General features: G+C 68.1%; 47 protein-coding genes and 4 tRNA genes. 28 read left to right on the top strand and 23 right to left on the bottom strand.

Translation table 11 applies throughout. The features are described from left to right. Positions 1-575: 575 nt before the first annotated feature. Positions 576-1,508 (top strand): S1C family serine protease, encoded by a 933-nt coding sequence (locus tag ACWDNU_RS22375; protein WP_449670336.1) that lies wholly within the window; start codon positions 576-578, stop codon positions 1,506-1,508. 117 nt (positions 1,509-1,625) lie between these two features. On the opposite strand, the gene ACWDNU_RS22370 is transcribed toward ACWDNU_RS22375, so the two are convergent. Both ACWDNU_RS22370 and ACWDNU_RS22365 read right to left on the bottom strand, forming a co-directional pair. After that, positions 1,626-2,012, bottom strand: coding sequence for a DUF3224 domain-containing protein (locus tag ACWDNU_RS22370; RefSeq protein WP_449670322.1), 387 nt, complete (start codon positions 2,010-2,012; stop codon positions 1,626-1,628). Between the two features lie 73 nt (positions 2,013-2,085). Next, entirely contained in the window at positions 2,086-3,618 is a 1,533-nt protein-coding gene (locus ACWDNU_RS22365) for a helicase HerA-like domain-containing protein (protein ID WP_449670321.1), read from the bottom strand. Positions 3,619-3,736: 118 nt separating this feature from the next. Here ACWDNU_RS22365 and orn point away from each other — a divergent pair, with 118 nt between their 5' ends. From orn to ACWDNU_RS22350, 3 genes are all read left to right on the top strand, one after another. Next, a complete protein-coding gene (gene orn / locus ACWDNU_RS22360) occupies positions 3,737-4,345 on the top strand; it encodes an oligoribonuclease (RefSeq protein WP_449670320.1) in 609 nt (202 codons plus the stop codon). A 75-nt stretch (positions 4,346-4,420) separates the two neighbouring features. Beyond that, a tRNA-His gene (locus ACWDNU_RS22355) sits at positions 4,421-4,493 on the top strand. A gap of 282 nt (positions 4,494-4,775) precedes the next feature. Then, a tRNA-Lys gene (locus ACWDNU_RS22350) sits at positions 4,776-4,848 on the top strand. 495 nt (positions 4,849-5,343) lie between these two features. On the opposite strand, the gene ACWDNU_RS22345 is transcribed toward ACWDNU_RS22350, so the two are convergent. Together ACWDNU_RS22345 and ACWDNU_RS22340 are read right to left on the bottom strand one after the other, a co-directional pair. Then, positions 5,344-5,868 (bottom strand): hypothetical protein, encoded by a 525-nt coding sequence (locus tag ACWDNU_RS22345; RefSeq protein WP_449670319.1) that lies wholly within the window; start codon positions 5,866-5,868, stop codon positions 5,344-5,346. Beyond that, the gene (locus tag ACWDNU_RS22340) at positions 5,840-6,898 is read right to left on the bottom strand and encodes a flavin-containing monooxygenase (RefSeq protein WP_449670318.1); all 1,059 of its coding nucleotides are present in this window, start codon (positions 6,896-6,898) and stop codon (positions 5,840-5,842) included. Before ACWDNU_RS22340 ends, ACWDNU_RS22345 begins: the two co-directional genes overlap by 29 nt. A 183-nt stretch (positions 6,899-7,081) precedes the next feature. On the opposite strand from ACWDNU_RS22340, the gene ACWDNU_RS22335 reads away from it, so the two are divergent. Together ACWDNU_RS22335 and ACWDNU_RS22330 are read left to right on the top strand one after the other, a co-directional pair. Continuing rightward, on the top strand, positions 7,082-8,029 hold the full coding sequence (locus tag ACWDNU_RS22335) for a LysR family transcriptional regulator (protein ID WP_449670317.1): 948 nt from the start codon (positions 7,082-7,084) through the stop codon (positions 8,027-8,029). Positions 8,030-8,068: 39 nt separating this feature from the next. After that, complete coding sequence (locus ACWDNU_RS22330) at positions 8,069-8,416, top strand: aromatic-ring hydroxylase C-terminal domain-containing protein (RefSeq protein WP_449670335.1); 348 nt, start codon at positions 8,069-8,071, stop codon at positions 8,414-8,416. A gap of 502 nt (positions 8,417-8,918) precedes the next feature. On the opposite strand, the gene ACWDNU_RS22325 is transcribed toward ACWDNU_RS22330, so the two are convergent. Together ACWDNU_RS22325 and ACWDNU_RS22320 are read right to left on the bottom strand one after the other, a co-directional pair. Then, a complete protein-coding gene (locus ACWDNU_RS22325) occupies positions 8,919-9,308 on the bottom strand; it encodes an SCO4402 family protein (protein WP_449670316.1) in 390 nt (129 codons plus the stop codon). 1 nt (position 9,309) lies between these two features. Beyond that, positions 9,310-9,519: a hypothetical protein gene (locus ACWDNU_RS22320; RefSeq protein ID WP_449670315.1), complete on the bottom strand. Its 210-nt coding sequence runs from the start codon at positions 9,517-9,519 to the stop codon at positions 9,310-9,312. A gap of 210 nt (positions 9,520-9,729) precedes the next feature. Between ACWDNU_RS22320 and ACWDNU_RS22315 the strand changes: the two genes are divergently transcribed. From ACWDNU_RS22315 to ACWDNU_RS22305, 3 genes are all read left to right on the top strand, one after another. Then, a tRNA-Thr gene (locus ACWDNU_RS22315) sits at positions 9,730-9,801 on the top strand. A gap of 14 nt (positions 9,802-9,815) precedes the next feature. Then, positions 9,816-9,888 (top strand) — tRNA-Arg (locus ACWDNU_RS22310). A gap of 23 nt (positions 9,889-9,911) precedes the next feature. After that, positions 9,912-12,191 (top strand): hypothetical protein, encoded by a 2,280-nt coding sequence (locus ACWDNU_RS22305; protein ID WP_449670314.1) that lies wholly within the window; start codon positions 9,912-9,914, stop codon positions 12,189-12,191. A gap of 199 nt (positions 12,192-12,390) precedes the next feature. On the opposite strand, the gene ACWDNU_RS22300 is transcribed toward ACWDNU_RS22305, so the two are convergent. After that, the gene (locus tag ACWDNU_RS22300) at positions 12,391-13,482 is read right to left on the bottom strand and encodes a hypothetical protein (protein ID WP_449670313.1); all 1,092 of its coding nucleotides are present in this window, start codon (positions 13,480-13,482) and stop codon (positions 12,391-12,393) included. A 641-nt stretch (positions 13,483-14,123) separates the two neighbouring features. Here ACWDNU_RS22300 and ACWDNU_RS22295 point away from each other — a divergent pair. Then, the gene (locus ACWDNU_RS22295) at positions 14,124-16,010 is read left to right on the top strand and encodes a hypothetical protein (RefSeq protein WP_449670312.1); all 1,887 of its coding nucleotides are present in this window, start codon (positions 14,124-14,126) and stop codon (positions 16,008-16,010) included. Between the two features lie 126 nt (positions 16,011-16,136). On the opposite strand, the gene ACWDNU_RS22290 is transcribed toward ACWDNU_RS22295, so the two are convergent. Beyond that, positions 16,137-16,592, bottom strand: a complete 456-nt coding sequence (locus ACWDNU_RS22290; protein ID WP_370935143.1) for a hypothetical protein — start codon at positions 16,590-16,592, stop codon at positions 16,137-16,139. Positions 16,593-16,675: 83 nt separating this feature from the next. Between ACWDNU_RS22290 and ACWDNU_RS22285 the strand changes: the two genes are divergently transcribed. From ACWDNU_RS22285 to ACWDNU_RS22265, 5 genes are all read left to right on the top strand, one after another. Continuing rightward, complete coding sequence (locus ACWDNU_RS22285) at positions 16,676-17,059, top strand: MFS transporter (protein WP_449670311.1); 384 nt, start codon at positions 16,676-16,678, stop codon at positions 17,057-17,059. A 162-nt stretch (positions 17,060-17,221) separates the two neighbouring features. Next, positions 17,222-17,665 (top strand): hypothetical protein, encoded by a 444-nt coding sequence (locus ACWDNU_RS22280; protein WP_449670310.1) that lies wholly within the window; start codon positions 17,222-17,224, stop codon positions 17,663-17,665. A 1-nt stretch (position 17,666) separates the two neighbouring features. Then, positions 17,667-17,981 carry an HAD family hydrolase gene (locus ACWDNU_RS22275; protein WP_449670309.1) on the top strand — a complete coding sequence of 105 codons (315 nt, stop codon included), beginning with the start codon at positions 17,667-17,669 and terminating at the stop codon, positions 17,979-17,981. A gap of 295 nt (positions 17,982-18,276) precedes the next feature. Beyond that, positions 18,277-18,909: a DUF1345 domain-containing protein gene (locus ACWDNU_RS22270; protein ID WP_449670308.1), complete on the top strand. Its 633-nt coding sequence runs from the start codon at positions 18,277-18,279 to the stop codon at positions 18,907-18,909. A 17-nt stretch (positions 18,910-18,926) separates the two neighbouring features. Then, positions 18,927-19,895 (top strand): cation diffusion facilitator family transporter, encoded by a 969-nt coding sequence (locus tag ACWDNU_RS22265; RefSeq protein WP_449670307.1) that lies wholly within the window; start codon positions 18,927-18,929, stop codon positions 19,893-19,895. Positions 19,896-19,906: 11 nt separating this feature from the next. On the opposite strand, the gene ACWDNU_RS22260 is transcribed toward ACWDNU_RS22265, so the two are convergent. From ACWDNU_RS22260 to dnaK, 9 genes are read right to left on the bottom strand one after another with little or no spacing between them, the layout of a single operon-like run. After that, on the bottom strand, positions 19,907-21,289 hold the full coding sequence (locus tag ACWDNU_RS22260; RefSeq protein ID WP_449670306.1) for a glucose-6-phosphate dehydrogenase: 1,383 nt from the start codon (positions 21,287-21,289) through the stop codon (positions 19,907-19,909). Between the two features lie 4 nt (positions 21,290-21,293). Then, entirely contained in the window at positions 21,294-22,211 is a 918-nt protein-coding gene (locus tag ACWDNU_RS22255; protein WP_449670305.1) for a Dyp-type peroxidase, read from the bottom strand. Continuing rightward, positions 22,208-22,540, bottom strand: a complete 333-nt coding sequence (locus ACWDNU_RS22250) for a hypothetical protein (protein WP_449670304.1) — start codon at positions 22,538-22,540, stop codon at positions 22,208-22,210. The genes ACWDNU_RS22255 and ACWDNU_RS22250 overlap by 4 nt, the downstream gene beginning before the upstream one ends. Before the next feature lie 2 nt (positions 22,541-22,542). Then, a complete protein-coding gene (locus tag ACWDNU_RS22245) occupies positions 22,543-23,721 on the bottom strand; it encodes a PucR family transcriptional regulator (RefSeq protein WP_449670303.1) in 1,179 nt (392 codons plus the stop codon). Positions 23,722-23,725: 4 nt separating this feature from the next. Next, the gene (gene clpB, locus ACWDNU_RS22240) at positions 23,726-26,344 is read right to left on the bottom strand and encodes an ATP-dependent chaperone ClpB (RefSeq protein ID WP_449670302.1); all 2,619 of its coding nucleotides are present in this window, start codon (positions 26,342-26,344) and stop codon (positions 23,726-23,728) included. Positions 26,345-26,346: 2 nt separating this feature from the next. Continuing rightward, the gene (locus ACWDNU_RS22235) at positions 26,347-26,652 is read right to left on the bottom strand and encodes a chaperone modulator CbpM (RefSeq protein WP_370935133.1); all 306 of its coding nucleotides are present in this window, start codon (positions 26,650-26,652) and stop codon (positions 26,347-26,349) included. Beyond that, positions 26,649-27,569 (bottom strand): DnaJ C-terminal domain-containing protein, encoded by a 921-nt coding sequence (locus tag ACWDNU_RS22230; protein WP_449670301.1) that lies wholly within the window; start codon positions 27,567-27,569, stop codon positions 26,649-26,651. Before ACWDNU_RS22230 ends, ACWDNU_RS22235 begins: the two co-directional genes overlap by 4 nt. After that, entirely contained in the window at positions 27,569-28,057 is a 489-nt protein-coding gene (locus ACWDNU_RS22225) for a nucleotide exchange factor GrpE (RefSeq protein ID WP_449670300.1), read from the bottom strand. The genes ACWDNU_RS22230 and ACWDNU_RS22225 overlap by 1 nt, the downstream gene beginning before the upstream one ends. Before the next feature lie 5 nt (positions 28,058-28,062). Further along, on the bottom strand, positions 28,063-29,946 hold the full coding sequence (dnaK, locus tag ACWDNU_RS22220; protein ID WP_449670299.1) for a molecular chaperone DnaK: 1,884 nt from the start codon (positions 29,944-29,946) through the stop codon (positions 28,063-28,065). Positions 29,947-30,086: 140 nt separating this feature from the next. Here dnaK and ACWDNU_RS22215 point away from each other — a divergent pair, with 140 nt between their 5' ends. Then, positions 30,087-30,680, top strand: coding sequence for a YhjD/YihY/BrkB family envelope integrity protein (locus tag ACWDNU_RS22215; RefSeq protein WP_449670298.1), 594 nt, complete (start codon positions 30,087-30,089; stop codon positions 30,678-30,680). A gap of 451 nt (positions 30,681-31,131) precedes the next feature. Here the strand turns inward: ACWDNU_RS22215 and ACWDNU_RS22210 are convergent, their stop codons facing one another. Then, the gene (locus ACWDNU_RS22210) at positions 31,132-32,037 is read right to left on the bottom strand and encodes a nucleoside hydrolase (RefSeq protein ID WP_449670297.1); all 906 of its coding nucleotides are present in this window, start codon (positions 32,035-32,037) and stop codon (positions 31,132-31,134) included. 147 nt (positions 32,038-32,184) lie between these two features. On the opposite strand from ACWDNU_RS22210, the gene ACWDNU_RS22205 reads away from it, so the two are divergent. The 12 genes from ACWDNU_RS22205 (at position 32,185) to ACWDNU_RS22150 (ending at position 44,414) form a co-directional block, all read left to right on the top strand. Continuing rightward, a complete protein-coding gene (locus ACWDNU_RS22205; RefSeq protein WP_449670296.1) occupies positions 32,185-33,696 on the top strand; it encodes an AMP-binding protein in 1,512 nt (503 codons plus the stop codon). Beyond that, the gene (locus ACWDNU_RS22200; protein ID WP_449670294.1) at positions 33,693-34,871 is read left to right on the top strand and encodes a thiolase family protein; all 1,179 of its coding nucleotides are present in this window, start codon (positions 33,693-33,695) and stop codon (positions 34,869-34,871) included. Before ACWDNU_RS22205 ends, ACWDNU_RS22200 begins: the two co-directional genes overlap by 4 nt. Then, complete coding sequence (locus tag ACWDNU_RS22195; RefSeq protein WP_449670293.1) at positions 34,862-35,257, top strand: Zn-ribbon domain-containing OB-fold protein; 396 nt, start codon at positions 34,862-34,864, stop codon at positions 35,255-35,257. Before ACWDNU_RS22200 ends, ACWDNU_RS22195 begins: the two co-directional genes overlap by 10 nt. Before the next feature lie 37 nt (positions 35,258-35,294). Further along, the gene (locus ACWDNU_RS22190) at positions 35,295-36,077 is read left to right on the top strand and encodes an IclR family transcriptional regulator (RefSeq protein WP_370935123.1); all 783 of its coding nucleotides are present in this window, start codon (positions 35,295-35,297) and stop codon (positions 36,075-36,077) included. Between the two features lie 16 nt (positions 36,078-36,093). Further along, entirely contained in the window at positions 36,094-37,650 is a 1,557-nt protein-coding gene (locus ACWDNU_RS22185; protein WP_449670292.1) for a methylmalonyl-CoA mutase family protein, read from the top strand. Next, positions 37,647-38,024 (top strand): cobalamin B12-binding domain-containing protein, encoded by a 378-nt coding sequence (locus ACWDNU_RS22180; RefSeq protein ID WP_449670291.1) that lies wholly within the window; start codon positions 37,647-37,649, stop codon positions 38,022-38,024. Before ACWDNU_RS22185 ends, ACWDNU_RS22180 begins: the two co-directional genes overlap by 4 nt. 161 nt (positions 38,025-38,185) lie before the next feature. Further along, entirely contained in the window at positions 38,186-39,550 is a 1,365-nt protein-coding gene (locus ACWDNU_RS22175; protein ID WP_449670290.1) for an MFS transporter, read from the top strand. Positions 39,551-39,572: 22 nt separating this feature from the next. Beyond that, the gene (locus ACWDNU_RS22170; protein WP_449670334.1) at positions 39,573-40,556 is read left to right on the top strand and encodes an aldo/keto reductase; all 984 of its coding nucleotides are present in this window, start codon (positions 39,573-39,575) and stop codon (positions 40,554-40,556) included. Positions 40,557-40,574: 18 nt separating this feature from the next. Further along, complete coding sequence (locus ACWDNU_RS22165) at positions 40,575-41,369, top strand: SDR family NAD(P)-dependent oxidoreductase (protein ID WP_449670289.1); 795 nt, start codon at positions 40,575-40,577, stop codon at positions 41,367-41,369. After that, positions 41,366-42,235, top strand: a complete 870-nt coding sequence (locus tag ACWDNU_RS22160; protein WP_449670288.1) for a carbon-nitrogen hydrolase family protein — start codon at positions 41,366-41,368, stop codon at positions 42,233-42,235. Before ACWDNU_RS22165 ends, ACWDNU_RS22160 begins: the two co-directional genes overlap by 4 nt. Continuing rightward, on the top strand, positions 42,232-43,596 hold the full coding sequence (locus ACWDNU_RS22155) for an amidase (protein WP_449670287.1): 1,365 nt from the start codon (positions 42,232-42,234) through the stop codon (positions 43,594-43,596). Before ACWDNU_RS22160 ends, ACWDNU_RS22155 begins: the two co-directional genes overlap by 4 nt. After that, positions 43,593-44,414, top strand: coding sequence for an LLM class F420-dependent oxidoreductase (locus tag ACWDNU_RS22150; RefSeq protein ID WP_449670286.1), 822 nt, complete (start codon positions 43,593-43,595; stop codon positions 44,412-44,414). The genes ACWDNU_RS22155 and ACWDNU_RS22150 overlap by 4 nt, the downstream gene beginning before the upstream one ends. Positions 44,415-44,463: 49 nt before the next feature. Here ACWDNU_RS22150 and ACWDNU_RS22145 read toward each other — a convergent pair whose 3' ends face one another. The 5 genes from ACWDNU_RS22145 to ACWDNU_RS22125 form a co-directional block, all read right to left on the bottom strand. Then, the gene (locus ACWDNU_RS22145) at positions 44,464-45,195 is read right to left on the bottom strand and encodes a glycoside hydrolase family 75 protein (RefSeq protein ID WP_449670285.1); all 732 of its coding nucleotides are present in this window, start codon (positions 45,193-45,195) and stop codon (positions 44,464-44,466) included. A gap of 187 nt (positions 45,196-45,382) precedes the next feature. Next, on the bottom strand, positions 45,383-46,912 hold the full coding sequence (locus ACWDNU_RS22140) for an eCIS core domain-containing protein (protein WP_449670284.1): 1,530 nt from the start codon (positions 46,910-46,912) through the stop codon (positions 45,383-45,385). An 82-nt stretch (positions 46,913-46,994) separates the two neighbouring features. After that, the gene (locus ACWDNU_RS22135) at positions 46,995-48,107 is read right to left on the bottom strand and encodes a serine hydrolase domain-containing protein (protein ID WP_449670283.1); all 1,113 of its coding nucleotides are present in this window, start codon (positions 48,105-48,107) and stop codon (positions 46,995-46,997) included. A gap of 112 nt (positions 48,108-48,219) precedes the next feature. Continuing rightward, the gene (locus ACWDNU_RS22130) at positions 48,220-49,242 is read right to left on the bottom strand and encodes an alpha/beta fold hydrolase (protein WP_449670282.1); all 1,023 of its coding nucleotides are present in this window, start codon (positions 49,240-49,242) and stop codon (positions 48,220-48,222) included. A gap of 91 nt (positions 49,243-49,333) precedes the next feature. Continuing rightward, a partial coding sequence (locus tag ACWDNU_RS22125) for a LuxR C-terminal-related transcriptional regulator (RefSeq protein WP_449670281.1) occupies positions 49,334-51,830 on the bottom strand: 2,497 nt, incomplete at its 5' end.

The raw sequence follows: 51,830 nt of genomic DNA, 5'->3' as shown, positions 1-51,830 counted from the left end.
CACGGCACGGCACGGCACGGCACGGCACGGCACGGCACGGCACGGCACGGCACGGCACGGCACGGCACGGCACGGCACGGCACGGCACGGCACGGCACGGACGAGGATGCACTGCCGGCTGAGAACGGCTGAGAATTCTCAGCTGATTCTTCTCAGGAAAGCCTGAGGGTTTTCCACAGGCTGCTCATAAGCACGGGCGCGAGTCTGGGTTCATGACCGAGAACGAGAGCCGGCCCGGCCCCGCTACACCCGGTGGGCGCCAGCCGCACCAGCGCAGTGAGCAGTACGGCCAGTACCGGGCCGGGTCGAGTCCGTTCGGCGGCAACGCGGAGATGCCGCACGCCGGCCAGCAAGTTCCGGCGGGGCCGCAGCATGGCGCGCAGCAAAGGCCGTCGGCGACCGATGGCGCGCGGCCAGCGGCGGCGGGACCCGCGCAGCAACCGGTGCCGGGCAACGCGCAGACGCCAGGCGGTGTCCCGGCGAGTCGGCCGAGTGTTGCCCAACCGGTCGGGCAGGACAGCGCCCAGCAATCCCAGCCGGACGCTGCCTCACGGTCCGAGCCGAACACCGCTCCCCTGCCGAACCAGCACGCCGCACAGCACCAACCCGGCACCCCGCACTACGGGCCGATGCCGCAGCCCGCGCAACCGCCCGCGGCTTTGGCTGGTCCGCGGAAGCGACCTGGACGCATGGCCGCACTCGTCGGAGCCACTGCGCTAGCCGCGGCGCTGCTCGGCGGTGGTGCGGGCGCGGCGATCGTCGGACTGAGCGGCGGTTCCAGCGGGTCCTCGACCACCGCGTCGTCCTCCGCTACCGGGCAGACGATCAGCAACACCACCGGCTCAGGGGACGTCAGCACCGTCGCCGCGAAGGTCGTGCCCAGTGTTGTTCAGGTGAACGTCACGACCGGGCGGGGCACGGCGATCGGGTCGGGCGTCATTCTCACCGCTGACGGCCGGATCCTCACCAACGCGCACGTCGTGCAGGGGGCCCAAACCGTCGCGGTCACCACATCGGACGGCAAGAAATACCAGGCCAAGGTCGTCGGCTCGGACACCAAGAGCGACATCGCGGTGCTGCAGGCGCAGGGCGCGAGCGGGCTCACCGCGGCGACGCTCGGCGATTCGAGCAAGCTCGCCGTCGGGCAGCAGGTCATCGCGATCGGGTCGCCGGGCGGGCTGCAGAACACCGTCACCACCGGCATCGTCAGCGCGCTCAACCGGCCGCTGTCCGACGTCGGCGGCGGAGACGGCGGCGATCAGCAGAACTCGCCCTTCGGCAGGCAGACCTCGAACGTCACGTCCGGCCCCAGCTACACCGCGATCCAGACCGACGCCTCGATCAACCAGGGCAACTCCGGCGGCGCGCTCGTCGACAGCCAGGGTCGGGTCATCGGCATCAACTCCGCGCTTTACAGCCCGAACTCGGGGGCCGGCAGCGTCGGGATCGGGTTCGCGATCCCGATCAACGACGCCAAGAAGATCGTCGACCAGATCGGGAACGGCTGACCGGGAACCCCGGAGGCGGACCGCGGTCGGGGCGGCCCGCCTTCGTTCCTCACTCGGGACGGTGAGGAAACCTGGCCGCTCTCTCCGGGGATTCGGGACCTGGAGAGAGCGGCTTCTTCACACGCCCGGCAGCTCGTAGACCAGCGTGAACGTGTGCTTGCCCGCGTCGTCGATCGCGATGTCGGCCGACCCGGAGATGCCTGCCAGCTCGTCTGTGCCCGAGCCGGGAAGCAGGACCAGCGACAGACCCTCGTCCCCGGCCGTGTGCCGGAGAACGAAGCTGCCCTTCCGTCCGTCGACGGAGCCGGTAAAGCGCTCGAAAGCGACGTACGCGCGCGATGTCTCGTTCGACGCCGTCAGCATCTCGACCCGGCTAGTCCCCTCGACCGCCCCGGCGAACGTCTTCTCGATCAGTACCTGCGCGAACGCCGTGCCACCGGCCTCGTCCTGCGCCTGCGGCTCCCATTTGTCCAGTTCGAACGCGGCGACGGCGGTACTGGTCATGCTGCTGCTCCTCTGCCGGAAACTCGATCAGGCACAGTCAACCGCGGATACCTGCCATCTCCTGTCAGGTATCTCAGCGCCGCCGGTTGCCGAACAGTCCGCGCGAGAACTCCCGGCCGAGGGAACTCGCCGCCGAGCGCATGAACGACTTCACCGCGGGGTTGCTCAACACCTGCGAGATCATCCCCGGCTCCTCCTTCTCCGGCTTCGGAGCGGCTGGCGCCTCAGGTTCGGCAGCGGGCTGCTCGGCAGGCGTGGCCTTCGCCGTCAACTTCTCGTACGCCGACTCCCGGTCGATCGTCTCCCCGTACTTGGCGTTCAGCTCCGACGACGTGACCGCCGCGCGGATCGCGTCCGCCCCGATTGACCCCATCTTCGACCGCGGCGCACGCAACCGCGTCCACGCGACCGGCGTCGGTGCCCCGCGTTCGGACAGCACAGTAACGATCGCCTCGCCGATCCCCAGCGACGTCAACGCCGTCTCGAGGTCGTAGTGCGGCGACTTCGGATACGTCTTCACCGTGCGCGCCAACGCCTTCTGGTCGTCCGGCGTGAACGCGCGCAACGCGTGCTGCACGCGCGCACCGAGCTGGGACAGCACGTTGTTCGGGATATCGGTCGGCAGCTGCGTGCAGAAGAACACGCCGACGCCCTTCGACCGGATGAGCTTCACCGTCTGCTCGATCCGCTCCAGGAACGCCTTCGACGCACCGGAGAACAGCAGGTGCGCCTCGTCGAAGAAGAACACCAGCTTCGGCTGATCGAGGTCGCCTTCCTCGGGCAACTCCTCGAACAGTTCGGCCAGCAGCCACATCAGGAAGGTCGAGAACAGGGCCGGTTTGGACTGCAGATTGTCCAGCTCCAGCAAGGTGATGACGCCCTTGCCGTCCTGCTGGCGCATCAGGTCGTGGACGTCCAATTCGGGCTCGCCGAAGAACTCCTCGCCGCCCTGAGCCTCCAGATTGGACAGTGCGCGCAGGATGACGCCCGCCGTCGCCGCGGACACCCCGCCGATGCCCCTGAGGTCTTCCTTGCCCTCGTCGCTGGTCAGATGAGTGATGACCGACCGCAGGTCCTTGGTGTCCAGCAGGGCGAGACCGCGCTGGTCGGCCCAGTGGAAGATCAGGCCGAGCGTCGATTCCTGCGTCTCGTTCAGCCCCAGCACCTTCGACAGCAGCACCGGACCGAAGCTGGTGATCGTCGCGCGCACCGGAATCCCGGTGCCGCTGGTGCCGAGCGACAGGAACTGCACCGGACCGCCTGCCGGCGCCCAGTCGTCGCCCAGTTCCGCGGACCGTTTCGCGGTGCGGTCGCTCGCCTCGCCGGGCGCGGACAGCCCGGACAGGTCGCCCTTGACGTCGGCGAGCACCACTGGGACCCCGGCCGCGGACAGCTGCTCGGAGATCAACTGGAGCGTCTTGGTCTTGCCGGTGCCGGTCGCGCCCGCGACCAGGCCGTGCCGGTTCAGCGTCGCCAGCGGCAACCGGACCGCGGCCGACGCTTCCGTCTTCCCGTCGATCACCACCGCCCCCAGTTCGACGGCCGCCCCGTCGCTGACGTATCCCTGCGCGATCTCCGCCGCTGGTCCCGACGCTTGCTCGGCCACTGGCCGCACCCCGTTCCGAGTCCGAAATCACACCTCGTTGCACTGGCTGACCGAGCGTAACGCGCCGGAAGCCCAGGTGACGCCGCTGATATCCCCGTGTCGGGTTAGGGTGGTGCGGGTGAACGACCATCTTGTCTGGATCGACTGCGAGATGACGGGGCTCGACCTCGGCAAGGACGCGTTGATCGAAATAGCCGCGCTGGTGACCGACGCCGACCTGAACGTGCTGGGCGAGGGCGTCGACATCGTCATCCACGCCGACGACGCCAAGCTCGACGGCATGCCGCAGGTCGTCCACGACATGCACGCCAAGTCCGGCCTCACCGAAGAAGTCCGCGCCTCGACGACCACGCTGGCCGAGGCCGAGCAGCGCGTGCTGGAGTACATCCGCGAATGGGTGCCGGACCCGGCCAGCGCGCCGCTCGCCGGCAACTCGATCGCGACCGACCGCGGGTTCATCGCCCGCGACATGCCCGCGCTCGACAGCCACCTGCACTACCGGATGGTCGACGTGTCGTCGGTCAAGGAGCTCGTGCGCCGCTGGTACCCGCGGATCTACTACGCCAAGCCGGAGAAAGGCCTGGCCCACCGCGCGCTCGCGGACATCAAGGAGTCCGTCGGCGAACTCGAGTACTACCGCGCGATCGCCTTCGTCCCCCAGCCCGGCCCGACGAGCGACGAGGCCAAAGCCGCCGCCGCCGAAGTGCTGGAACGCCACCGAGGGTGACCCCCTGAAAAGCGCTCGCGGGCACCCGCTAGGATTGCTTCCAGCAAGGCGATCGCGAGATCTTTTTGCCAGATGGTGGCTATAGCTCAGCTGGTAGAGCACCTGGTTGTGGTCCAGGAGGTCGCGGGTTCGAGCCCCGTTAGCCACCCTTGCACCCCGGCTTCACCGAGATCTTTTTCGGAGAAGCCGGGGTTTTGTCATTTCCGGGGTACGGTGGCAGGGCGGGTGTCGCGCAGGTCACTGCGGCTTCTGCGCTGCCCAACTGCCGTCGCGCCGGCTCCCGCTCGCCGGGTTCACCGTGGGTCACTGCGGCTGACCAGGGCGGTTGCCCCTGCGGACCGAAAAGGGGACCCCCCCTGGAACGGGGTCTGAACGCCCTGCTAATCTTTTCCACGTCGCCGAGGGAAACCACAGCGGCGGGAAGCACCAAGCGCCATTAGCTCAATTGGCAGAGCAGCTGGCTCTTAACCAGCGGGTTCGGGGTTCGAGTCCCTGATGGCGCACCCTCACACTCCCCAGGTTCGAGAAGTTTTCGGCCTGGGGATTTGTGCTGTCTGAACGACATTCTTCCGATTGTTGTCTGTCCATTGTGGTCTCCGGGGAGCCCAAGGGAAGCCCGGGAGCGCGAGCCGGGTGAAGCCTGGTCTTCCGCCGGGTGGCTCCGGCAAGCTTGCGGGCGGCAGCGGCGGCGACCTCCTGGGCGACGTTGGCGTAGAGGCCCCTCTTCGCCGCGCCGAGAGCAAGAGTCGCCGCGCCGGAGGCCGGGCGGAAGCGGTGCGAAGTCCGCCCGGCCTGGGTACGGACCGTCGGCGCAGCGGCGTCCTTGGAAGCTGGACAGCCGTGCGCGGCGCCGCGGTCTGGTGCGCGACTGCAAAAACCGTGTAGCCATCCGACAGTTCAGGACGCGGTAGATACCTCGGCATACGGCGCTGTTCGAATATCGACACTCCGCCCGGTTTCATGAGCATTGTTCGCCACGAGGACGGTCCGGTGACGACCTACTTCGCGTACCACACGGCCGACGCCGATTCTGCGCGGGAACTGGTCGGCTTCCCGGTCGTCGGCCGAGATTGAGACCCTGCCGCGCCTGACTTCAGCACGAGGTCGTCGAGGTCGAGCGTGCTGGTCATTTTCTGGAGGCTCGCGAGGCTTCCGGGCCATTTGGTCACCACTTTGCCCGTCATGCCCTGGCGGTACCAGCTGTGGCACGCACCGGCCTCCCAGACAGAGTCCGCCATTGCGCCGTCGACCCAGGCGTTGAAGTCCCGCTGAGCTCGCTGCGACGGTTGAACGGAGACAGCGCCGTTCTCCTCGACCAGCCGGATGTATTGCATGATCATCTTCATCTGCGCCTCGATGACCGCGATGATCGACCCGCTCGCCTGTGTGTGCGGCCCGGTCACGAGGAAGAGGTTGGGAAACCCCGCGACGACAGTCCCTTTGTAGGCATGTGGCGTTTCGCGCCACGCATCCGCCTTCAACGAGCACGCGGATTCACCGCGGAACTCGATCCCGGCGAACATGGCGGTCGCGGTGAAGCCGGTCGCGAGAACGACCACGTCGGCGTCCCAGGCGCGCCCGTCGCTGGTCATGACGCCGGTCGCGGTCATCGCTTCGATTTCTGCCGACCAGACAGTGGTTTTGCGGTCGGCGAGGGTGGGATAGAACGTGCTGGACATGACCGGCCGGCGGCAGCCGAACCGGTACGACGGGGTCAGGAGTTCGCGCAGGCCCGCGTCGCGGATCTCCGACTCCAGGTAGTCCCGCCACTGCCCTTCGCAGCTTGGCGAGGTTGGCCTCGTCCATGACCGCCTGTGTCTCCGCCTCGACGTTGAACCTGTGCTCGGCCGCCGAACGGATGGCGGCCATCCGCGCCGGTTCGGCCCGGAACCGGGCCTGTGCCTCGAGGTCGTAGAACTGTTCGTCCTTCGGCATGACGTAGGGCGGGGTGCGGATCACCGCCAGCACGCTCTCGGCCACATCGACGGCGTAGGGGAGAACCTGCGCGGCACTGGCGCTCGCACCGACGACCGCCACGCGTCGACCTGCCAGGGAGATTCGGTCGTCCCATTGCGCCGTGTGGATCACGTCGCCGCGAAACGTCTCGCGCCCCGGAAGGTCGGGAATGCGAGGGGTGCTGAGCGAACCGCTCGCCACGATCAGGAACCGGCACGACAGCGATGCTCCCTCGGCGGTACGCAGGTTCCACACCCCCGCGGGTTCTTCGCAGCTCGCCGACACCAGGCTGGTGTCGAACCGGACGCGGTCCCGGATCCCCAGATCTTCGGCCACTTTGTTGATATAGGCGAGAATCTCGTCCCACGGCGCGTAGCTGCGCGTCCACGTCGGGTTCGGCGCGAACGAGAGGCTGTAAAAATGTGCCGGGACGTCGCAGGCCGCATTGGGGTAGCGGTTGTCCCGCCACACTCCGCCCAGTTCCGCGGCACGCTCGAGAATGACGAAGTCTTCCCGGCCCTCAGCCAGCAGATCGTGCGCAGCGCAGATGCCGCCGAAACCCCCACCGACCACGACAGTCTCGTAGTACTCGATCACGATGGCACTCCCACATCGGCTCTGCTCAAGCGGTTTTCGCGCGAGGAGGGCACCCGCTCGGCCCGTGCCCGTCACCTCACTTCAAACACTCCACGCTGCCGAGGGAGGCCGTCCAAGGCTTGTTTCGCATCCCGTGACGCGTTTCAGGCATCACGGTCCAGCGAGCGGGTTATCTTGGGTGTTGTGAACCCGACCGACGCGCTGCCATCGGTCGAGTTCGACCTCCGGCTGGTCCGCTACTTCACGGTGGTCGCCGAGCAGCAGCACTTCGGCCGCGCCGCGGCACTGCTGCACGTCACGCAACCGAGCCTGAGCCGCCAGATCCGGACTCTTGAGCAGCGCGTCGGCACCCGGCTGCTCGACCGTGACCGGCAGGGCACCCGCCTTACCCCTGCCGGAGCCGCGTTCCTTCCCCACGCCAGGCAATTGCTGGCCGTCGCCGCGACGGCCGCGGCGGAGGCCCGCGCGGCCGCGGCGTCCAGCCGGGTCACCGTCGGCCACACGCGCGGGCTGATCATCACTCCGGCAGTGCGGCGACTGCGCCACCACCACCCGGAGGCCGAGGTGCACACCGTGCACCTGGAGCTGTTCGAGCTGCGGACGGCCCTGTTCGGTCACCGGGTGGACGCCGTCGTGACGCGACTGCCGTTCGCCACTGACGGGCTGTGCGTCACCGTCCTGTACGAGGAGCCCCGGGTGCTGCTCGTGGCCGGGGACCACCGGCTGGCCGGCCGGGAATCGGTCACCCACGACGACATCGCGACTGAGCCCATGCCGAGGCTGCCCGATGCGGAGTGGGACTCGTACTGGCGTCTGGACCCCCGTCCGGACGGCACGCCGGCACCCGGCGGTCCGCTGATCGGCCATCTCGAGGACTCGTTCGAGCTGGTCGCCTCCGGGCAAGCCGTCGCCATCGTGCCCGCCGGGCTGCGTGCCGACAGCACCCGCCCGGACCTGACCTCGATCCCGCTGCGCGGCTTCGCGCCCTGCCAGGTGGTGCTCGCCACCCGCGCCGGGGAGACCGCGCACTTGGTGGCCGCGTTCCGCGAGGCCGCGCAGGCCCTGTTGGAAGGGGCGGGCCGCCCCCGCGGCGACCGTGCTGGGCGACCGGGGACGCATCGGCCGCGCTGAACCGATCCGCAACGACACCAGACCTTTTGGGCGAAGAAGATCTCGGGTGTCTGGCAGCGATACGACCTTTCCGGCGACCATCCGCTGGTCGGCGCGAGCGCACCCGACTACGCGCTGGCTGACGGATCCCGCCTCGCCGACCACATGCACGACGGCAGAGCGCTCCTGCTGGACCCCTCCGGTGCGCTGCACGACCTCGTCGCCCCGTACCGCGACCGCATGCGAACGATCACCACGGCCCCACTGACCGACGACGCTCCGGCGGCCATGTTCGTACGACCCGACGGTTACGTTGCCTGGGCAGGCGAACCCGGCCGGGACTCGCCGGACAAAGCACTGCAAACCTGGCTTGGCGTCCCGCTGGCATATCCGAGCCAGACGCCGTAAGCAACGCACCAGGGTGCGATGACGGTGACCAGCGCGGGCAAACTGACCGCGCTCGCTGCCTGGCCCGCGAGCCGCATTGAGTTTCCAGGAACTCGGAAAAGGAAGCCCCGAGATTTCTCACTGGTCGCAGGATGATCGCTTCCGCCGCCCGCGGCAGGACGGTGACAGACACGGGATGCAGCGGACTGCGGCTCCAACTGGGTGCAGGCCAAGTCGTCGTCTTTCCATTGCGTTCCGAGGCGCTCTCATTCCGAGCTCTGGGCGGCGAGACGCCGGGCCAGCACCGGAGCGGTGTCCTGGTCGATCGCGTTCGCTCGCCGCTGTCCGCGCGACTCGCGTCGACCCGATGTGTGTGATCGGATGGAACAACGGATACAGGGGATGATCGACTGCCATGTCGAGAAGACAGCTGGACGGTTCAGGCACGTTTTCAGGGTCCCGGTGATCCGGTGGATCGACGGCGGCACCACCGCGTCACTCCTCGGGCTGGACGCCGAGTTTGTCAATCACGATGGGTTTCCTCGTTCCGTTCCATTATTTCTCGCACAGCCTTCGCCCGGCGAATCACTTCCGGCCATTGCGGGCTGTTCAGGTAATCAGCGTCGGGAACGTCCCCGAGTTCGTCGACCAGCGGGCCGAGTACCTCACCCAGCCGAGCGAGCGGAAACTCCTCGTCGGCGTAGATCAGCTCCCCGACGCAGCCGGGGGCGGGGGCCGGAAGAATCTGCGAGTCGTCGAAGAGGGAGTGTACTGCCAAATCGAATTCGTCATAGTAGTCCGGGTGCGGGAGTTCGCGCCGGATCCACACTCGTTCCTGGTAGTCACGGTCCGACAAACTGACGACCGCGGAGACGATCTGAGCTCTGATCCCAGGGAAACGAATTCCGCTCATGTCAAGATATTTCCAATCGGGCCAAGGCATCCCTCGAAAGCGTGCGCACGGCCTTCCAGTCGGCTGAGGTCTCCAGCGAGTTCGCGTGCCACAGATCCTCGTTGTCGCGACCGCTCATGTCCATCAGTTTCTCGGCTATCGCATCCAGCATCGCGATGGCAGAACTCGCGACCAGGCCGGATTCGGAAAGCTCTGGCACGAATCCCCGCATCGCGTCGAATTCCAGAGCCAGTTCGTCTGCGGACGGGCTTGCTCCGAGGTCATCGATCCCTCCAGGGTCTGCGTGGGAGCCGTGGACCCTCCAGCACGGCTCGGGCGTCGTGCATGAGATTCGCACTCCCCCGTTGGACTAGCGGGTACCGCCTGAAATCGGTGGCGGTGCCGACCCGCATCAGCATAGGCTTTCCAGTGCGGGGAACGGCATGGAGTAGATCAGCGGCAGATCACCCGGCTCGTAACCGGGAGGGCGCGGGTTCGAATCCCGCCTCCATGTCCGCCCCTCCGCGTCTTGGAGTAGTTCAGCAGGCAGAACACCCGGCTCCGGACCGGGAGGGCGCAGGTTCGAATCCTGCCTCCAAGTCTTTGAGAGCAGGGGGAATCCACATGGGACACGCCGCGTCGCCGGGGTACGCCTACGGGCAGCTGCAGCGGGCTGTCCGCACCGCTATGTCCGCGAAGGACAATGCGACACGCCAGCGTGCGCGGACGAAAGCAAGCCGGTGGCAGGACGTCCTGACGGGCATTGCCGGCGGCTCTCTCCGGATCGGCTCGCGGGTTCCGGTCACGGGCGCTCCGGCGTGGGTAACCCTCGAAGTCGCGCACGGCGGGTTCGCTACCGGCCGCTTCCTGGCCGAGGTTCCGCTTTCCCCTGCCGAGGCCGCCCTGTGCGCCGACGGGCCCGGCACGACCGACCGCGAACGGCTCAACCTCTGGTATCTCACCGACGCCGGGCTCGCCGCGCTCCGAGCCATGCTGGCTTCCGAGTCCTACCGGATCGAGGTTCCCGAGGACGCCGCGCTGCCAGTCGTGGCGTGGCTGCTGGACCGCGGGCACGCCGAAGCCGCGCTCGACCTGGTCGCCGAGCTTCGTCCGCACCTGCATCGCCTTCGGCTGGCCCCGCTGCCCGGCGCGGCGCCGCGGCCGGCGGGCGCGCTGGTGCGGCTGAGCACCGTCGGCGAGGTCCGGGAATCGCTGCGGTCGGCCAGCACCCGGCCCGCGATCGCGGAGATGCTGGAAACGCTGCAGGTGTGGCATCCGCTGTTCGACCGGCTGGTCGCGCTGTGGTGCGACACCGTGGAGGGCGATCTGCCGCGGCTGGCCGAAACCGGCGTCGCCGGCGGCTGGCCGTGCCGTACTTGGCCTGCCGACTGGAGGCAGCGCCGCGCCGAGTGGCTCGCTGACTACGCGAGCGCGAGCGCCCGGCACACCGCGTCGAAAGCCCACCTTCATCCAAAGAGCAACTTCGCCCGGCTGCACCGCGCGTTGCTGGCGTGCGAGCGCGACAGCACGGAACTCGACGGGCGGGACGTGGGCTGGATCCGCCGTGCCCTGGCGAACACGATCACCAAGCACGGCGAACCGGGCTCGGAACCGCGGGCGGCGCTGCGGGCGCTGCAGGCCGCGGTCGCCGCGCGGCCCACCCACGCCGAACTCGCGGCCGCGCTTGCCGAGCGATTGGACCGGTTTCCGGCCGACGGCGGGCTGCCGTCGATCGAACCCGTCGCCGAGGACGCACCGGCCCACCTGGTCGCCAAAATCGCCCGCGCGCTGGAGGCGCCGATCGAGGAACTGGTCGCGCGGAACGTGATCACCTCGGCCGACGTGCTCGCGACGGTCCTGCCCCAGATCACCGCGCAGCTGCTGGCCGCGAACTTCGACGACGAGCAGCTCTCGACGCTGTACGCCCAGACCTACGCGGCCTTCCGCCGCCGGCGCAGTCTGCTGCTGCTCGATCTGGAAAACCAGGTCCGGCTTGAGGAACTGCCCTGGGTCCAGGCGATCGATCCATTGCGAGTATGGCGTCCGGACACTGCCCGGGCGGCCCGGCAGACGCTGGCCCAGACGGTGCTGCTGGCGCTCAACGCGTTCCCGCACGCGATCCTGCCGAACACGCTGGTGCGCGAACTGGGCGCGCTCGCCAAGCAGGCCGGGCTGCCGATGCCGCTGGTGGAGGAGGTAGCCGCGGACATCTTCATGGGCCAGTTCACCGCGAAATGGCGGACGGCGGCGGAACTCACGAGCCGCACGCTGGCAGGCACGCTCTACGCCCGTTACTACGACCTGCCGCAGTCCTGGCCTTCGACGCCACGCCCGCGGCCGTTTCGCGCGCTCGCCAAGCGCACCGCCGACGACTTCGCCGACATGTGCGTAACCCGAGCTGCCGAAGCCCAGCCAGCGCGCAGACCCGGCTCGGTGGCCGCGAACGGCACGGTCCTGGAGCAGAGCCAGATCCTCACGACGCAAAACCTGGCAGTCCTGGTGCACACACTGGGTCTGCGGAACCGGCTCCGGGCATCGGCGCCCGACCTGGCCGCAGAGTCATTGAAATGGACGGTGACCCGGCTGGCGACCCGCACCGACCATCACCACGCAGCCCTGCAGGCGATCAAGAACGCGGCATACGCCTGGCGGCAGGCACTGTTCTTCCTGAGCTTCTGCGACACCGACACTCAGCGCGCGACCGTACGCCAGCTCGGCGAGCAGGTGACCCGAGCAGGCTTGGCGGAACGGTTTGCCCCGGCGGTCACCGGTTTGGCCCAGGTGGTGGAGGGCGGTCGGTTCACCCCGGACGGGCAAGTGGAAGGTGAGGCGGGACGGCGCTTCCTCGGCTGGACCACCGGCAGGCACTGGTGCCTGCCAGACGCCACCGACCACGCACGCTAACGCGTTGGCTGTCCTGTTTCAGACCGCTGTGCACCTTCGGCCCTTTTCCGGACTACAGGTCGACCGCGCCGTGTCCTCCGACGCTCGCGCTGGAGATCGCCTTTGTGGAACTCGCGGCTGGCCGTGAGCAGTTGTCATCCGCGAATCCCTTGGCCGACAGTTGCTCCGAGCGCGATTCGCCCCGGCCCCGCTGCGCGGGTCAACGGTGCTCGATGCGCCCGAGTTTCGCGTGGCCGAGGATCGGGTAGCCGGGCAATCCGATGGAGACAACGCCTTTCTTTGGCTGGCCCGCTACCCACAGCACCCCGGTCGTGCGGGCTGCGGCGACGAGGGAGGCTCCGCCGACGGACACCATGCGGGATCCTTCCGGTGAGGTGGCCCGGCAGGTGAGTTTCCGGTTCCTCCCGCCGTTTCTCATCGAGTCGGGGACAAGCCGCAGTGGTGTCCATTGGGTCGCCCGAGCTGCCCGCGGTGCGCGGTTCAGCCAGTAGTGCAGGGATGCCGCCGACGTCCAGACGAGGGCGCCGGCCAGATAAAGCCCGAGGAACGTGGCGAGCCCGAGGAGTTCGTCGGATTGCCGGTAGGTGTGCAGCAGCAGGGGCGCGTAGGTGGCGCACAGCCAGGCCGTCAGCGCGAGCCTCGTCACGGCGGCCGCGATTCTCCGCGGCCGGTAGAGCCGGACGACGAGGCGAAGTTGCGCGTTGTGAGTCGGACGCGGTACCAAAGGGGGCACCGGACGCGCCGAGTCGGGCAGTGCGCGGGCGCGCAGAACGGCAGTAGCCACTGAGCCGGGCACCACGACCCCTGCACGGCCCGAAGGTTCGGGGCCCACCGTCCAGACATAACTCCCGCTATTGAACAACCCGTTAACCATTGGCGTGCCGACGCGGAACCACCGGTCGTTCGCCAGCCTCAGGTACAGCGCGCGCTTCGTGGCCTGGAGCATGTCGTCGTCCACGAACACTTTACGGAACGGCATGTCGAGCAACCGCTCCCGTGCTTTTCGCGGAGCACGAAACGCGCTCCGGGCGAGCAACCAGAGCCGGGCAGACGCGAAGGCAGTCACGACGACGGGAAGAGCTAGGTAGATCTTCGACCGGGCGAACACGATCAGCGCCAGGCCCGTCGTCAAACAGACGAACAGGAACACAGCACGTTTGCGCCGTACATTCCGGTCCCCGCGCACGCTCGGCGCGAACCATCGGTCCTCGCTCAACGGCCGACCCGGCACCGGCTCGACAACGACGCGGTCCGCCGCCGGCGGTGTGTTGGCATCGGGGACTGCGCTCATCGGCGAATCCGTCCTGACCAGGCGGCTCCTGATCGGACCCGAGTGAGCAAGAGATTAATACGCGAGCCCAAGAGCGTCGACGGCGTGGGCTGGCACCACGAGAACTCCCAAACTGAACAAATCGACCAAATATCGCACTGGTTCCGCATGCCGTTGGCCCGACCGTGCACGGGGCGGCCCCATCCGCGGCAACAACAGCAACCTGGAAGAACTCGCACCCCTTGAGGCCGCGACAGAAGGAGGAACCGCCGCGACTGCGAACTCCGAGAAGAAATCAAATAAGCAAGTTCAATCAACTTTGCTCAACCATTTATCCGACGCCCGGCCTTGTGAATATGCGGCGTTCGCCGAGGCAGCGGCAAGCTCAGTTTCCGCACGCGCCGGACACCGGCGACACGACATCGTCGCCACGACGCGGCAGAGAAGGAAGATTTCCTGCTGACACCTGCTGCCATGAGATCGTCCATAGTGGACACGACAGTGCCTTGACCGCAGACAACCAGCCGATCCCGCGCGTCCGAACAGCGGGTTTCCGCCACCGGGCCGCCCGGGCCATACTCGCCTCGGTCGCGCATTCGGCGCGCATCGGGAGGTGTTCTCGAGTGGTGCGAAGACATTCCTTTCCGGGCACTTTCTTTTCCGTGCTTTTACTCGGCGGCGGTCTCCTCTTGGGCGGAAACCAAGCCGCTGCGACGGGGGCGGTCGTCGATCTCGGCGCGTTTCCGGGCGATACCTCGAGCGAGGTCACCGGGATCAGCGACAGTGGCGTCGCGGTCGGGTTTTACGACACGGGGGCCGAGGCGTCCGTCGCTGCGCGTTGGGAGCCGGGCGGCGAGGTCTCGCGGTTGCCGGTTCCCGCGCCGTTCAGCAGGTCGGCGGCGCGGGCGGTCAGTGACCGGGGTGTCGTCGTCGGGTCGGCCTACAACGGTGACGGCACGTGGAAACCCGTGCGCTGGCAGCCGGACGGGTCGTTCGTCGAGTTGCGTTCGGCGAGCGGTTTCGGGTACGGCGAAGCCGCGGCGGTCAATTCCGCGGGCGTCGCGGTCGGCTTGACTATGCCGGTCAATTCCCGCGGGCAGGCGGCGCGGTGGGACGGCAACGGGAATCTGACGATGCTCCCGATGCCGTCCGGCGCCGACGAGTCGGCGGCCTTGGCGATCAATGACCGCGGGACGGTCGTCGGGACTATTCGGAATCAGGCTGTCCGGTGGAACTCCGACGGCAAGTTCGTCATGCTTCCCGGGGCCAACGGCAGCAAGGCGACCGGCATCAACGACGCCGGGGTCGTCGTGGGCAGTTCCGGCGGGCGGCCGGTGCGCTGGGACGCGGACGGGACCGTCCACCAGCTGCCGGGACTCGGTTCGCCGGACTCGGGCGGCGGTGCGAACGCGATCAACAAAGCCGGGGTCATCACCGGCAGTTCCATCGGCGCGGACGGGGTCAGTCACGCTGTTCGCTGGGATTCCCCCGGCAGCATTACCGATCTCGGCGCGTTGCCGGGGAGTCGGGAGAGCGGCGGTTCCGCGATCGATTCGCATGGCACGGTCGTCGGCTATTCCGTGGCGTCCGCCGGCTCCGTGCGGCGGGCGGTGCGCTGGTCGCCGTCGGGACAGGCGGTCGATCTGGGCCGTTCGCTGCCTCGGTTCGAATCGGCCTCGGCGAGTGCGATCAACGACCGCGGGCAGGCCATCGGGAGTTCCTGGAAAACCGGAGGCAAGCTGCATCCGGTGCTCTGGTCTCGCGACGGCCGGATGACCGACCTCGACCCGGACGGGGATACCCGGTGGGCGAGCGCGATCAACGACCGCGGCGTCATCGCGGGCACGGACGGCTCCTGGGCGATCCGCTGGAACCCGGACCGGACCGTCACGCGGCTCAAGACGCCGGGTGGCAACGCCTGGTCCAGCGCTGCGGGGATCAACGACAGCGGAGTGATCGTCGGCCGGACGGCGCAGCGGTCGAGAGGGGCGCGGCCGATCCGGTGGAACGCGGACGGGACTTCGACTTACCTGCCCAAGCTGGACGGCGACTTCACCGGCGGCGCTGCCGCGGTCAACAATCGGGGCATCGTCGTGGGGCACTCGGGGCACCGGGACGACACCTCCCGGCACGCGCTCCGCTGGGCGGCGGACGGGACGCTCACCCAGTTGCCCGGCCTGCCGTTGGCCGGTTACACCGCGGCCCTCGCGGTTAATGACCGCGGCGAGGCGGCTGGCTATACCGCCAATCGGCCTGCGCGGTGGGGTGTGGATGGCAAGCTCACGGTCCTCGCTGTTCCCGCCGGGTCGACCCATGCTGAGGCCACCGGGATCACCGGTGCTGGAGAGGTGGTCGGCTGGGCCGCGTTCAGTTCCGGCGTTCCCGACCGGGCGCTGCGGTGGAATGCGGACGGGGCCCTGACCGTTTTGCCGTCGCTGCCGGGCGGGGCCTCGGCGCGGGCGTTGGGGGTCAACGCGCGCGGGGATGTCATCGGCAAGTCCGACAACGGCGACCATCAGGTGCACGCGGTGCGCTGGCCTGCACGCTGAGGCGTCGCTGCCGGTTCTGGCGGACACTCCGGCCTGGGCGGGATCGGGTGAACGCCGGAATTGGTCAGCTGCCTGGCGTGTGTGCAGAGCGGGCCCCGGACGGGCATTGGCTCGTCCGGGACCCGGTCAACCAAGGTTGGCGCCGATGATCCAAACATCGTATTCCTCAGTGGTAACCCCGCAAATTGCGCGGCCGTCCATGGACATTGCCACGAATTCAGGCTCGCCAGGATGGTCCGCGAGGTGACGAGCAAGGGAGGAGTCTTGGCCACGGCGGACGTGCGCCCACGGGAGGCTCCCCAGCTGACCTGCTCCGACACTGAGCAGGAAGTCCCCTCCGGGGCCGAAAATGCCGAACTCCGCAGCCGTCGACACCCAGCTTCGCTCAATTTCGCCGACATTGTTTCCCGCGACGGAATCGTGTGGCACCCGGACGGTCGGAACAGCGTCTCCGCTGATCACCACTCGCCAGGCGTCCATCGGAACAGGCCCGGGTAAAGAATAACTCGCTTCCACCACGGCAAGACCGGAGTCGCGAAGCATTCCGTTCCGAAGCTCGAATTTCGGAGAACCGTCGTCCATGCCTCATGGTACCCGTCACCAAGATCGAGAGCAGTGTCCGAAATCCGCCAGCGCACCGCCCCGCCCAGGCACGCTCGACACCCGTGGCCGTCGAACTCTCCCCGCCCTCCGAGCAGATCCGCCCGCGTCGGGGGTCGCTGCTCGGGGTGTTGCTGGCCGGGCAGTTCATGGTCAATGTGGACGGTGCGGTGGTCAACATCGCCGCACCCACGATCCGGACCGGGCTCGGTACTGGCGCGGGGCCGGTGGCGCTGGTCGTCTCGGGGTGTCTCATCGCCTGCGCGGTGCTGCTGGTCACCGGGGCGAGGCTGGGGGCCACGAACGGGCGGCGGAGGATTTTCCTGTGGGGGCTGGCCGGGTTCACCGCCGCGTCGCTGGCCTGCGGGATCGCACCGGGGGTCGGCTGGCTGATCGTCGCGCGGTTCCCGCAAGGGCGGCCGGGGCGCTCATGGTGCCGCAGGTCCTGAGCGGAATCCAGACGCACTTCGCCGGCACCGACCGGGGTCGGGCGCTGGGGTACTACGCGGTCGCGCTTTCTGGCGGAGCTGTTGCGGGGCAGGTTCTCGGCGGGCTGCTCGTCTCGGCTGATCTCTGGCGTCGGCTTCGGACCGGCTGCGACCGGGTTGGCCATGGTCTCCTGGGTTGCCGCCTTCGGGGTGGCTGGGCTGGCACTCCCCCGTCTTCCCACTCGCTGGCGGAGGTTCGCGCCTACTGCTGGGTGCCTTCTCCTCGCCACCGGTTATGCCTCGTTGTGCGTCCACCTGTCGATCGCCGGGCGTCCTGGGCCGCTGCTGATCGTGTTTCTCGGGATCGGCGGGCTTGGCCTCGGGGCCAGTTCGAACTCGCTGATCGACCGTGTCACCTCGACGGCTCGGCCGGATCGCGTCGCGGATCTCTCCGGTTTACTCAACACCAATGCCCAACTGTGCGCCGCGCTCGGGGTCGCCGGTGCGAGCACGGCTTATCTTGGACTCCCCTTCGCGACGACCCCCTCGTTCGCCACTGTGCTCGGCGGGTTCACTGGACTTGCCCTGATCGCCGCCGTCCTCGCGCTCGGCACGGAAAGGAAATGACATGCTCGACGCAGCTCTGTTCGATCTCGATGGGACGCTCGTCGATACCGAACCCCGCAGTCAGGCCGCGTGGCGTCGGTTGTTCCGCGCGCACAGAGTCGAGTTGGACGAGTCGTTGCTGGCGTCGTTTGCTGGGCGTCCTGGCAAGACTGTGCTGGCTGAGAACCTTCATCTCTTTCCTGGTGAGTACACACTGGACGGATTGTTCGCCGAGGCGATGTCCTACGCGACCGACGTGGCCGAACCGATGCCTCGGGGTGCGGGCGTTGTTCGACACGGTCATTACTGCGGAGGACGTTTCCCGTGGCAAGCCTGATCCTGAGGGCTATCTCCTCGGTTGTGCCCGGTTGGGGGTTCTCGCTGGGGTTTGACGGGATCTTGTGACGGCGGACAATTTTCTTTGTTCCGCGCACCAAAATCCCTGGAACAACGGCTGCGTTCAAACCGCCGCGCTATACCCATGGCTCAGCTGAACGGTACGGTACCCGCCATGGCTTCCAGCGTTGATCAGGCCGGCGAGAAACTCCAAGAGCTCGAATGGAAGGTCGTCTGTCTCTGCGCGCACTTCGGCGTGGACGGTCAAGGGCCGCAGTCTTCAGGGGGTTAAAGGAATGCGGTTCAGTTTTCTCGCACCGGTGGCGCGGCGGCTCTGGATCACGGCGGCGGCGGGAGTCGCGGTCGGTGTCGGAGCGGGCTTCGGTTCCGGTGCCGCGCTGGGGGTCTTGGCTGGAATCGCGGTGGCCGCGGCGGTGTTTGTCGGCTCGGGGTGGCTCGTGTTGTGGCCGATGGCGGCGGAGCTGACCCGCCAGTACGCGCGCCGCGAGGATGTGCGGCCCGCGTTTGAGGAGCTCATCGTCGTCACTGCCGCGTTGTGCGGTCTGGCTGGCATCGTGGTGTTGCTGGTCTCCGGGCAGTCGGCCGGTCCCGCGGCCGCGGCGGTCGCGTTGAGCGGCGTGTTCTTCGTGTGGGCGGCGTTGCATCTCATGTACGCCACCCGTTACGCCGACTTGTATTACGCGGCACCGTCCGCCGGAATTGACTTCAATTCCGACGATCCGCCCGCGTATCGGGAGTTTTTCTACTTCAGTTACAACCTCGGCATGACCTACCAGGTGTCCGACACCAGCGTGTCCAGTTCGACGATCCGCGCGGTCGTGCTGCGGCATACCTTGCTGTCGTACGTGTTCGGCACGGTCATCCTGGCGGCCACGATCAACCTTGTCGCCGGGATCGTCACCCACTGAGCGCGAAGGACCCCAGCATGACCGAACCACGGCCCGGCGAGAGCCTGACGACCGTCCTCGTCGCGTTGGGTTCCAACGTGCTGATCGCGGCGGCGAAAACCGCGGTGGCGGCGATTACCGGATCGGCGGCGATGCTGGCCGAGGCGGCGCATTCCTGGGCGGACACCGGCAATGAGGTGTTCCTGCTCGTCGGCGAGCGCAAGGCGGGCAAGAGCCCGGACCAGACCCATCCGCTCGGCTACGGCCGGGGCGGGTACGTGTGGTCGATGTTCGCGGCGTTCGGCCTGTTCACGGTCGGGGCGGCGGTCTCGGTCTGGCACGGGGCGCAGTCGCTGCGCGCGCCGGAGGAATCGTCCTCGTACGGATGGGCGTACGCGGTGCTCGGGGTGTCGTTCGTGCTTGAGGGGATCTCGTTCGCCCAGGCGCTGCGCCAGACGCGGCGCGGCGCGTCGACCCGGAAGCTCCGGCCGCTGCGGTATGTGCGCGTCACGTCCAATCCAGTGTTGCGGGCGGTGTTCGCCGAGGATCTTTCGGCGCTCGCCGGGCTCGTGATCGCCGGGGCGAGCATTCTGGCGCACCAGCTCACCGGCGACGCCCGCTGGGACGCGCTCGGCTCGATCCTGGTCGGGCTGCTGCTCGGCGCGGTCGCGGTCTTCCTCATTGTGCGCAACATGGATTTTCTGACCGGGGAGAAGGTCACGCCGCTCGCCCGGAACCGGGTATTGCGGGCGCTGCTTGAGCACGAGGCGATCGAGCGGGTCAGTTTCCTGCACATGGAGTGGGTCGGGGCGGACAAGATCTTTCTTGTCGCCGCGGTCGATCTGTCCGGGGACGCGCCTGAATCCGCCGTCGCGGCGCGGGTCAACGATGTCCAGGACGCGCTCGACGCGCGGCCGGAGATCCAGCGGGCCGTGGTGACTCTGGCTCGGCCGGGGGATCCGACCGACCTCCGGCCCTCTCCGCTGCCCGACTGGTATGTCGAGTAAGGCCCAGGTACCTAGCCGGCGGACAGCCAGGGCGACTGCCAAGCCGGATATCCGTCCACCAGGTCATCCGCGGCGGAAGGTCCCCATGTCCCGGGCGCGTACAGCCGTGCCGGACGCGGGTAGGCCAGTGCTGGCCGCAGAATCCGCCAGCTTTCCTCGACGGCGTCCTGCCAGGCGAACAGCCGGTCGTCGCCCACAAGAGCGTCGGCCAGCAGACGTTCGTACGGTGTCCGCGGCGTGCCCAGGTCCCGTTCGAAGGTCGTGTCCAGGCGCACTGGACGCCATTGCTGTGCACTGTCCAATCCGGACAGTCGCAGCCGGAAAGCCGGGTCCGGCGAGATTCGCAGCACCAGCTGGTTGGCCTCGACCTGTGCGGCGTCGGGCAGGAACCGCAAGCGGGGCGTGTTCTTGAAGAACAGCCGGACTTCGGTGGCCTGAGCGGGGAGGCATTTGCCCGCTCGCAGGAAGATCGGCACCCCGGCCCAGCGCCAGTCGTCGATCGACAGTTTGAGCGCGACGTAGGTTTCGGTGTTCGACCCGGCCTCGACCCCGTGCACGCCCTGGTAGCCCTCGTACTGGCCGCGCACGCAGTCGCCCGGTTCGACGGCCGGGATCGCCCGGAACACTTCGAGTTTCTTCGCCCGCAGGTCCGCCACGCTCGACCCGACCGGCGCGTCCATCGCCACCAGCGCCAGCAGTTGCAGCAGATGGTTTTGCACGACGTCGCGCAGTGCCCCGACGCGGTCGTAGAACCGTCCCCGCCCGGCGACGTCCAGTTTCTCGGCCATGGTGATCTGGATCGCGGCCACGCTGTCGCGGTCCCACAGTTCGGCGAGCACGTGGTTGGCGAACCGCAGGTATTCGATTTCGGTGACCGGTTCCTTGCCGAGGAAGTGATCGACGAGGAGCACCTGCTTCTCGTCGAGGACCTCGCTCAGCCGCCGCCGCAATTCCTGTGCCGACGCCAGGTCGGCGCCGAAGGGTTTCTCCAGCGCTACGCGGGCGTCGGCCAGCAGACCGGCGGCGGCCAGGTGGTCGACGACGGGGGCGAACAGCGAAGGCGGCAGCGCCAGGTAGTACAGCGGCCGGGCCGTCAGTTGCGAGGAAAGTGCCTGGTACAGCTCGGGATCCGTGGCTCCGCCGCTGAGGTAGGTCATCCGCCGGGCGAGCCGAATGAACACCGCGTCGTCGAAGTCGTCGATCGCCTTCTCGATCGAGCGGCGGGCGAGTTCGGTGAACTCGGCCTGGGACAACGCGGCGGTGGCGGTGCCGATGACCGGACACCGCAATGAACCGCGCTGTTCGAGCCGGTACAGCGCGGGCAGGGTCATTTTCGCCGCGAGGTCCCCGGTGATCCCGAAGATCACCAGGGCTCCGGCGTTCCAGTCCGCCATCGGTTCAGCCCTGCCGGACCGGCGGGTCGTCGAGGAAATCGGCCGGGGGCACGAAGAACAGGCTGCCGGTGACCGCGGTCGAGACGTCGAGGAGCCGGTCCGGCGGGTCGGCGACGAACATCCGCTCCAGCATCTTCTCGGTCACTGCGGGATCGGCCGCGTAGCCGCAAAAGTAGGTGCCGTACTCGCCGCGGGCGATGGAGCCGAAGGGCATGTTGTCGCGCAGGATCTTGTGTTCGGTGCCGTCCGGGTCCTCGATGGTGGTGCGCGCGACGTGCGAATCCGGGGCCTTCTGCGCGTCCGGGATCTCGACGTCGTCGGCCAGGTGCCGGCCGACGGACTCGTCGCGTTCCTCCACCGGCATCGCCGTCCACTTCGCGAGGTCGTGGAGGTATTTCTGCACGATCAGGAAGGATCCGCCCGTGAAGGGGCCTTCGCTGATGAGCGCTGCGCGGGCCGCGGCCGCGTCGGTGGGGTTCTCCGTGCCGTCGACGTAGCCGAGCAGGTCGCGGCGGTCGAAGTAGCGGAACCCGGGGGTGGCGTCGTACACCGAGACCGCGTCGCCGAGCCGGGTCGCCACCCGCCGGGCCAGTTCGAAGCACGGGTACTGCCGGGTCGCGCGGATGTGCAGGAAGACGTCGCCGGGCGTGGCGGGCGCGTGGTGCCGCGAACCGGTCAGTTCCTGGAACGGGTGCAGGCCGGGCGGGCGCGGACCGGTGAAAAGCCGGTCCCAGGCTTGCGAGCCGAACCCCGTCACGCAGGTGAGGCGTTCTTCCGGCAGCGGGAACGCCACCGAACGGACCAGCCCGGCGAGATCGGGCAGCAGGTCGCGGACAGCGGCCTCTCCCCCGGGATTGATGGTCAGCGTCAGGAAAGTCGCGCTTTCGCTCAGCTGGGCCAGAACCGGTTGCGGAGTCGTCACAGAAGACCTGCCTCGTCCGGGACGACCTCGCAGGTGCGTTCGCGGTCCAGCGGAGCCGACATCGACGTGACCGTGCCGGTGCCGCAGCCGCGCCAGGCCGTGGTGATGCCCTGCGGCTCGTCGTGGCTCGAAATCGGGCCCTGCGCGGCGGTTTCGGCCGGGCCGACGTGATACGTGCGGATGGTGTCCTCGTCGGTGCCGTCGACCCTGGTGACCTCGTACGCGAAGATCGCGACGCGCTGTCCGGCGGCCGGGAAGTCCGGCGGCCACGGGTTGGCGAAGAGGCCTCCGCCGGGAGTGCCGAGGGTTTTCGCGGTGATCTGGTTCATGGTCAATCCCTTTGAGAGTGGGCTGGAATCTCGATGCGCAGCGCTTGCATCGCGGTGACAAGCTCGGCCAGGTCACGAGGATCGGTCAGCGACCGGTCGGTGAGTTCCCGGATCCGCCGCAGCCGGTAGCGGACCGTGTTGGCGTGGCAGTGCAAAGTCTGTCCGGCGCGTTCGGAAGAACCGCCGCCGGAGAAGTACGCCTCGAGCGTCTCCAGCAGCAGGTCGCGTTCGTCGGCGGGCAAATCCAGGACCGGGCCGAAGACCTGGTCTCCGAGCCTCCGGCCTTCGTCGGGGTCGTACGCGACGAGCGCGGCCAGCGGGCTGGGATCGAACGCGCGGACCTCGACGCGTTCCGGCGGCGTACCGGCCAACGCAGTCCGCGCCAGGTGCAGCGCGCGCGGGGTGTCGGCCAGCGACGTGTACAGCGGGCTGACGCCGGTGCGGGTCAACGCGACCTCATTGAGCACGGTCAGCACGGCGCTGTACTGCTCGTCGCGCACCGACACGACCCCGGCTTGCAGGGCCGGAGTGAGCTGCCACGCCGACACAATGCCGAGCTGCCCGAGCCGCCGTTCGATGCCGGGGAGGCTCTCCTCGGCCAGCCCACGGGTCTCTGCCGCGACGACGGCGAGTTTCCCGTCGAGCGGCAGGCCGAGCAGCCGTCCGGCTTCCCACGGCCCGGCTTCGGAGAGGCGCTGACCAGTGAAAAGTGCTTCGGCCAGAGCGGAGCGGCGGCGTTGCTGGGCGACGAGAAGTTCCGCGCTCGCCGCCCGGTACGCCTCGGTCACGCGGACCGCGTGCTCGTCGGTGACCTGCCAGAGCAGGCTCGCCGCGTCGATCAGCACGTCGACGCTGCCGGTCTCGCGCGCGTGGGCGGCAAGCAGGTCCCACAGCATCGCGCAGCCGATCCGGTACACCTGCAGCACCTCCGGCAGCGGCGCGCCCTGGTGCGCCCGCCGGCTGCCGGTCTCCTGCGGGGCACCCTGGTCCGGGGTTTCGATGCCGCCGAGCGCGTCGACCAGGAACCGCACGTTGACCGCGATCGAGCGGTGCAGGTCCGCGCGCGGCACGAGCTTCTCGTCCCGGTAGAGGTCGATCCGTTCGCACGCCGCCGCGCAGATCTCGTCGATCAGCCGCGGCAGTCGCGGCTGAGCCCAAGCGACGAGTCCGCCCATAGTCATCGGCTCAGGCCACGGTGTCCCGGCACGTCACCGTGAGCGTGCCGTCGTCGAGGCTGACGTCGATGGTCGTGTTGTCGTGCGCTTCGCCGCCGAGCAGCGCGCGGCCGATCCGGGTCTCGACCTCGCGGGCGAGGAACCGGCGCAGCGGCCGGGCGCCGTAGACCGGGTCGAAGCCCTGTTCCGCGATGAAGCGCAGCGCCTTGTCCGACACCTCCAGAGTCATGTTCTGCTCGGCGAGCCGCGTGCGCAGATCGCCCAGCATCAGTTCGACGACCCGCTCGATCTCCGGCAGCGTCAACGGTTTGAACAGGACGATGTCGTCGATCCGGTTGAGGAACTCCGGCCGGAAATGCCCGCGCAGCGCCGCCATCACCTCGTCGCGCGCGGACTCGGTGATCTCGCCCTCGGCGTTCACTCCGTCGAGCAGGAAGTGCGCGCCGATGTTGGAGGTCATGATGATGACGGTGTTGCGGAAGTCGACCGTGCGGCCCTGCGAATCAGTCAACCGCCCGTCGTCGAGCACCTGCAGCAGCGTATTGAAGACGTCCGCGTGCGCCTTCTCGATCTCGTCGAACAGCACCACCGAGTACGGTTTGCGCCGCACCGCCTCGGTGAGCTGGCCGCCCTCGTCGTAGCCGACATACCCGGGCGGCGCGCCGACGAGCCGCGACACCGTGTGCCGCTCCTGGTACTCGCTCATGTCGATCCGGACGATGTTGTCCTCGGTGTCGAACAGATCCGCGGCGAGCGCCTTCGCCAGCTCGGTCTTGCCGACGCCGGTCGGGCCCAGGAACAGGAACGACCCGATCGGACGGCGCGGATCCTTGATCCGCGACCGCGCCCGGATGATCGCGTCCGCGACCAGCTGCACCGCCTCGTCCTGACCGATCACGCGGTCGTGCAGCAATTCGTCCAGGCGCAGCAGCTTCGACCGCTCGCCCTCCTGCAGGCGGCTCACCGGAATGCCGGTCCACCGCGACACGACCGCCGCGATCTCCTCCTCCGTCACGACCTCGCGCAGCAACCGGGTGCCCGCCTGCCGCGTGGCGAGCAGCTCTTCCTCGCCCTCCAACCGACGCTCCAGCTCCGGGAGCTTGCCGTGCCGCAATTCGGCGGCCTTGTTCAAGTCGTAAGCGCGTTCGGCGGAATCGGCGTCCCGGCTGACCTGCTCGATCTCCTCGCGCAGCGCCTGAACCTTGTGCAACGCCGAGCGCTCCGCCTCCCACTGCGTCCGCATCCCGCCCGCCTCGGCCCGCAGATCGACCAGCTCGCGACGCAATTCCTCGAGCCGCGCCTTGCTCGCCGCGTCGGCTTCCTTCGCCAGCGCCGCTTCCTCGATCTCCGTGCGGGTCAGCCGCCGGCTCAGCTCGTCCAGCTCGGCCGGCATCGAGTCGATCTCCGTGCGCAGCATCGCGCACGCCTCGTCCACCAGGTCAATCGCCTTGTCCGGCAGGAACCGGTCCGAAATATAGCGATGGCTCAGCACCACCGCCGCGACCAGCGCGCTGTCCTGGATCTTCACGCCGTGGAACACCTCGAGCCGCTCGCGCAGCCCGCGCATGATCGAAATCGCGTCCTCGACCGACGGCTCGTCCACCAGCACCGGCTGGAACCGCCGCTCCAGCGCGGCGTCCTTCTCGATGTACTTGCGATACTCGTCCGCCGTCGTCGCGCCGATCAGATGCAGCTCGCCGCGCGCCAGCATCGGCTTGAGCATGTTGCCCGCGTCCATCGCACCCTCGGTGGCACCCGCGCCGACGACCGTGTGCAGCTCGTCGACGAACAACAGGATCCGGCCCTCCGCGGCGGTCACCTCGTTGAGCACGGCCTTGAGCCGCTCCTCGAACTCGCCCCGGTACTTCGCGCCCGCGACCAGCGCGCCGAGATCGAGCGAGAACACCGTCTTGCCCTTGAGCCCCTCCGGCACGTCGCCGCGGTCGATGCGCTGCGCGAGCCCCTCCACGATCGCGGTCTTGCCCACACCCGGATCACCGGTCAGCACCGGGTTGTTCTTCGTCTTGCGCGACAAGATCTGAATCACCCGGCGGATCTCCGCGTCGCGTCCGATCACCGGGTCCAGCTTGCCCGCCGCCGCGTCGGCGACGAGGTCGCGGCCGTACTTTTCCAACGCCTCGTAAGCAGATTCCGGCGTCGCCGACGTCACCCGCTGGTTGCCGCGCACCTTCCGCAGCACCTCCAGGAACTTGTCCCGCGTCAGCCCCGCCCCGCGCAACAATCGTCCGGCCGCGCTCGAACTGCCCTCCTCCAGCAACGCCGCCACGAGGTGTTCGACGGACACGTAATCGTCCTTCAACCGCCCCGCTTCGCGATCGGCCGCGTCGAGCACCCGCGCGAGCCGAGCGGTCACGCGGGTTTCGCCAGGCGTGACACCGGGGCCGCTCACCTTGGGACGGCGGCCAAGCTCGGTTTCCAGCTCTTGCTTGAGCCGGGCCGGATCCGCGCCCGCTTCGTCGAGGAGCCGCGACGCGAGCCCGTCGGGCTGATCGAGCAACGCGAGCAGCAGGTGTTCGCCGTCGACCTCCGGCTGGCCGTACCGCAGCGCCGAGGTCTGGGCGTCGTGCAGCGCTTCCTGGGACTTCTGGGTGAGCCGGTTGGGATCCATGATCAGTCTCCGCTGCGTCGGGATCGAAGGTCCGTTTCGAGGTCCGCGATGCGGTCGAGCAGGTCGGCGACCAGGCCGACCGCCGCGTAGTTCAGCGAGAATCCGGCGCGCAGCCGCTGGATCCGGGCCGCCGCGGACACCTGCGCGACCGGATACCACCACTCGCCGCGCGCGTCCTCGACCGGTTCCAGCAGGCCCAGCACGGTGAACCGGCGGACCAGCTCCGGATGCAGGCCGGTCGCGTGCGCGAACGTCGGCAGATCCAGATGCGCCCCGCCGGGGCTGCGGCGCACAAGCGCGTAGGTCATCCCGGCCTCCTCGGGTTGTCGTCGGTGGCCGCGGCCAATTCCTCGTAGAGCTTGCGCTGCTCGTCGGTCAGGTCCTTGGGGACGACGATCTTGACCGCGGCGTACAGATCGCCGGGATTTCCCCGCGAATTCGGGATTCCGCGTCCGCGCAATCGCAGCTTCCGTCCGCTGGACGTGCCTGCCGCGATCTTCAGCTTCGCTTCACCGCCGCCGGGGAGATCCATGGCGACAGTTGCGCCCAGTGCCGCTTCCGAAGGCAGCAAAGGAAGATCGACGGTCACGTCCCGTCCTTCGATCTGGTAGCGCTTGTCGTGCACCAGATGCACCACCAGGTAGAGGTCGCCGCGCGGTGCGCCTTCGCCGCTGCCGTAGCCGCCCTGCCCGGCCAGCCGGATGCGCTTGCCGTCGATCACTCCGGCCGGAATGTTGACGTCGACGGTGCGCGAACCCTCCGGACCGTCGAGGGTGAACGACCGCCGACCGCCGTGGAAGGCCTCGTCCAGGCGGATTTCGACCCCGGCTTCCTGGTCGGCACCGGGGATCGGGCCGCGCGGCTGGCGACCGAAGCCGCCGCCGAACATGCCGCCGAAGAGGTCCTCGAAGTTGACTCCTTCGGCGCTCTGGAAACCGCCTTGAAAACCGCCTCCGGACTTGGCGCGAGCGTAGGTTTCCGGGTCCATGTCCGGGGGAACCTGCCGGAAGTCCTTGCCGAACGCGTCGTAGCGCTTGCGTTTCTCCGGTTCGGAGAGCACGTCGTAAGCCTCGGAAACGGCCTTGAACTTCTCCTCCGCACCCGGGTCCTTGTTGATGTCCGGGTGGTACTTGCGGGCGAGTTTTCGGTACGCCTTCTGGATCTCGTCCTGGCTCGCCGTCCGGGAGACGCCGAGCAGCTGGTAAAAGTCCTCGCTGTCGCTCATCAATCCGCCTTCGCGACCACGACCGCCGCGGGCCGCAGCTGGTTGTCCGCGTCGCCGTAACCGGGGCGCACGACCTCGACCACGGTGCCGGGATCGAGGCCTACCGCCGGAATGACCGACACAGCCTCGTGCAGCTGCGGATCGAACGGGGCCCCCTGCTCGTCCGCGTGCCGGGGGAAGCCGAGGTTGGCCATCGCCGTGTCGGCCTGTGCGCGCACCGCCTCGACGCCGGAGACGATGGACTTGGGATCTGCCTCGGCGTGCCCGATGGCCAGGTCCAAATTGTCCAGCACGGTCAGCAGTTCTTTGGCGGCCCGCTTGCGTTCTTGCTGGCGCACCTGGACGGTGTCCCGCGCGGTGCGTTTGCGGAGGTTGTCCAGGTCGGCCATCGCCGTGCGCCAGTTGTTCTCCAGCTCGGCGACCCTCTGCTGAAGCCAGGAGACGTCTGTGTTGTCTTCCGTGGCCGCGTCTTGCTGCTGGTTCTCCATGGCGATCAGGAGGTGGTGAATTCGGCGTCGACCACGTCGTCACCGTCGTCGCCGTTACCCGTGGAATGTACGCCGGTCGTGTCGCCTGCGGTGGACGCGACCGCGGCCAGACCGTGGAACAACTGCTGGAGCTCCGACGTCATCGACCGCAGCTTCTCCAGGCTCGGGTCGTCCTGTTTGAGGAGGTCCCGGGCGTCCACGGCAAGGTTCTCCGCGCGGGCCTTCTCGTTGACCGGCACCGCGTCGCCGAGCTCGGTGATGCTTTTCTCCACCTGGTAAACGGCGCTGTCGAGCGTGTTGCGGGCGTCGACAACCTCGCGCAGCTTGGCGTCCTCGGCCCGGTGCGCCTCGGCGTCGGCGACCATGCGGTCGACGTCCGCGGAGTCCAAATTGGAGCTTTCGGAGATGGTGATGGCCTGTTCCCGGCCGGAATTGGTGTCCTTGGCCGAGACGTTGAGGATGCCGTTGGCGTCGATGTCGTAGGTGACCTCGATCTGCGGCACGCCGCGCGGCGCCGGCGGGATGTTCTCGAGCCGGAACCGGCCGAGCACCCGGTTGTCCGCCGCCTTCTCGCGCTCGCCCTGCAGGACGACGATGTCCACAGCGGACTGATTGTCCTCGGCCGTGGAGAAGGTTTCCTTGCGCCGGGCCGGAATCGTGGTGTTGCGGTCGATGACCTTGGTCATCACGCCGCCCATCGTCTCGATGCCCAGCGACAGCGGGGTGACGTCGAGCAGCAGGACGTCCTTGGCCTCGCCCTTGATGATGGCCGCCTGGACCGCCGCGCCGAGGGCGACGACCTCGTCCGGGTTGACCGTCATGTTCGGGTCTTTGCCGCCGGTCATCCGCCGTACCAGCGCCTGCACCGCCGGGATGCGCGTCGAACCGCCGACCAGGATCACCTCGTCGATGTCGTGCGCGGTGAGCTTCGCGTCGGCGAGCGCCTGCTCCACCGGCACCTTGCACCGGTCGACAAGGTCTGCGGTGATCTGATCGAAGGTGGAGCGCATCAGCGTGGTGTTGAGATGCTTCGGGCCGGAGCCGTCCGCAGTGATGAACGGCAGGTTGATCGTGGTCTGCGTGACCGAGGACAGCTCTTCCTTCGCCTTCGACGCGGCCTCGAACAACCGTTGCAGCGCTTGGGGATCTTTCCGCAGATCGATGCCGTTCTCCTGCTCGAACTGGTCCGCGAGATGATCGACGACCCGACGGTCGAAGTCGTCGCCGCCCAAATGCGTGTCGCCCGCGGTGGAACGAACCTCGACCACACCGTCGCCGATGTCCAGAACGCTGACGTCGAACGTGCCGCCGCCGAGGTCGAACACCAGCACGGTTTCATGCTGTTTCTTGTCCAACCCGTAAGCCAGCGCCGCCGCGGTCGGCTCGTTGATGATCCGCAATACCTCGAGCCCCGCGATGCGACCCGCGTCCTTGGTGGCCTGGCGCTGCGCGTCGTTGAAATACGCCGGAACCGTAATGACCGCCTCGGTCACCTTCTCGCCGAGAAACTTCGACGCGTCGTCGACCAGCTTGCGCAACACGAGCGCCGAAACCTCCTCCGGCGCGTATTTCTTGCCGTGCACGTCGAACCGCACCGCGTCGTCCGGCCCCGGCACGACGTCGTAGGAGACCGCGTCGATCTCACTGGCGACTTCGTCGTAGCGACGGCCGATGAACCGCTTCGCCGACGAAATCGTGCCCTTCGGATTCATGATCGCCTGCCGCCGCGCGAGCTGGCCGACGAGCCGCTCGCCCGAATCGGTGTACGCGACCACCGACGGAGTCGTCCGGGCCCCGTCCGCGTTGGCGATCACCTCGGGCTGGCCGCCCTCCAGCACCGCGATGACCGAGTTGGTCGTCCCCAGGTCGATGCCCACCGCTTTCGCCACGACGCCGTTCCTTTCCGGGTTTGTTCCTGTCCGAAGCCTCGGGACAGGACGAGTTCGAGGTCTGGTGTACTGGAGGCGGAAAGTGGCGTCAACACGAAATGGTTTTCGCTTTCGCCTTTTCCAGCGCATTCGCCTGACGATTGTGGGCCGCACCAAAGAATATTGTTCCGCCGCACAATCGGCTAGCTTCACCGCGTGGCTCATCTACTGCGTGCGATCAAGTCGTACAATTTCGCGGAGGCACCGCCTGCACCGCCGCGATCACCTACTTCACCGTGCTGGCGAACGACCATGCCTTGCTGGAGCAGTTCCAGACGTTCGCCCTGGCGCAGGTTCCTCCGGCATTGCACCGGCAGGCGCTCGACCTGGTCGACAGCGCGATCGCGTCACGCACCGCCGTCGGCCTAACCGGACTGGGTGCCGCCGCCTACTCCGGTCTCGGGTGGATGCGCCACCTTCGCGAGGCTCTGCCCCTGCAGCACGGGGACGCTCCTGCTCGCCGCGGCGTGTTTCGGGCTGTTCTCTACGATTTCGCCGCGCTGCTGGGGCTCAGCGTCAGTCTCGCCGCTTCGGGCGCACTCACCTTTGTCCGGTCCGGGATTCTGCTGACCGCTTGCGCCCTGGTCGCCAATTGGGCGGTCTTCTTGGTGGTACTGGCGAAATTCCCCCGGTGCCCGGTGCCGTTGCGCAGTGTTTGGGCTGGTGCCGCTATTGGCGCGTATTCAGGCCGGTGATCGGGTTTCTGGCGTTTGTCGATTTGAGCATCCAGTTGCTGCTGCTGTGCGCGGCTTGGACTGCCACCGGCAAGCACCGTTGACATCACTTCAAACCCACGTCCTGCGCCAGCGCACGCGCGGCTCGGTTACCGGCCAGCGACGGATACTCCAGCGTCACCCGTTGCAGTTCTCCTGCGATGAACCTCGTCCCGGCGGCCACGAATTCGTCGACGGAGCACTGCAATGTGGTTTCCAGGTAGGTCGGAGTCGCCCGTCCCCGCTTCCTTCCCGGGCGGACCTCATTACGTTCTGCACGCTGCACATTGCGTCGAACAGAGGATCAAGCTCCACGAAGGCCCGATTTCGACGTCGGCGTGGGCCATCGAAAGCTGGCCGAGGAAGTAGTACCACCTGAGATCGTCCTCGGAAACGGAAATCAGGTCTTCAGCCTGGGTGAGCCCCGACGGCGTCAGGCGCGGCCAGGCATCAAAGCGTGCGTCAACTGCTCAAGCAACGTACTGGTGTCAGCGGCGACGGCGACAGCCGACCCCGCCGGGTGCTCGGCCTTGACGGCTCGGGTCTGCCCACGCCGCTGCTCCCCGAGGTCGACCGTGACCGACGTGCGGTGAAGCCCGGCGATCGTCGGGTCGAGCAGGATCACGGCGGCCAGCGGATCATGGAGCGGGAAAGCCGGCAGCTTCCCCGGCAAGGCAAGGAGCACCGCCGCCATGCGTCCCCACAACCGGTCTTGATCCGCGGCGAGGCGTTCTAGCCATAGCCGGGTGACGGTGGCCTTTCGGGTCACATCGAGAGGGACCAGCGTCAGGTCGAACCCAGCCGCCGCGACCTGGGCGGCTGCCTCGGGATCGTGCCACACGTTGCTTTCGGCGCAGTCGCTGATGTTGCCCTTCACCTCGAACGCTCCGGCCATCGACACCACGCGTCGGACCAGCGTGGGCAAGTCGGGTTCGGCGTCCAGGGCGATCGCGACATTGGTGAGCGGGCCCAGAGTCAGGAGATCGACCCGACCGGGGTTCTCCCGAGCAAGGCGCACCATTTGGGCGGCGGCGGTTTCCTCCCGCACGGGCTTCCGTTTCGGCGAGCCCGCCGCCTTGCCCAGGAGATCTTCCGGGTGCGCGAGATGCAGTGGGCGCGCAAGCGGTTCCGACGCCCCCACTGCCACCGGCGTCGAATGATCGCCTGCGATCTCGAGCGCCCGCAAGCCGTTGTCAGCCGCGGCAGCCGCGGACACGTTGCCGTGCACCGAACCCACGCCGACGATCTCGACACCAGGGGTGCGGGCCAGGAGAACGAGGGCAAGCGCGTCGTCAACACCGCCGTCCTGATCGACGATGACGGTGGTCGTTGTTGCCATAGGACATCTTCTCCAGGAGCCCGCAAGCGGCGCAATTCTTCGGTGCCGCCCACCTGCCCGGCGGAGGCACCCTCTTGACAGGTCGTTTCATCAGACAATACGTTCTTGTCACCAGATGAAACACACTCAGCAAGGGAGGCCGCTCGGATGGTTCTCGACACCGCCTACTTGCTCCGCCGGGCGGGGGCCTCCTACCGGGGCCTCACGGCGGTCGACGACGGGCGTACGGCTCGCACCTTCAGCGAGCTTCTCGACCGCGCCGAGCGGGTGGCCAACTCCCTCGACGCACTCGGCATCCCGGAGAGCGCGAGTGTCGGGATTCTGTCCGACAACCGCACGGAGTTCGTCGAGACCGACTGCGCTCTCGCTCTCGGACGGCGGGTTCGGGTGGCGCTCAACGCTCGGCTGCATCTGGAGGATTTCCGTTACGTAGCCGAGGATGCCGGACTCCGAGCGCTCTTCTTCGCGCCGAGGTTCGCGGCGGAGGCGCACGCGCTGGCGGAGGAATTCGGACTCCAGGCGATCCCCTTCGAAAAGCACCCAGGTTTCGAGCACTCGTACGAGGGTCTCATCTCAGAAGCAAAGAGCGAGCCGGTGTTGCGGGACGACGATCCTGAAGGCGCGGCGTGGATTTCCTACACCTCAGGGACGACCGGACGGCCCAAGGGAGTCGTCCTGTCGCATCGGGCGTTGCGCGAGGTGGCGTTGAATCTGCTGCTGGAGCTGTCACCGGTCCGTGAGGGCGAGAGGATTTTGCTTACCCAGGCCGTTTCGCACGCGTCGGGGTACTTCGTGCTGCCGTATCTGATCAGCGGCGCGGGCGTGCATGTCATGCCCAAGTTCGATCCCGATGAGGTCTGGCAGCGATCCCGCGAGGGGCATTTCCGTACGCTCAAGGCGGTTCCCGCGATGCTCGAACCGTTGCTGGACGCGGCGCACGGCGAGTGGGGTTTCGAAACGATCGCCTACGGAGCGTCGAGCGTCGCGTTGCCGGTACTGGAGCGCGCGCTCGATCGGTTCGGGCCGACGTTGGTGCAGGACTACGGGCAGTCCGAGGCACCGATGACGATCACCTGTCTCAGCAAGTCCGATCATCTTGACGCGCAGGCGAGACAGTCCGCGGGAAGGCCTTGGCGGTCGGTGGCGGTCGAGGTGCGAGACGGGGACGGCAGGGTTGTGCGGCCGGGCGAGATCGGGGAGGTTTATGTGCGCGGGTCGCATCTGATGTCCGGCTATCACCGCAAACCCGAGGCTACGGCTGCGGTTCTGGTGGACGGGTGGTTGCGCACCAAAGATCTCGCCCGGGCCGACGAGCGCGGGTTCATTCACCTCCAAGGGCGCAATGACGAAATGATCAATTCCGGCGGGTACAACATCGCGCCTCGCGAGGTGGAAAACGAACTGTCGGCGCACGCGGCGGTCAGCGAGGCGGTGGTGCTCGGCCTTCCCGACCCGCGCTGGGGCGATGCGGTCACGGCGGTGGTGCGGTTGCGGGACGCGCAGGCGGCGTCCAGTCAGGAATTGATCGAGTTTGTCCGGCCGCGGCTGGGGATTCGCACGCCGAGAAGGCTCGAGATTTGGGACGCCATTCCGCGCACACCGTACGGGAAGGTCGACCGGGTCGCATTGCGCGACAAGCTGATCGGAGGGTTCGAGTGAACACCGACGACATTGAGATCTTAGGCGTGGGGATGCATCCGTTCGGTCGGTACACCAACTCGTCGCTGAAAGATCTCAACCGCGTCGCGTGTGTGTCCGCGTTGGTTGACGCGGGGCTTGCGGTGCGCGACGTCGACGCGGTGTACGCGGCCAATGCGATGGCAGGATTGTTGCAGGGGCAGGAGATGATCCGCGGACAGTCGGTCATGCGGGAGATCGGGATCGAGCGCATCCCGGTCACGAACGTCGAGAACGCTTGTGCGAGCGGCTCGACTGCGTTGCGCCAGGCCGTTCTCTCGATCCGCGCCGGGTCGGCGGACGTCGTGCTGGTCGCGGGCGTGGAGAAGATGTTCGTGGAGGATCGTTCCCGGACGCTCGCGGCACTGGAGTCCGCGGGCGACCTCGACGTGGTATCCGGGATCGGACTGCAGTTCACCGCGGTCTACGGGATGCGGCTGCGCAAGCTCATCGCGGCGGGCAGGCTGACGGTGGACGATCTGGTCGCCGTTTCCGTCAAGAGTCACGCCAATGGCGAGCGCAATCCCTATGCGCAGCACCGGAAAGTCGTCAGCCCCGAAGAAGTGCTGGGTTCGCGGCCGATCGCTGACCCGTTGACGTTGCTCATGTGCAGTTCCATCTGCGACGGTGCGGCGGCGGTCGTGGTGGCGCGGCGTGGGGCGGTCCGCGACAACAGCAAGCCGACTGTCCGCATTAGAGCGTCGCAAGCAGCAACCGGGTATACGACCACCGGGAACGAGCCGTCGTTGACCGAATTGTGCGCGGCTGCGGCGTACACGGAGGCGGGGGTCGGGCCGAAGGACGTCGACGTCGCCGAGGTCCACGACGCGATGGCTCCGGCCGAACTCATCGCGTACGAGCAGCTCGGCTTCTGCAGTCCGGGCGACGCGGGCGCGCTGCTCGACAGCGGTACGACCCAGATCGACGGCTCCCGTCCGGTCAATCCCAGCGGCGGGCTGTCGTCGCGCGGGCACGCGGTGGGGGCGACCGGATTGGCCCAGATCGCCGAGTTGACCTGGCAGTTGCGGGGCGAAGCGACGGGACGGCAGACGGAGCGTCCGCGCATCGGCCTCGCCCACAACAACGGCGGCTGGCTGGAGGGCGAGTCAGCTGTCTCGTGTGTGCATTTGCTGGAGAGGACCGATCCATGGGACTGAGCGCCGCCTTGCAGGTTCCGACCACCGCCGAGCGGCCGCGCGACAACGGACAGGCACTCGTCGGCAGCCGTTGCGGACAATGCGGCGCGACATCGTTTCCGGCGCGCGCGGTGTGTCATAAATGCGGCCTAGCTGCACCCGCCGAGCACACCTTCGCGGAGACGGGCGTGCTGGTCACTTACACGACCGTCCACGTCCCGCGACCTGGGCTGCCCGCGCCGTACACGCTCGGCCAGATCGCCCTCGACGACGGCGGGCCGATGGTGTTCGGCCAGGTCCGGACCGATGGAACCGAGCCCGAGGCGGGGATGGCCGTGCGCGTGCGCATCGGTGCCCCGAGCGAGACGCCGCGCTACTGGTTCGTCCCCGAGCGTTTCGCTGGTTGATACGGTGACCTCACTCGACAAAACGCAGAGGTGGCCAGTGACTGAAACTCCCGACGGCTCCACGGTCCGCGCGGTCAGCCGGGCGATCGACATCCTGTTCGCGCTCGGGCACAATCCGCTCACGCTCGGCGATGTGGCCGAGGTCGTCTCGCTGTCGAAGCCGACGACGTACCGGCTGCTGAGCACGTTGCGCGCCAAGGGAATGGTCGTCCAGGACCAGGCCAGCGGGCACTACGGGCTCGGCCCCGGCTGCTTCCACCTGATGTCGTCGATCTCCAACGGCAACGCGGGCTTCATCTTCGAGGCGACCGACGCCCTCGAGCAATTGCGCGACGTCACCGCGGAGACCGTCGCGGTGCACGTGCGCGCCGGCCGCTCCCGCATCTGCGTCAAGGAACTCCCCAGCCCGCACCTGATCCGCTACATCGCGGGCGTCGGCGTTTCCGAGGGCATCCACACCGGGTCAGCGGGCAAGACGCTGCTCGCGTTCATGCCCGAGGCGGAACGCGAGCGCCTGCTCAAGGACCTCCCGCTCAACCCGACGACGCCGAACACGATTACCGACCTCGAGACCTTGCGCGCGCAACTGAAGAGCATCGCGGCCGCGGGCATCGCGCACAGCCATGGCGAACGGGCGATGGGCGCGGTCGGCGTCACCGCGCCGATCACGGACGCGAACGGCTTCGCGCTCGCGGCGTTGAGCGTCATCGGGCCGGAAGGCCGCCTCGGCAAGGAGAAAATCGCCGAGATCGAACGACACGTACGGGAAGTCGCGGCCCGGATTTCGGCGACGGTGTCCGGAGCATCCGAAGTGGACTGAACGAGACGGAGGTCCAGTGGCCCACGACAGCGACGACGTCACCACGGCGAACGACGGCCGGGTTCCGATCCGCGCGCGGTACGAGCCGACCACTGCCGAGCCCGCGCTGAAAGCGTGGAGCGACAACAGGATCGCCGAGCCCGGACCGTTCCGGCCGCGCTTCATGGTCTACTCCGGACTCGGCCCGCCCGCGATGACCGCGGAACGGCTCGCCGTGCTGCAGGAGGTCGGCGCGGAGTCGTTCCTGCTGGCCGCGGACCTGCCCTCGCAGCTCGGTTTCGACCCCGACCACGAGCTTTCGCACGCCCAGGTCGGCCGGGCCGGGGTGTCGTGCGCGACGCTCGACGACTTCGCCACGATCTGCTCCCGGCTCGACCTGTCCGCTGCCGACAGCCTCGGGATGCTGCAGAACTCGCTCGGGCACGTCGCGCTGGGGATGGTCCACAGTGTTCTGTCCGATCGGGACGCTCGGCACGTGAAGCTGGTGATGCAGAACGATCCGCTCAAGGAATTCACCGCGCGGGGCACCGAGATCCACTCCCCCGCGCAAGCGCTGCGGATCGCCGCCGACTGCGTCGCGTTCGCGATCGACGAGGACATGCCCGGTGCGGCGCTCACCGTCTGCTCCAACCATTACGACGTCGCGGGCGCGGGTCCGTTGCTGGCGGTGGCTTTCGCTTTCGGCAACGCCATCGCTTATGTGGACGAATTGGCCGCGCGCGGCTACGAACCCGCGGACGTCGCCGGGAAACTGATGTTCTTCCTCAACGAGCGCAGCGATTTGTTCGTGGAGGCTTCGGTTTTCCGCACCGCACGGATCCTGTGGAGCGAGATTCTGCGCGACCGTTACGGGATTCCGGTCGCCGAACAGCCCGTCGCGAAGCTCATGGGTTACGCCCACGGCCTGGAATCCGCCGACGAACCGCTGGTGAACATCCCGCGCGTGACGCTCAGCGTGCTCGGGTCCATGCTCGGCGGCGTCGATTACCTCTGCGCCACCGGTTACGACGAGGCGTTGCGGATCCCGTCGGCGGACGCCGCCGCGCTCGCCGTGCGGACGATGCAGGTCGTCGCCTACGAACACGGAATGCTGACGACCATCGACCCGCTCGCGGGCAGCGCCAAACTGCGCGACGTCGACGAGCACGTGATGCGCAAAGTCCGGCTCGAACTCGACCGCCTCACTGAGGCCGGCGGGCCGCTCGAAGCCATCGAGAATGGCTACATCGCTGGGCGCATCGACGAGAACCGCGGTGCCCGCCAGGAGCAGCTGAGATCCGGCGAGCGGCTGATGGTCGGCCACGGCGTGTTCGACGCCAAGGCCCGCGCGGAGTGGTTCGCGGGCAAGAGCTCGGGCGAGATCGACTTCGCGGAGGTCGAGCGGGACGCCGTCGAGCGGATCACCGAGCACAAGCGCCGCCGGGACACCGCGCTGGTCGACCGCGCGCTCAAGGCGGTCGAGACCGCGGCCGCGGGGACAGAGAACCTCGTCCGGCCCAGTATCGAGGCGCTGCGGGCCGGTGCGACCTCCGCCGAGATCGTGGGCGCCACCCGGGAAGGGTTCGACAGATGAAACGCGTCGTACTCGCCAAACTCGGCCTCGACGGCCACGACGTCGGCGTCCGGCTCATCGGCAAACACCTCGCCAACGCCGGATTCGAAGTCATCTACCTCGGCAAACGCGTTGCCACCGCGACCATCGTCCAAGTCGCGGTCCAAGAGGACGCCGACGCCGTCGGGCTCAGCTGCCTCAGCGGCGGGCTCGGCCACTTCGCCTCGCTGACCGTCGAAGGCCTGCGTCGCGAAGGCTCCGACGTCCCGGTCCTCGCGGGCGGCATCGACGAGCCCGCCGAGATCGATCGCATGATGGCCGCGGGCGTCCATCGGCATTTCGGGCCCGGTGCGTCGATGGACGAGATCGTCACGGCCTTCCACGAGGCGACCTGACGCTGTCCCGCTCAGGCCGTAGAGCTGAGGCAAGACCCCTCTTGACCTGCGTGACCAGGGCGAGTAGACAAGCCATATCACGTAGTGGTTCGCATGTTTCATAGGACGAAACGCAGAGAGTTTCGTCCCGACGGCCGTCGAAGGTGCGGAAGGAGCGGGCAATGGCGCCGGCGCAGGAACCGACACAGGCACGACCCGAGACGAGACTGGCCAAGGTCGCGGTGACCGCACTCTCGGCCTCAAGCATCGAGAACTACGACTTCTTCATCTACGGCACCGCGGCAGCACTGGTCTTCCCCCAGCTCTTCTTCCCCGAGCAAACCGCGCTGACCAGCGCACTGCTCAGCTTCGCGACCTTCGCGGTCGGCTTCATCGCCCGGCCGCTCGGCGGCGTGCTCTTCGGCCACATCGGCGACGTGCACGGCCGCAAGAAGGCGCTGATCGGCGCGCTCGCCGGAATGGGGCTCGCGTCGACCCTCATCGGGCTGATGCCGACGCACTCGGTGATCGGGGTCGCCGCACCGATTCTCTTGGTATTACTGCGTTTCCTCCAGGGCATCGCGGTCGGCGGACAGCTCGGCGGCGTCGTCCTGCTCGCGATGGAGAGCGCGCCGCCCCGGAAACGCGGCTTCTTCTCGAGCTTCGCTCAGGCGGGCGGCCCGGGCGGCATCATCCTCGGCAACCTCGCGTTCATCGCGGCTATCCGGTTCACCTCGCCCGCGGCCTTCGAGGCGTGGGGCTGGCGCGTTCCGTTCCTCGCGAGCGCCGTACTGGTCTGGCTGGCCATCCACCTTCAGCTGCGCCTTGAGGACACCGACGCGTTCCGGCGGCTCAAGCAAGTCAAGAAACCGGACGCCGGACGCTCCCCCGTACTGCGCGCGTTTCGCGTCCACTACAAGCAAATCGCGCTGGTCGCGGCCGCCTACATCGGCATCAACGTCACCTACTACCTCTTCATGACGTTCGCGGTTTCCTACAGCACGAACTCCGCGATTCTGGGGCTGTCGAAGGACACCGTCCTCCTCGCCGTGCTCGTCGCCGCTGGTGTGCAACTGGTATTGCTCCCGGTGTCCGGTGCCATCTCAGACCGCATCGGCCGGCGCGCGATGCTGTTGGCCGGTTCGGGGATGCTCTGTGCCTTTTCGTTCGCGTTCTGGCCGCTGCTGAACACGAAGTCGACGTTCCTGATCCTGGTCGCGTTCATCGTCGGCCTCGGCCTGATGCACACCACGATGTACGGGCCGCAGGGCGCTTTCTTCGCCGAAGCGTTCTCCACCGGGCTCCGGTACTCCGGCGTTTCGCTGGGCGTGCAACTGGGCGCGGTCATCGGCGGCGCGTTCGCCCCGCTGATCGCGACGTCGTTGTATGCGGCGACCGGATCCTCGATGTCGGTGGCCATCTACATGGCGGTGGTCTGCGCGATCACGTTCGGCGCGGTACTGCTCATGCCAGAAACCCACCTGAAAGATATCAACGAGTCGGTGGTGGTATCCGAACCCGCCGCCGCGAACGACCCAGCCGTCTGACCAAAGGAGAAACAGCATGGCGATGCCCACCCGGCATCTCGGCAAGCTCGACGTCGGCGCCCAAGGGCTCGGCTGCATGGGCATGAGCGATTTCTACGGCAGCGGCGACGAAACCGAGTCGATCGCGACCGTGCACCGCGCGCTCGACCTCGGCGTGACGCTCTTGGACACCTCCGACATGTACGGCTATGGCGCCAACGAGGAACTGGTCGGACGGGCGATCGCCGGCCGCCGCGACAACGTCGTTCTGGCCACCAAGTTCGGCGTCGTCCGCGCGGAGGACGACTCGATGGCGCGTTCGGTGCGCGGGGACGCCGAGTACGTCCGGCAGGCGTGCGACGCGTCCCTGCGCCGCCTCGGTGTCGACCACATCGACCTCTACCAGCAGCACCGGGTCGACCCAGCAGTCGACATCGAGGAGACGGTCGGGGCGCTGGCGGAGCTGGTCGCGGCCGGGAAAGTGCGCCATATCGGACTGTCGGAGGCGTCGGCGGACACCATCCGCCGGGCGCACGCCGTGCACCCGATCACGTCCGTGCAGACCGAGTGGTCGCTGTGGTCGCGCACCATCGAGGACGAGGTGGTGCCGGTCTGCCGCGAGCTGGGCATCGGGATCGTGCCGTACTCGCCGCTGGGCCGCGGCATTCTCACCGGTCGTTACCGTTCGACGGACGATTTCGAGAAGGACGACTTCCGGCGGACGTCGCAGCCGCGCTTCGCCGAGGGCAACCTCGAACGCAACCTGGAGTTCGTGCGGGCGCTGGAAAAACTCGCCCAAGCACGCGGCGTCACGGCGGGTCAGCTCGCGCTGGCGTGGGTGCACAGCCACGGCGACGACGTCGTGCCGATCCCGGGCACGAAGAAGCGGAGCAGGCTGGAGGAAAACGTCGCGGCCGTTGATATCTCACTGTCCGCTGCTGACGTGGCAGCGATCGAGCAGGCGGTGCCCGCCGACCAGATCGCCGGGGAGCGGTACTCCCCGGACCGGATGTCGTTGCTCGAATGACCTTGATGGGTTGGTGAAATGCGTTTCGCAGACCGTGTGGTGATCGTGACCGGCGGCGGTGGCTCCGGACTGGGCCGGACGCTGGTCCGCCGCTTCGCCGCCGAGGGCGCCGCCGTCGTGGTAGCCGACCGCGACGAGGCGGCAGCCGACCAAGCCGCCGCCGAGGTGGAAGAACAGGGCGGGCGGGCGTTGGCGGTCCGGACGGACGTCCGCAGCGACGACGACGTCCGCGCGATGGTCGAAGCGGTCCGTTTTGCCTACGGCCGCATCGACGTCCTCGTCAACAACGCCTTCACGTCGAATCCGTCGTCCATTCTGGACACTCGCATCGAGGACTGGCAACGCGACCTCGACGTGGTGCTGACGGGCGCTTTCCGGTGCTCCCAACAGGTTCTTCCCACGATGATCGACCAGCAGCGCGGAGTGATCATCAGCGTCTCGTCGGTGAACGCGCACACCCACGTCGGCGCGGCCGGATACAGCGCCGCGAAAGCCGGGGTGGAAGCGCTGACCCGCAACCTGGCCGTCGAGTTCGCGCCCTTCGGGATCCGGGCGAACGCGCTGGTGCCGGGCACCTTCCGCACCGACGTCTGGAAGGAACGGCAGAAGATCGACCCGGACCTCCTCGACCGCCTCGCGACCTGGTATCCGCTCGGCCAGGTCGGCGTGCCCGACGACATCGCGTCCGCGGCGCTGTTCCTGGCTTCGGACGAGGCGTCGTTCATCACTGGCAGTCTGCTGCCGGTCGACGGGGGTCTGCTGGCGGGCAATCCGCAGTTCGCGCGCGACGTGCATCCGGAGAATCACCGATGAAAGACGAGGTACGCGTTTCGCTGGTGCAGTTCAGTTCGGCGGTATTGGACTGCCCGGGCAACGCCAACCGGATGGCGGAGTTCGTCGAGCACGAGGCGCAGGAGCACGGGGCTGAGCTGATCGTCTTCCCCGAGCTGAGCAACACCGGGTACGTCCGCTCCGCGCGCGACGACGCCTATGCCGAGAGCCTCTACGCAGCGTCGGAACTCGTGCCGGGCCCGACGACGGAGGCGCTGGGCGAGGCTGCTCGCCGTGGTGGCGCATACGTCGTGGTTGGTATGTCACAACGGCATCCACAGATACCAGAGGTGCTTTACAACAGCGCCGTGTTGATCGGCCCGTCCGGCGAGGTGGTCGGTGTGCAGCACAAGGTGCATCCGTGCCGCGACGAGAAGGAATACTACGTCCCTGGCGATGAGATCTCAGTGTTCCCCACTGCGCTCGGCACTCTCGCGCTCAACGTTTGCTACGACGTCCGGTTCCCTGAGATGGCCCGGGTACAGACCCTCTCCGGTGCCGAGATCGTCGTCTCGCTGTGGGCATCGGCGGTGCAGCCGGGCAAGGTTCCGTCGGACAGCATCGTCTCGCGGTGTGCGACGAGGGCGATGGAGAACGCCGTGTTCTTCTTGGGCTGCAACCGAACTGGCACTGACGACGAGCAGCACTTTTACGGTCGAAGCGCCATCGCGGGCCCGAGCGGCGATGTGCTCGCGCGTTCGGACGATGACCGGGAGGTTGCTGTCCGGGCCGTGCTAAAGGGTTCAGATCTCAAAGCGCAGCGCAGATATCTCACGATCTTCCGCGACCGCAGGCCAGAGTTGTACGGCCGCGTCACCGAACCGCTCTCCCGCCCGGAGCCCCTATGACCTCGGACCTCAGCCAATGGACGGCTGAACAACTCGGTGCCGCTTACGCGTCCGGCGAGCTTTCGCCGGTCGAAGCGACAAAGGCGGCGCTGGCGGCGATCGACCTCGATCTCCGCGCTTTCGCTTACGTCGATCAGGAAGGCGCACTCAAGCAAGCGGCCTTGAGCGAACAACGTTGGGTCGATGGGCGCACGCTGGGGCCGTTCGACGGTGTTCCCGCGTCGATCAAGGACCTCTTCCTAACCCGAGATATACCAACGCTGCGCGGTTCGCGTCGCACCGATCCGACACAGAGGTGGGACACCGACAGCCCTGCCGCGGCAGCACTCCGCGCGAACGGTCTCGTTCTCCTCGGCAAGACGACGACGTCCGAACTCGGCTGGAAAGGCGTCACCGACAACCCCGTCGACGGCATCACCCGAAACCCATGGGACCCGGCGCTCACCGCAGGCGGATCGAGCGGCGGCAGCGGCGTGGCCGTCCGGGCGGGAATGGGCGCGGTGTCCGTGGCCACCGATGCCGCCGGTTCGGTGCGCATCCCGGCCGCGTTCTGCGGCGTTGTGGGCTTCAAGCCGACATACGGACGCATCCCGATGTACCCGCCGAGTGTCCTGGGAACGCTGGCGCACGCCGGACCGATGGCCCGCTCCGTCGCCGACGTCGCCGCGCTCACCGGCATCCTGTCTGCTCGAGACCACCGCGATCCCTCTTGGACACCCACGATCGGCGAGCGAGCGGACCCCGTCAGGATCGCGTTCTCGCCAGCGCTGGGCCGCGTGGACGTGCAGCCGGAGGTCGCCGCCCTTGTCGCGGAAACCGTCGCCTCTTTGGCCGAGGCGGGCTTGCGAGTCGAGGAGGCGGACCCCTCTTTCCCAGACCCGGCGAGCGCGTTCGACGTGCTGTGGTCTGTCGGAGTCGCACACATCGTCCGGCGTTACGGCGGCACGGCACCGCTCGACCCGGGCCTGCAGACGCTCATCGAACGAGGTGCCCGTTACGAGACGGCCGACTATCTCGACGCGCAAAGCGAACTCGCCGCGCTCGGCGTTGCCATGGGCGAATTCCACACACGATACGACATCCTGCTCACCCCGACCGTACCGATCGAACCTTTCGCCGCCGGACACGACGTGCCACCGGGCAGCGGGATGACCGACTGGCCACAGTGGACACCCTTCACCTACCCGTTCAACATGTCGCGCCAACCCGCTTTGAGTGTCCCGATCGGACTTACCTCGCGTGGCCTGCCGGTGGGCATCCAGGTCGTCGGCCCCCGCTACGCGGACTCGACCGTGCTCGCGGTGGGCGCTCTGATCGAGAAATTGCGACCCGCGCTCACTTACCCGCAGGAGGACGCATGAAATTCGGCGTCAACACTTTCGTGACCGACGAGAGCATCCGCCCCGACGCGCTGGGCCGGGCGCTGGAAGAGCGCGGTTTCGAAACGCTTCTCATCACGGAACACTCGCACATCCCGGTCAAACGGGAGACACCCTGGTCCGGCGGCGGCGAACTGCCGCGCGAGTACTACCGCACCTACGATCCGTTCGTCGCCCTCGCCATCGCTTCCGCCGCAACGACCACGCTCACCCTCGGCACCGCCGTCGCCCTGCTGGCCCAGCGCGACGTCTTCCAGACCGCCAAAGAAGTCGCGACCCTCGACGTCCTCTCCGGCGGCCGAGTCCTTTTTGGAGTCGGCGTCGGCTGGAACCGCGAAGAAATGCGCAACCACGGCGTCGAACCGCGCCGCCGAGGTCCGCTGCTGAACGAGAAACTCGCCGCGCTCAAAGCGATCTGGACCACCGACGAGGCCGAATTCCACGGCGAGCACGTCGATTTCGACCCGGTCTTCTCCTGGCCGAAACCCGTGCAACGCCCGCACCCGCCCATCGCCGTCGGCGGCGAAAGCCCGGCCGCCCTCGACCGGCTCGCCTGCTACGGCGACGAATGGATGCCCCGCGCGAAAACCCCGGTCGCCGAACTCCGCCGCGTGGCGTCCTGGCTGGCTGATCAGGGCCGCGCCGACGTCCGCACGACGCTCTGCGGAGCCACTTTGGACTCCGACCTCGCCGCCTGCGCCGAGGCTGGAGTGGACCGGGTGACGTTCACGCTGCCGCCCTTGCCGGAACGGGAAACGCTGCAATACCTGGACAAACTGGCAGCAAGACGAGACAGCTGAATGCGGCCACTGCCAGATCAAGCAGTGACCGCATCCGTCAGCCAGTAATTCAGATACCCATGCTCGCGCCGAGCGTGTCCAGCGCCTTGTTCACCATGCCCTGCGCGGTAGCGTTCAGGTTGGCATTCGTCCCGTTCACCACCCAATCCGAACCGGAGAACATCACCACAGTCACGCCGTTGTCCACGCCACCGTCAGTACCGCTGCTGTTGATCCCCAGCAGCGACGCCGCCTTCACCGACGCCTCGCCCAACTCGCGGGAATCGTTGTCCGAAGTGTCCTGGTCGTTCGCGGTCTGCGTGTCGCCGAAGATCGCGCCGATCACCTTGCTCTTGTAGAACATCAGCGCGAACTGCCTGCCCTTGATGCCGTGCTCCTTGTAGAAGAAGTGCGGGCACGGGCTCTTCTTGTCGTAGCAGTCGTCGCCGAGGACGTAGAACGGCACCTTGTGCGCGCCGAGCGACTTTCCGTTGCTGTCCTTGAAAGTCGTGGTTCCCTGGTGGTCGGGATCGGGGTCGGGGTCGCTGCCGTCGGTGTCGACGGCGAGCCCGGAACCGTAGGCGTAGACGCCCTTCGCCACCTGGTAGACGTTGACGTTCTTGGCCCGCGTCATGGTGTTGATGTGCGGCAGGGAATTGACCTTGTTCGCATCAGTGCTGTTCTTCTTGACGCCGGCCAGCACTTCCGCGGCCGTGTACGACTTGGCGGCGGTGTCCGCGGTGGACGCGTGAGCGGAGTTGACGGCGAGCGGCACGGCGAGCGCCAGAGCGGCGCCGACCACTGCGAAACGCCTACGGGAGGATGACATGACCGGGCGACCTCCAGCCTTCATTAGGAAAACTTCCTAACATAGTGAACCATCCGTGACCGGTCGTTGTCACGAGGTCACTTCGAGAAAGTTCCCGGCGGCCGCCTGGTGCTGGGAATCCGCGCGGGACAGGTGCCGCTGACCGGCACGCGGTCGCGGATCAATGCAACTCGAAGCGGTAAAACTGGCGCCCCTCGACCATCAGATAGATCTGGACGACCCCGCGGGCGCGGCCCGGCAGAATGTCCCGCATCGTGAAGAAGATCGTCCTTATCGCCTCGAACATCGCGGGGCCGTCTTTCACCAATCGGTAACTCACCGGGAGACTCAGGTCCACACTGGATCGATTCTTCTGCTGCGCGTCTTCGAGAAGCGCCGCGGCCTTGACGGCGAACTCGCCCGCCAGGAGATAGTCCCCAGCCCGCTCGGTGCCGCGCACCTCCGGCGGCGTCAGCAACAGCGGGTCGAACTGCCGGGCAGCGGCCAAGACAGCCTCGCTCGGCCCGGCCCGCTTGAGGTCCGGTTTGGGCGCGTCCCGCACCGGAGACGCGTCGAACTTGACCGACGGGCCTTGGATGATCTTCTCACCGGGCACGGACAGCACCGGTGGCGCGACGGACGGCGGCACGACCTGGGCGTACGGGCTGCCCGCGCCCTCCGGCTGGCGTTCCATCGCCTTGCCAGGCTGCTGGTTGATCCATCCCTCCACGAGGCTGTGGATGCCACCCTGCTCCGCGGGCTTGAGGTGCGCCTGGTCCATCGCCACGTCGACCAGCTTGAGCATTCCCGACGCGACCGCCGACTTGGCACCGTCCACGACGAGCTTCCGCAGGCTGTCGGACAGCCCTAGCCGGCGGAGGATCGGCGTGAGGGTCGAGTCGACGACCACGGCGCCGACCGCCTCGCCCACGTTCTTCGGCCGTTTGTCCGGGTCGGCCTTCGCCTGAGCGATGCCCAAGTGCGCCACCCGATTCTCCGGAACGACGGGCGGCAACTTCTTGGCGACCTCGTGCGCGAGGGCCGACGGCGTACCGGACACCGGCCCGGACAACCACGCCTGCACCGACGCCATCTTCAGCGCATCGCCGACGAACAGCTTCAGGATCGCGAACTTCACCTCGTCGGTGTTGTGCAGTGTCTGGCCGCCCTGCACTCGCTGTATCTCGGTCAGGTATTCGACGAGCGCCTTCTCGACCTTGCCGACCGGCACGCCCGGCTTCTCGCTGGTGCGGTCGGCCTGCCGCTGGATCGCCGCGACCGGACCGCCGGGCACCACCGACCCCGCGTCGGCCGCCCGCTCGGCCGGATCCCCGGGAGTACTGACCCCGGGCACGAGGCGGCTCGCGTGCCGCTGTTGCACCACGTGAGCCGCCTCGTGCGTCAGGAGGTGTTCGTCGGGGGTGCCCGCGACGACGATGTCCTCGCCGGAGGTGTACGCGACCGCATCCAGGTCCCGCGCGGAGCGGGCCGCCTCGGGACCGGTGTGCACCCGGACGCCGCTGAGGTCCTCGCCCCACCGGTCTTCCAGCCGACGCCGGACCTCGGACGGCAGCGGTATCCCAACCGGGCGCGCTGGTATCTGGCTGAAGTCCGTTGAGATGGCAGCTGGCGTCTCGTGGACCTCGTCTGGCGCGGCCTGAGATACCGGATCAGCCTTCCGCCCCCTCGGACGGTGGTCGTGCGCCCGCATACCGCGCCTCGCTTCCGGTCGCCTGGCTACGGCTTCAGCCCACAGGATCGGCCGGGCGCGTCACCGCCGCATCACCGCCGGGTCAGGACGCGCAATAGGCCTTGAGCGCCGCGTTGCCCAGCGTCGTCTGCCCGCGGGTGGCAGCTCCCGCCAGATGGTTCTCGTTGGCCGCGACCAGCACCTGCTTGCTGCCGTCGTCGCTGGTCAGCCACAGGTTGTAGTAGCCAAGCACCCCGCCGCTGTGATTCCAGGCCAGGCCGCAGGCGGTCGGCGACAGGCCGATCCCCAGGCCGTACCGGTTGCCCGCGTTGTCCACCGGCACCGTCGTCTTCAGCTCGGTTTGCTGCTGCGGCGGCAGGAGTTTTCCGCTCAACAATGCGCGTTCGAAGGCCGCCAGATCGTCCTCTGTGGACACAATGGCGCCCGCGGCGCCGAACGCTTGCACGTTGGAGACCGTGACGTCGTTGTAGAACGCGCCGAACGAGATGTAGTAGCCGTTCAGATAGTTGCCGGCCAGGCCGGGGTCGGCGGTCGGGAAGGAAGTGCCGCGCAAGCCGAGCGGCTCGATGATGCGCTTCTGGATCTCCGCGGCCGGTTCGTTCCCGGTCACCGCCTTGATCACCATTCCCGCGAGCACGTAGTTGGTGTTCGAGTAGTGGAATCCCGCGCCCAGCGACGGGTGCGACGTCGCGATGTCCACCAGCGTCTGCGGCGGCCACGGCTGGCGGGGGTTGGTGTTCGCGACGTAGGAGTTGAGGAACCGGGGGTCGCCCGCGTACTCCGGAAGCCCGGACGTTTGGTGCAGCACCTGCCGGACGGTGATCTTCGTGCCGTCGTTCCCGTTGGCGTTCACCGCGCCGGGCAGCCAGCGGGCGAGCGGATCGTCGAGGGAGAGCCCGCCCTCGGCTTCCAGCTGCAGCAGGACGGCCGCGGTGAACGCCTTGGTGTCACTGCCGATCCGGAACTGCGCTTTCGGATCCGCCGGGGTCTTGGTCGTGAGATTTCCGTACCCGGCGTGGATGTACTGGGCGGATTCACCGTTCCGGACCAGGCCGATCACTCCCGGATATCCCACGCTCACCCCGGCCTCGGCACCCGCTTGGAGGATCTCCGCCGGGGTCTCCGCCGAAGCCGGGCTGGCCAGGCCAGTCAAAGCCGCCACCACCGCGACGGCCCCGACAGCTATGCGTCTCATCGCACTCCTCGCGTCGACGATCGCCGGGCTTGCCGATTCCTGAACGGGCACAGCAGTTTCCGGCGAGAGGAATGCGCACCGTATCCGCTCGCGATCAAACTTCGATGAATCGTCAGAGCTTCGCCGCATCCACGATCGCCTGCGCGAACGGCCGCGGCGCTTCCTGCGGCACGTTGTGCCCGATGCCGTCCAGGATCCGGTGTTCGTACTTCCCGGTGAACTTGGCGCGGTAAGCCTTGCCGTCCTTGGCCGCGCCGTCGAAGTCGCTGGCGAGCGTGATCGCCGGAACGCCGATAGTCGCGCCCGCGGCGAGTTTCTGTTCATCCGCGTCGTATTGCGGTTCGCCGGGTGCGAGGCTGAGCCGCCAGCGGTAGTTGTGGATGACGATCGCGACGTGGTCCGGATTGTCGAACGCGGCTGCGCTGCGGTTGTACGTCGCGTCGTCGAACCGCCAGGTCGGCGACGCCGTCTTCCAGATCAACTTGTTGAAATCGCGCCGGTTCGCCGCATAACCGGCGCGGCCGCGCTCGGTCGCGAAGTAGTACTGGTACCACCAGCCCAACTCGGCGGCCGGGGGCAGCGGCTGAAGGTTCGCCTTGAGGTTGGCGACGATGTACCCGCTCACCGGGACGACCGCCTGGCAGCGCTCGGGCCACAGCGCCGCGATGATCGCGACCGTCCGGGAACCCCAGTCGTAGCCGCCAAGAATCGCTTTGTCGATCTTCAACGTGTCCATCAGCGCGACGACGTCCTGCGCGATCGCGGTCTGCTGTCCATTTCGGACGGTACTGGCCGACTTGAACACCGTCGGGCCGAAGCCGCGCAGGAACGGGACGATCACCCGAAACCCTTGCGCGGCAAGCAGCGGCGCGACGTCGACGTAGCTGTACGGGTCATACGGCCAACCGTGCAGAAGCAGCACCGGCTTCCCATTAGCCGGGCCGAATTCCGCGTAAGCCATCGAAACGAGACCGGCATCGGCGTGCTTGATCGTGCCCAGCGAGGTGTGTTCGCCCGAGCCCGCGCGCAAGTCAGATGCGGCGGGCTGCGAGGCGGCGGGCGAGGAGCAGGCAGCGAGAGAGGTCGCCGCCAGACCGGCCGCGAACGCCTGGGTGAATCGTCTCCTGCTGATCATCTGAACTCCTGTGCGCGAGACCGTGGGACGGCCTCGACGCTAGGGAGCCCGGCCGCCGCCCGCGCCCGTCAGATGACGCAACCGGCGTAAGTCAGTCGCCCAGCGCCTGCACCGCACCAGCCAATTCGGCGCGGGAACTGACGCCGAGTTTCGGGAAGATCCGGTGCAGGTGAGTCCCGACGGTCCGGTGCGAAAGGTAGAGCCGCTGCCCGATCTCCCGGTTCGTCAGCCCCTCGGCGGCCAGCTGCGCGATGCTCAGCTCGTGCGGCGTCAGCTTGTCGCGAGCGTCCGGGCTCCGGTTCGGGCTCGACTCCCCCGCGCTGCGCAGCTCGCGCCGTGCCCGCTCGGCCCAGGCTGCCAGGCCGAGCGCGTCGAACGTCTCTCGCGCGGCACGCAGGTGCGCTCGCGATTCGACGACCCGGCGCTGCCGCCGCAACCACTCGCCGAACGCCAGGTGAACCCGTCCGCGTTCGGCTGGCCACCCGCTCAAATCCGCCTGCAAAGCCGCCGTGAACAGGTCTTCCGCGGTTTCCTTCGGCGCGAGCACGGCCCGCGCGTACCGGAGCCCGATGTGCAACGCCGGGGCTGCGCTCGCCATAGCCAGTGGCTCCAGCTCGGACAGGATTTCCCGCATCGCCTCGGCCTGCCCGGCCCGGACGGCGGCCTCGGTCAGCTCCGCGACGCAGTACGCGCGCAAGGCCAGCTGGTAAGCCGGATCGGCGGGGTCGAGCAGGCGGCGCAGGTCGGCGAACGCGTCCTGGTACCGGCCCTCGCTCAACGCCACGAGCCCGCGCGCGAGCTGGACCGTGGCCAGCACCGGACGCGCACCCGCGGCGAGCCCAGCGCGTTCGGCCTCGTCGGCGAGGGCGTTGGCCTGCTTGTGGTCACCGCGAAGGGCCGCGATCTCGGCTTGGACCGCCAGCGCCAGCCCGCCCATGAACGGCTGGCCCGTCTCCCGCGCGAGCCGGACGGCCTCCGCGGCAGCTGGCGCGGCACCGGCCAGGTCGCCGAGCCGGACCCGGCTCCAGGCCTGGACGGCCAAGGCGCGCGGCAACACCCCGAGCTTGCCCTGCGCCCGCAAGCCCGGCACCGCGGCCGTCGAAAAGCGGGCTGCCAGGTCGAATGCGCCGACCTGCAAGGAAGCGCTGCCCAGGTACCGGTCGGTTTCCGGATCAGCTCCGGTCGCTCCGACGAACACCCTCAGCTGCTCCAGCACTGCGGTGCCGCGTTCGAACGGCGCGACATACGCGGCGACCGCGATCAGGCGCGGATCGTCGTCGGGGATCGGCAAGCCCGAAGCGACGTCCAGCAGCGTCCGACGAGCCGTCACGCCGGGTTCGGCCCAGAAACACCGCATCGCGGCACCCCAGAGGATCCGCATCGCCGCGTCGTCCTGCCCTTCGGCGGCGACGGCTTCGGCGAGGGACGCCAGCTCCCCGATCCGGGCGGGATCCTCGCGGACGCCGTCCTCGAAACCGCTGAGCAACTGGCTCGCGGTTGCCTTGCGGCGCGGGGAAAACGACTCGTCGCGCACCAAGCGTTCGGCGGTCTCGCGACGCCCCGATTCGACCGCCAGCTCGGCGGCGCGCAGCAACCGATCCGCCCGCGCGTCCGAGTCCTCGCTGAGCCGCGCCGCCTGCTCCAGCGCGGCGATCGCAGCGGCGGCCCCACCCCTCCGGCGAGCCCGATCGGCCGCCGATTCCAAGGCCGCGGCCACGGTTTCGTCCGGTCCGGAGGCTGCCCGGGCTTGATGCCAGGCACGTCGATCAGGCTGTTCGCGCACCGTCTCGGCCAACGCGAGCTGCGCCCGCCGCCGGTCGCCGAGCGTCGCGGCGGCGGGAATGGCCGAACGCATCAACGGGTGCCGGAACGTCACACAGCCGACCTCGAACTCGACCAGCCGGGCGTCGACAGCGAGGCTCAGCACCTCGGGCTCGACCGGCGTGCCGAGCAGAATCCCCGTCGCGGCAAGGGTTTCGGCGATCGAGCCGGTCTCGTTGAGCGCCGCGACCAACAACGCCGCTCGGGTGGGTTCGGGCAGCGTCGCGACCCGGGAGGCGAACGTCCGCTCGAGCCGTTCGGTCAACGGCAGGACCGGGTCGAGCACGTCGAGGTCGGCCACCGCGGCCGGAAGCTCGGTCAGTGCGAGCGGATGGCCAGCGGACTCGGCGAGCAGCCGCGTCCGGACCATCGCGTCCAGCCTCGGTGCGACCGAGTCCAGCAATTCCGCGGCGGCGTCGTCGGGAAGGCGGTCGAGCGGCATCGGTGAGAGACCAGCGTCGAGCAGTGGGCCGGAATCGTCTCGTAGCGTCACGATCAGCGCGATCGGCTCGGTCTCGATCCGCCGCGCGACGAAGGCCAAGACATCGACGCTGGCGCGGTCGAGCCAATGGACGTCCTCGGCGACGACCAGCACCGGCTTCGCGGCGGCGGTGTCGGCCAGCAGCGTCAACGCGGCGAGCCCGACCAGATACGCGCTGGGTTCCGGTCCGTCCGCGAGCCCGAGCGCGGTCTCCAAAGCCGCCCGTTGCGGCGCGGGCAACTCGGCGACGCCCGCGCGGACGGGGTGCAGCAACTGGTGCAGCCCG

Source organism: Amycolatopsis sp. NPDC003676, from assembly GCF_053587275.1.
Note: the sequence above shows the minus strand (reverse complement) of the source record. Positions and strands in the feature narration are given on the sequence as shown.

Bases quoted from the DNA above. Each gene is read 5' to 3' on its own strand.
- ACWDNU_RS22370 (WP_449670322.1), bottom strand. From the start codon at position 2,012: ATGACCAGTACCGCCGTCGCCGCGTTCGAACTGGACAAATGGGAGCCG.
- ACWDNU_RS22345 (WP_449670319.1), bottom strand. From the start codon at position 5,868: ATGTTCGCCGGGATCGAGTTCCGCGGTGAATCCGCGTGCTCGTTGAAG.
- ACWDNU_RS22325 (WP_449670316.1), bottom strand. From the start codon at position 9,308: ATGAGCGGAATTCGTTTCCCTGGGATCAGAGCTCAGATCGTCTCCGCG.
- ACWDNU_RS22320 (WP_449670315.1), bottom strand. From the start codon at position 9,519: ATGCGGGGATTCGTGCCAGAGCTTTCCGAATCCGGCCTGGTCGCGAGT.
- ACWDNU_RS22305 (WP_449670314.1), top strand. From the start codon at position 9,912: ATGGGACACGCCGCGTCGCCGGGGTACGCCTACGGGCAGCTGCAGCGG.
- ACWDNU_RS22300 (WP_449670313.1), bottom strand. From the start codon at position 13,482: ATGAGCGCAGTCCCCGATGCCAACACACCGCCGGCGGCGGACCGCGTC.
- ACWDNU_RS22290 (WP_370935143.1), bottom strand. From the start codon at position 16,592: ATGGACGACGGTTCTCCGAAATTCGAGCTTCGGAACGGAATGCTTCGC.
- ACWDNU_RS22280 (WP_449670310.1), top strand. From the start codon at position 17,222: ATGGTCTCCTGGGTTGCCGCCTTCGGGGTGGCTGGGCTGGCACTCCCC.
- ACWDNU_RS22275 (WP_449670309.1), top strand. From the start codon at position 17,667: ATGCTCGACGCAGCTCTGTTCGATCTCGATGGGACGCTCGTCGATACC.
- ACWDNU_RS22270 (WP_449670308.1), top strand. From the start codon at position 18,277: ATGCGGTTCAGTTTTCTCGCACCGGTGGCGCGGCGGCTCTGGATCACG.
- ACWDNU_RS22265 (WP_449670307.1), top strand. From the start codon at position 18,927: ATGACCGAACCACGGCCCGGCGAGAGCCTGACGACCGTCCTCGTCGCG.
- ACWDNU_RS22260 (WP_449670306.1), bottom strand. From the start codon at position 21,289: ATGGCGGACTGGAACGCCGGAGCCCTGGTGATCTTCGGGATCACCGGG.
- ACWDNU_RS22250 (WP_449670304.1), bottom strand. From the start codon at position 22,540: ATGAACCAGATCACCGCGAAAACCCTCGGCACTCCCGGCGGAGGCCTC.
- ACWDNU_RS22245 (WP_449670303.1), bottom strand. From the start codon at position 23,721: ATGACTATGGGCGGACTCGTCGCTTGGGCTCAGCCGCGACTGCCGCGG.
- clpB (WP_449670302.1), bottom strand. From the start codon at position 26,344: ATGGATCCCAACCGGCTCACCCAGAAGTCCCAGGAAGCGCTGCACGAC.
- ACWDNU_RS22235 (WP_370935133.1), bottom strand. From the start codon at position 26,652: ATGACCTACGCGCTTGTGCGCCGCAGCCCCGGCGGGGCGCATCTGGAT.
- ACWDNU_RS22230 (WP_449670301.1), bottom strand. From the start codon at position 27,569: ATGAGCGACAGCGAGGACTTTTACCAGCTGCTCGGCGTCTCCCGGACG.
- ACWDNU_RS22225 (WP_449670300.1), bottom strand. From the start codon at position 28,057: ATGGAGAACCAGCAGCAAGACGCGGCCACGGAAGACAACACAGACGTC.
- ACWDNU_RS22210 (WP_449670297.1), bottom strand. From the start codon at position 32,037: ATGGCAACAACGACCACCGTCATCGTCGATCAGGACGGCGGTGTTGAC.
- ACWDNU_RS22205 (WP_449670296.1), top strand. From the start codon at position 32,185: ATGGTTCTCGACACCGCCTACTTGCTCCGCCGGGCGGGGGCCTCCTAC.
- ACWDNU_RS22195 (WP_449670293.1), top strand. From the start codon at position 34,862: ATGGGACTGAGCGCCGCCTTGCAGGTTCCGACCACCGCCGAGCGGCCG.
- ACWDNU_RS22180 (WP_449670291.1), top strand. From the start codon at position 37,647: ATGAAACGCGTCGTACTCGCCAAACTCGGCCTCGACGGCCACGACGTC.
- ACWDNU_RS22175 (WP_449670290.1), top strand. From the start codon at position 38,186: ATGGCGCCGGCGCAGGAACCGACACAGGCACGACCCGAGACGAGACTG.
- ACWDNU_RS22170 (WP_449670334.1), top strand. From the start codon at position 39,573: ATGCCCACCCGGCATCTCGGCAAGCTCGACGTCGGCGCCCAAGGGCTC.
- ACWDNU_RS22165 (WP_449670289.1), top strand. From the start codon at position 40,575: ATGCGTTTCGCAGACCGTGTGGTGATCGTGACCGGCGGCGGTGGCTCC.
- ACWDNU_RS22160 (WP_449670288.1), top strand. From the start codon at position 41,366: ATGAAAGACGAGGTACGCGTTTCGCTGGTGCAGTTCAGTTCGGCGGTA.
- ACWDNU_RS22155 (WP_449670287.1), top strand. From the start codon at position 42,232: ATGACCTCGGACCTCAGCCAATGGACGGCTGAACAACTCGGTGCCGCT.
- ACWDNU_RS22150 (WP_449670286.1), top strand. From the start codon at position 43,593: ATGAAATTCGGCGTCAACACTTTCGTGACCGACGAGAGCATCCGCCCC.
- ACWDNU_RS22140 (WP_449670284.1), bottom strand. From the start codon at position 46,912: ATGCGGGCGCACGACCACCGTCCGAGGGGGCGGAAGGCTGATCCGGTA.
- ACWDNU_RS22135 (WP_449670283.1), bottom strand. From the start codon at position 48,107: ATGAGACGCATAGCTGTCGGGGCCGTCGCGGTGGTGGCGGCTTTGACT.
- ACWDNU_RS22130 (WP_449670282.1), bottom strand. From the start codon at position 49,242: ATGATCAGCAGGAGACGATTCACCCAGGCGTTCGCGGCCGGTCTGGCG.